This window comes from Actinomadura fulvescens (assembly GCF_039533225.1).
GTDB lineage: Bacteria > Actinomycetota > Actinomycetes > Streptosporangiales > Streptosporangiaceae > Spirillospora > Spirillospora fulvescens.
In genome coordinates this window covers 1-40715 of sequence record NZ_BAAATD010000026.1, presented here as the reverse complement: position 1 = coordinate 40715, position 40715 = coordinate 1, and the positions used below count along the sequence as shown (strand labels likewise).

Annotated in this window: 47 protein-coding genes and 1 pseudogene; 19 read left to right on the top strand and 29 right to left on the bottom strand. The window is 69.7% G+C overall.

What is annotated here, in order from left to right:
* Positions 1-110 precede the first annotated feature (110 nt).
* Positions 111-248, top strand: a pseudogene (locus ABD333_RS46135) (IS30 family transposase); the annotation flags it as partial.
* 73 nt (positions 249-321) lie between these two features.
* Here ABD333_RS46135 and ABD333_RS46130 read toward each other — a convergent pair.
* The 3 genes from ABD333_RS46130 to ABD333_RS46120 all read right to left on the bottom strand — a co-directional run bounded on the left by ABD333_RS46130 (position 322) and on the right by ABD333_RS46120 (position 2508).
* A complete protein-coding gene (locus ABD333_RS46130; protein ID WP_344549274.1) occupies positions 322-540 on the bottom strand; it encodes a hypothetical protein in 219 nt (72 codons plus the stop codon).
* 130 nt (positions 541-670) lie between these two features.
* Entirely contained in the window at positions 671-1294 is a 624-nt protein-coding gene (locus ABD333_RS46125) for a 2'-5' RNA ligase family protein (protein WP_344549273.1), read from the bottom strand.
* Positions 1291-2508 carry a helix-turn-helix transcriptional regulator gene (locus ABD333_RS46120; protein ID WP_344549272.1) on the bottom strand — a complete coding sequence of 406 codons (1218 nt, stop codon included), beginning with the start codon at positions 2506-2508 and terminating at the stop codon, positions 1291-1293. Before ABD333_RS46120 ends, ABD333_RS46125 begins: the two co-directional genes overlap by 4 nt.
* A gap of 184 nt (positions 2509-2692) precedes the next feature.
* On the opposite strand from ABD333_RS46120, the gene ABD333_RS46115 reads away from it, so the two are divergent.
* From ABD333_RS46115 to ABD333_RS46095, 5 genes are all read left to right on the top strand, one after another.
* Positions 2693-2893 carry a hypothetical protein gene (locus ABD333_RS46115; RefSeq protein ID WP_344549271.1) on the top strand — a complete coding sequence of 67 codons (201 nt, stop codon included), beginning with the start codon at positions 2693-2695 and terminating at the stop codon, positions 2891-2893.
* Positions 2886-3287 carry a hypothetical protein gene (locus ABD333_RS46110; protein WP_344549270.1) on the top strand — a complete coding sequence of 134 codons (402 nt, stop codon included), beginning with the start codon at positions 2886-2888 and terminating at the stop codon, positions 3285-3287. The genes ABD333_RS46115 and ABD333_RS46110 overlap by 8 nt, the downstream gene beginning before the upstream one ends.
* Positions 3288-3590: 303 nt before the next feature.
* Positions 3591-4091 (top strand): hypothetical protein, encoded by a 501-nt coding sequence (locus ABD333_RS46105; protein ID WP_344549269.1) that lies wholly within the window; start codon positions 3591-3593, stop codon positions 4089-4091.
* A gap of 64 nt (positions 4092-4155) precedes the next feature.
* Positions 4156-4593, top strand: a complete 438-nt coding sequence (locus ABD333_RS46100) for a hypothetical protein (protein WP_344549268.1) — start codon at positions 4156-4158, stop codon at positions 4591-4593.
* 9 nt (positions 4594-4602) lie between these two features.
* Positions 4603-4821 (top strand): hypothetical protein, encoded by a 219-nt coding sequence (locus tag ABD333_RS46095; RefSeq protein ID WP_344549267.1) that lies wholly within the window; start codon positions 4603-4605, stop codon positions 4819-4821.
* 202 nt (positions 4822-5023) lie between these two features.
* On the opposite strand, the gene ABD333_RS46090 is transcribed toward ABD333_RS46095, so the two are convergent.
* Positions 5024-6502, bottom strand: a complete 1479-nt coding sequence (locus ABD333_RS46090; protein ID WP_344549266.1) for an MFS transporter — start codon at positions 6500-6502, stop codon at positions 5024-5026.
* A 148-nt stretch (positions 6503-6650) separates the two neighbouring features.
* Between ABD333_RS46090 and ABD333_RS46085 the strand changes: the two genes are divergently transcribed.
* Positions 6651-7394, top strand: a complete 744-nt coding sequence (locus ABD333_RS46085; protein WP_344549265.1) for an ABC transporter ATP-binding protein — start codon at positions 6651-6653, stop codon at positions 7392-7394.
* A gap of 4 nt (positions 7395-7398) precedes the next feature.
* A complete protein-coding gene (locus ABD333_RS46080) occupies positions 7399-9921 on the top strand; it encodes an FtsX-like permease family protein (RefSeq protein WP_344549264.1) in 2523 nt (840 codons plus the stop codon).
* A gap of 44 nt (positions 9922-9965) precedes the next feature.
* Here the strand turns inward: ABD333_RS46080 and ABD333_RS46075 are convergent, their stop codons facing one another.
* The 11 genes from ABD333_RS46075 to ABD333_RS46025 form a co-directional block, all read right to left on the bottom strand.
* Positions 9966-10514 (bottom strand): NUDIX hydrolase, encoded by a 549-nt coding sequence (locus tag ABD333_RS46075; protein ID WP_344549263.1) that lies wholly within the window; start codon positions 10512-10514, stop codon positions 9966-9968.
* Entirely contained in the window at positions 10511-11674 is a 1164-nt protein-coding gene (locus tag ABD333_RS46070; protein ID WP_344549262.1) for a Rossmann-fold NAD(P)-binding domain-containing protein, read from the bottom strand. Before ABD333_RS46070 ends, ABD333_RS46075 begins: the two co-directional genes overlap by 4 nt.
* Complete coding sequence (locus ABD333_RS46065; protein WP_344549261.1) at positions 11671-11958, bottom strand: hypothetical protein; 288 nt, start codon at positions 11956-11958, stop codon at positions 11671-11673. The genes ABD333_RS46070 and ABD333_RS46065 overlap by 4 nt, the downstream gene beginning before the upstream one ends.
* Positions 11955-12260 (bottom strand): hypothetical protein, encoded by a 306-nt coding sequence (locus ABD333_RS46060; RefSeq protein WP_344549260.1) that lies wholly within the window; start codon positions 12258-12260, stop codon positions 11955-11957. Before ABD333_RS46060 ends, ABD333_RS46065 begins: the two co-directional genes overlap by 4 nt.
* A gap of 102 nt (positions 12261-12362) precedes the next feature.
* Complete coding sequence (locus ABD333_RS46055; RefSeq protein WP_344549259.1) at positions 12363-13208, bottom strand: helix-turn-helix domain-containing protein; 846 nt, start codon at positions 13206-13208, stop codon at positions 12363-12365.
* 18 nt (positions 13209-13226) lie between these two features.
* Positions 13227-13754, bottom strand: coding sequence for a DUF6879 family protein (locus tag ABD333_RS46050; RefSeq protein WP_344549258.1), 528 nt, complete (start codon positions 13752-13754; stop codon positions 13227-13229).
* Positions 13726-13962, bottom strand: coding sequence for a hypothetical protein (locus ABD333_RS46045; RefSeq protein ID WP_344549257.1), 237 nt, complete (start codon positions 13960-13962; stop codon positions 13726-13728). Before ABD333_RS46045 ends, ABD333_RS46050 begins: the two co-directional genes overlap by 29 nt.
* 356 nt (positions 13963-14318) lie before the next feature.
* On the bottom strand, positions 14319-15149 hold the full coding sequence (gene phnE / locus ABD333_RS46040) for a phosphonate ABC transporter, permease protein PhnE (RefSeq protein ID WP_344549256.1): 831 nt from the start codon (positions 15147-15149) through the stop codon (positions 14319-14321).
* Complete coding sequence (locus ABD333_RS46035) at positions 15146-15919, bottom strand: phosphonate ABC transporter ATP-binding protein (protein ID WP_344549255.1); 774 nt, start codon at positions 15917-15919, stop codon at positions 15146-15148. Before ABD333_RS46035 ends, phnE begins: the two co-directional genes overlap by 4 nt.
* Positions 15920-15928: 9 nt before the next feature.
* Entirely contained in the window at positions 15929-16843 is a 915-nt protein-coding gene (locus ABD333_RS46030) for a phosphate/phosphite/phosphonate ABC transporter substrate-binding protein (protein ID WP_344549254.1), read from the bottom strand.
* A gap of 20 nt (positions 16844-16863) precedes the next feature.
* A complete protein-coding gene (locus tag ABD333_RS46025) occupies positions 16864-18000 on the bottom strand; it encodes a TIGR03364 family FAD-dependent oxidoreductase (protein ID WP_344549253.1) in 1137 nt (378 codons plus the stop codon).
* 144 nt (positions 18001-18144) lie between these two features.
* On the opposite strand from ABD333_RS46025, the gene ABD333_RS46020 reads away from it, so the two are divergent.
* Positions 18145-18900, top strand: coding sequence for a GntR family transcriptional regulator (locus tag ABD333_RS46020; protein ID WP_344549252.1), 756 nt, complete (start codon positions 18145-18147; stop codon positions 18898-18900).
* A complete protein-coding gene (locus ABD333_RS46015) occupies positions 18897-19574 on the top strand; it encodes a phosphonatase-like hydrolase (protein WP_344549251.1) in 678 nt (225 codons plus the stop codon). The genes ABD333_RS46020 and ABD333_RS46015 overlap by 4 nt, the downstream gene beginning before the upstream one ends.
* A gap of 10 nt (positions 19575-19584) precedes the next feature.
* Here ABD333_RS46015 and ABD333_RS46010 read toward each other — a convergent pair whose 3' ends face one another.
* The 7 genes from ABD333_RS46010 to ABD333_RS45980 all read right to left on the bottom strand — a co-directional run bounded on the left by ABD333_RS46010 (position 19585) and on the right by ABD333_RS45980 (position 26137).
* Positions 19585-20370: an NAD(P)-binding domain-containing protein gene (locus ABD333_RS46010; RefSeq protein WP_344549250.1), complete on the bottom strand. Its 786-nt coding sequence runs from the start codon at positions 20368-20370 to the stop codon at positions 19585-19587.
* Positions 20371-20511: 141 nt separating this feature from the next.
* Positions 20512-21363 (bottom strand): poly(ethylene terephthalate) hydrolase family protein, encoded by an 852-nt coding sequence (locus tag ABD333_RS46005; protein ID WP_344549249.1) that lies wholly within the window; start codon positions 21361-21363, stop codon positions 20512-20514.
* A gap of 10 nt (positions 21364-21373) precedes the next feature.
* Positions 21374-22150, bottom strand: coding sequence for an esterase/lipase family protein (locus tag ABD333_RS46000; protein WP_344549248.1), 777 nt, complete (start codon positions 22148-22150; stop codon positions 21374-21376).
* A gap of 242 nt (positions 22151-22392) precedes the next feature.
* Complete coding sequence (locus tag ABD333_RS45995; protein WP_344549247.1) at positions 22393-23289, bottom strand: alpha/beta fold hydrolase; 897 nt, start codon at positions 23287-23289, stop codon at positions 22393-22395.
* 296 nt (positions 23290-23585) lie between these two features.
* On the bottom strand, positions 23586-24047 hold the full coding sequence (locus tag ABD333_RS45990; protein WP_344549246.1) for a hypothetical protein: 462 nt from the start codon (positions 24045-24047) through the stop codon (positions 23586-23588).
* A 30-nt stretch (positions 24048-24077) separates the two neighbouring features.
* Positions 24078-24815: a hypothetical protein gene (locus tag ABD333_RS45985; protein ID WP_344549245.1), complete on the bottom strand. Its 738-nt coding sequence runs from the start codon at positions 24813-24815 to the stop codon at positions 24078-24080.
* 92 nt (positions 24816-24907) lie between these two features.
* A complete protein-coding gene (locus ABD333_RS45980; RefSeq protein WP_344549244.1) occupies positions 24908-26137 on the bottom strand; it encodes an XRE family transcriptional regulator in 1230 nt (409 codons plus the stop codon).
* Between the two features lie 316 nt (positions 26138-26453).
* Between ABD333_RS45980 and ABD333_RS45975 the strand changes: the two genes are divergently transcribed.
* From ABD333_RS45975 to ABD333_RS45965, 3 genes are read left to right on the top strand one after another with little or no spacing between them, the layout of a single operon-like run.
* A complete protein-coding gene (locus tag ABD333_RS45975) occupies positions 26454-26762 on the top strand; it encodes a hypothetical protein (protein WP_344549243.1) in 309 nt (102 codons plus the stop codon).
* Positions 26759-27052, top strand: a complete 294-nt coding sequence (locus tag ABD333_RS45970; protein WP_344549242.1) for a hypothetical protein — start codon at positions 26759-26761, stop codon at positions 27050-27052. Before ABD333_RS45975 ends, ABD333_RS45970 begins: the two co-directional genes overlap by 4 nt.
* Positions 27049-27267, top strand: coding sequence for a hypothetical protein (locus ABD333_RS45965; RefSeq protein ID WP_344549241.1), 219 nt, complete (start codon positions 27049-27051; stop codon positions 27265-27267). Before ABD333_RS45970 ends, ABD333_RS45965 begins: the two co-directional genes overlap by 4 nt.
* A 49-nt stretch (positions 27268-27316) precedes the next feature.
* On the opposite strand, the gene ABD333_RS45960 is transcribed toward ABD333_RS45965, so the two are convergent.
* The 4 genes from ABD333_RS45960 to ABD333_RS45945 all read right to left on the bottom strand — a co-directional run bounded on the left by ABD333_RS45960 (position 27317) and on the right by ABD333_RS45945 (position 33647).
* Complete coding sequence (locus ABD333_RS45960; RefSeq protein ID WP_344549240.1) at positions 27317-28528, bottom strand: esterase/lipase family protein; 1212 nt, start codon at positions 28526-28528, stop codon at positions 27317-27319.
* 194 nt (positions 28529-28722) lie between these two features.
* Positions 28723-30156 carry an MFS transporter gene (locus tag ABD333_RS45955; protein WP_344549239.1) on the bottom strand — a complete coding sequence of 478 codons (1434 nt, stop codon included), beginning with the start codon at positions 30154-30156 and terminating at the stop codon, positions 28723-28725.
* Between the two features lie 84 nt (positions 30157-30240).
* Positions 30241-31962 (bottom strand): ABC transporter ATP-binding protein, encoded by a 1722-nt coding sequence (locus ABD333_RS45950; protein ID WP_344549238.1) that lies wholly within the window; start codon positions 31960-31962, stop codon positions 30241-30243.
* Positions 31962-33647: an ABC transporter ATP-binding protein gene (locus ABD333_RS45945; RefSeq protein ID WP_344549237.1), complete on the bottom strand. Its 1686-nt coding sequence runs from the start codon at positions 33645-33647 to the stop codon at positions 31962-31964. Before ABD333_RS45945 ends, ABD333_RS45950 begins: the two co-directional genes overlap by 1 nt.
* A gap of 442 nt (positions 33648-34089) precedes the next feature.
* Here ABD333_RS45945 and ABD333_RS45940 point away from each other — a divergent pair, with 442 nt between their 5' ends.
* From ABD333_RS45940 to ABD333_RS45925, 4 genes are all read left to right on the top strand, one after another.
* A complete protein-coding gene (locus ABD333_RS45940) occupies positions 34090-34767 on the top strand; it encodes a TetR/AcrR family transcriptional regulator (protein WP_344549236.1) in 678 nt (225 codons plus the stop codon).
* Between the two features lie 175 nt (positions 34768-34942).
* Positions 34943-35596: a sulfotransferase family protein gene (locus ABD333_RS45935; protein WP_344549235.1), complete on the top strand. Its 654-nt coding sequence runs from the start codon at positions 34943-34945 to the stop codon at positions 35594-35596.
* 47 nt (positions 35597-35643) lie between these two features.
* A complete protein-coding gene (locus tag ABD333_RS45930) occupies positions 35644-36783 on the top strand; it encodes a type III polyketide synthase (protein ID WP_344549234.1) in 1140 nt (379 codons plus the stop codon).
* The gene (locus tag ABD333_RS45925) at positions 36780-37295 is read left to right on the top strand and encodes a cupin domain-containing protein (protein ID WP_344549233.1); all 516 of its coding nucleotides are present in this window, start codon (positions 36780-36782) and stop codon (positions 37293-37295) included. Before ABD333_RS45930 ends, ABD333_RS45925 begins: the two co-directional genes overlap by 4 nt.
* A gap of 27 nt (positions 37296-37322) precedes the next feature.
* Here ABD333_RS45925 and ABD333_RS45920 read toward each other — a convergent pair whose 3' ends face one another.
* Positions 37323-37637: a hypothetical protein gene (locus tag ABD333_RS45920; RefSeq protein ID WP_344549232.1), complete on the bottom strand. Its 315-nt coding sequence runs from the start codon at positions 37635-37637 to the stop codon at positions 37323-37325.
* 17 nt (positions 37638-37654) lie between these two features.
* The gene (locus tag ABD333_RS45915; RefSeq protein WP_344549231.1) at positions 37655-38065 is read right to left on the bottom strand and encodes a hypothetical protein; all 411 of its coding nucleotides are present in this window, start codon (positions 38063-38065) and stop codon (positions 37655-37657) included.
* Between ABD333_RS45915 and ABD333_RS45910 the strand changes: the two genes are divergently transcribed.
* Complete coding sequence (locus tag ABD333_RS45910) at positions 38058-39380, top strand: sulfatase family protein (protein ID WP_344549230.1); 1323 nt, start codon at positions 38058-38060, stop codon at positions 39378-39380. The two genes, ABD333_RS45915 and ABD333_RS45910, sit on opposite strands and share 8 nt — an antisense overlap.
* A 67-nt stretch (positions 39381-39447) precedes the next feature.
* Here ABD333_RS45910 and ABD333_RS45905 read toward each other — a convergent pair whose 3' ends face one another.
* On the bottom strand, positions 39448-39852 hold the full coding sequence (locus ABD333_RS45905; protein ID WP_344549229.1) for a hypothetical protein: 405 nt from the start codon (positions 39850-39852) through the stop codon (positions 39448-39450).
* Between the two features lie 445 nt (positions 39853-40297).
* Here ABD333_RS45905 and ABD333_RS45900 point away from each other — a divergent pair.
* Positions 40298-40715, top strand: a 418-nt coding sequence (locus ABD333_RS45900; RefSeq protein ID WP_344549228.1) for a beta-ketoacyl synthase N-terminal-like domain-containing protein, incomplete at its 3' end; no start/stop codon positions are given.

Genomic DNA, 40715 nt, shown 5'->3' with positions numbered 1-40715 from the left:
ACCGCAGCCGACCCAACCCCGACGGTCGACTCTTCGGACAAGTCACTTCCCAGACCCGCCACGGCCGACACTACGACATGCACTACGGCGCCTTGACAAACACAGAGGCACCCAAAGGCACCGACCTGTCGGTGCACAGCCCCCAAGACCTCGAACACGTCGCCCAGCAACTCAACGGCCGACCACGCAAAACGCTCGGCTGGAGAACCCCAGCCGAGCGCCTGCGTGATCTACTGACAACCACGTAAGCCATCAGGTGTTGCGAGGACCCCGAGAATCCGCCGTCCGGGAGCGGGGTATTCGTCAATTTTCAACCGGTGATCAAGGGTTCTTCAGCTCGATGAACGTGCGCAATCCGTCCTCGTTCCGCTCCCCGTTCCAGGCGTACTGAACGAAGGTGCCAGTGCCGTTCGCGTCGAACGCGGCCACATCCTCGCCGGGAGTGGTGAGCTTCACGATCCGGTCGGCCATCGGGCCGTCAACAAGGTAGATCCGCTCTCTTCCTTCGTCGTCTAGGTTCAAATGATCTTTAGAGGACAACTCCGAGCTCCTTTGCTCGTTTCCCAAATGGACGGGGCAGAGCAGGCTCCCCGCAGTGGAGGCAAACCGCGCTGCTTGGCGGTCAAGGTATGGCACCTGCGCCGACGCTCCAAACGGGCGCGGGCGACGGCTACGCGCCCAGCGGGAGCGCGGCGCGCATGTCCCAGCGGTACAGCCGTCCGACTCGCATCTGCTCGACGAGGTGGACCTCGTGCACGCGGAGAGCGCGAGGCTCTGGCCGGACGGCCAGCGCGTCGAGAACGGGCTTCGCCGGGCCGTCGCCGTGGCTGTAGGCAACCGAGACGTGAGGCGTCCACTCGGGTTCGTCGGCGAGCTGGTGCACGCGGACGGATCCGGCGACCGCGTAACGAATCGCCTCGCGTACCGGGTCGAGCGCCTGCGGCGGCCTGATGCCGAGCATGACGGCCTCGCTGTGAAGCCACAGCTTGCCCAGCTCGACCTCGACAGGCTTCAGGGTGGCGAAGCGGTCCGCCGTCTCGCGGAGCATGCGCTCGACCTCGGCGGGGCTGATCTCGTCCGCGAACCCGACGATCTGTGTCGTCATGTGCAGCCAGTCCTCGGGGATCAGGTCCAACCCGGCCAATCCGGCCAACTTGTCCTGACACTGGCGGACGACGTCGCGGGCGTCGCCCTGGTCGTGCAGCAGCACGTGCCAGACAAGGAGGCGGCGGCCTGGCCGGACGCCGGGCCGCCACCACCAGTGGTCGGACATGCGGGCTGGGTACGGGCTCATGGAGTCTCCGGTCCGGTGATCGCTTTGTGCTCCAACGATCCGTCCCGGAAGGCGCGGATCTTGTCCCGCAGATCGGCGGCGCTCTGGTCTCCCTTGTAGCGGCTGTGGCCGAGCCGCTGAGCGACCTCCGACATTCGCCCGATGATGGTGACGACGCGGAACTCCTGACCGAGATCGAACACGGGGGCCAGTTCCTCGGCGGCGCCCTCGGGCTCGCCCATCATGACGTGGGCCAGCGCGGCGCCGATGCGCACCTGAGCCCACGTGCCGTACACGCGAGGGTCACCGTCCGCCCACGCGTCATCGGCCGCTCGGACCGAGCGCAGCACCGCGACCGGGTCGCGGGCACCTAGCCCGACCTGGAGCGCGTAGGTCTCCTGCCGCGCACGCGGACAGCTCCAGGCGTCTGCGACGTCGTCCACATGGTCAGCGTCGTCGCGGGCTCTTTGCGCACGGCTAAGGGCCTGGTAGGCGTCTTCGATCGCGCCGCTTGACTGCAAGGCCGTGGCCTCCGAAACCGCAAGCAATACCCGCCCGCGCGACCCAGCAGGCGCGAGCTCGAAGCCGCGGCGAGCCAGCTCGGCGGCTGCCTGGTAGCGCTCCTCCCACCTTGCGGTCTTGGACTGGGCACACAGCACCAGCGCTCTGGCGGAGTCGGAGTCGGCTTCACTCGCGCACGTCCACGCGGCATACCCGTACGCATCGGCGAGCGAATAGCGGCCGACGTCCCCGGCGAGAAGGTTGATCAGCGCGAAAAGCTCGGCCGAGATCGTGAGCAGCGTGCGTTGCTGTGCGATGCGCTGGCGCCCGCCTTGGAGGAGGTGCGCCGCGCGGGCCTGGAGCTGGCGAGCGTCAGCGAGGACCTCTAGCGGGGGGCGACGTGGGTAGTCGAACGTGAGGCGCCGTGTGGCGGTCTCCAGGTAGCCGATGGCGCCGTCCCCAACGTTGGACTGTTCGAGCCAGTTGGCCAGGGCCACGACGTCCTCGGCCAAGCCAGCAGCCGGGCGAGCGGGCATCGCTCTTCTCAGTGCCGCAAGTTCGCCGCCAGCTGAGAGCAGTTCGTCGAGTCGCTCGGCCACCTCGACGGACGGCGCACGGTGGTCGTTTGCGATCCGCGAAAGGTACCCGTCGTTGCACGGCACCGAACGCGCCAGGTAGCGCTGGCTCATCCCGCGTTCGGCCATGAGCTGCCGAAGCTTCTCGCCGAAGGTCATCGCCTCACCCGTTTCGCCCGGGTTGACCCTGCTGCCTGATGCTGCCTGCACCTGGAGGCAGCAGGCAGCATCTCCCACGGTAGCTGGACCGGCGGGAAGTGTGACGGGTGACGCAGACAAGTCGGCCCCCGGCCGGTGGGTGAACACCGGGTTCCGGAGGCCTGACCGGAGGTGAGTCCGGCTGATGACGAACGTAGCGGAGATCAAGGACCAGCTGCGCCGAGAGTTCCCTGACTGGTCGATCATCACCAGCAGCGCTGGTCGTTGGTGGGCGACCCGTGCCCCCGAGCGGGGCGAGCTCGTTCAGCATGGCGCCTCATGCTTGGAGGCCGACGACCCGGACGATCTGTACGCCCAGCTCGCCGGAGTGAGCGCCGGTGAGTAGCAGCGGCCCCCACTTCCCGGACGGTGTCCGCGAGGCCGAGGCCGCCCGGCGGCTCGCCACGGCGGCGGAGGCGCCGAGGGCGTCGCCGTTGAAGATGCTTCCGGTCGTGCTCGGCGCGTTCGAGGAAGCCGGGAAAGAGCGGCTCCATCCGCGCATCGTGGACCTGGTGCTGTCGTTCGTCCAGGACGAGGCCGAGACCAAGCTTGGCTGCGAGCCGAGGATGGATGCGACGGCCGCGCTGAAGCGGGCACTGTCGAGGGTGCGGCCGATCTTCGCCCGGCATCTGGGCCGTCAGGGGTATCTGCTCGGCACGGCCGACGAGGTCAGCAGGGACGCCGAGCGACGGATCCACCAGGTCGCGGCGTCGGGGCCGCACGGCCCGGACGCGACGTGATGCTGCCGGGTGAGGAGATCGCGCGGCGTCGGGCGTCGGGCGTCGGGCGGCGATCGAGGCGCTGGCGGCCGAGCTGGAGGGCCGTGGCTGGCACACCTACAACCGCGGGGTGCAGATGTGGGTGTGCGCGGTGCCGTTGGGGCCTGGGCGTGAAGTCAGTCGGCGCCTATTGGGATCACTTCGTGTGGCGGCGTGGGTCGTACGTCGAGGCGGACATCGGCCCAGTGGAGGACGTGATGACCGCCGCCGACCTGATCTGCAAACAGCTTTCCCAGACTCCCCGAACCGGGAGGAAGGACCCTTGTGGTTGATCGTCTGAACGTTCACCGGGACCGGGAGCAGGTCCGCGCGGAGTGCGAGGCGTTGATCATGGCGGGTGCGTCCGGGGCATACGAAGGCCCGCTCCGCTACTTCGAACGCGTGAAGGTCGCGCCGGGGTGGGCGATGGCCGGGCCGGTGATGGCCGAGGTGTTCGCGGACACGATCCAGCGGGACGCGGCAGCGGCCGGTGTGGTCATCGCAGGTGTGGCGGACGTGGCGCGGCTCGCACCTTCGGAGCGGCATGGGTACGCGCGCCTGATGGCCCTGGGGATCCCGGCCGGCACCCGGGTCAAGGGCCGCCGGATCCATCGCGCCATGCTGCGTCACGCCCGCACGTACATCAAAGCGCGGGCACGCGGCAGCCACGACGAAGCCGGCGCGGTCCTCAACCGGATGGACGCCGAGCAGCTCGGGCAGCTGGTGTTCATGCTGTGGGCGACCGCCATGCAGGCCCGACGCGCCGCGCTGACGGGCATGAGGTAAGCCTCCCGCCGCCCCGGGTGAAGTTCCCCGACCCCGGGGCCGCGGGCCACCGTGAGGAGGGACCATGTACACCTCGAACACCATCCGCGCCGCCGTCCTGGCGGTCCTCGCTGCGGTCTTCCTCGGCGCGGCCGAGGAGTGCGGAAGCACGTCCACCCCCGGCGCAGGCGACAGCAAGCCGTGCGTCATCACCGCCGTCAGCCCGCCGCACAGGGACTCAACAACGGGGTGGATCACCGCCTACATCAAGTCGCGGTGCTCGCGCCCCCTGGGGTCCATCCGGGTGGCGCTCCGGCTGGAAAAGCACGAATCCGGGGACCGGCGCAACGTCGGCCCCCAGCGCGCAAGCACACAGGTCCCGTATCCGAACGAGCGGACCTACACAGCCGACACCGCATGCTCTGCGGGGCGCTGGCGGCTGTTCGCCAGGATCACGGGCACCGATCGTGGCAAGGATTTCACGTTGGAGAAGGCGACCAGGGGATCACGGATCAGGTGTTAGGTGGAGGCCATGGGCAAGTACCTGGAAGCCGGGGACACCTACGGGCCTGAGGGCGGAGCGGGGCCACTGCGCAGGGTCCGCACCCTGCTGGTGACGACCTGGTGGAAGCTGGGGTGGCTCCGAGAACGCTGGATGGACAGACACGGGACCTACTTCCACGGGCACCGGGTACCAGAGACGCGACACTGGCTACGGGTCTGGTGGCAGGATGACGTACGCGGCCACTGACCCCGGACATGGCGAGATGCCCCACCTTCCTCGCCGAAGTGAAGGGGGCGGGCCGTTCGCGGTCAGGACCTGTCGGCGCTACGCCCATCGGCGCCCAGACGATGAACAAACGCTCCGCTCTCCGAAGCGGAGAGCGGAGCGTTCGACCAGGACGGTGAAGTCCTGGCGGTTGCCGGCCGGGCTTCCCCACCCGCCGACGGCCTCAGCCTACCGGTGCCGGAGGCCCGCCAGCCGAGGGTCTGACCACGTTCCGATCCGGAGCGGCCTGGGGAGTGGCCTGGGTTGCGGGGTGCGGTGCGGGCTTGGTTTCGGGTGCGCGCCGGGGACGCGGCAACGCGCTTCCGGCCACCGCGGCCACCACGGCGATGGCGGCCAGCACCACCCAGGCGGTACGGAACGCCGCGAACCGGTCGTTCGCGTTCTGCGGCGTCCCGAGGATGGCGACGAGCACGGCGACCCCGATCGTGATGCCGATCTGCCGGACCATGTTGATGATCCCCGACCCGGTCGCGAAGCGCTGCGGCGGAAGGGCGCCCACGGCGCTGCCGAAGAGCGTCGGCACGAGGAGGCCGAATCCGGCGCCCACGAGGATCATGCCGCCGAGCATGCCGGTGGCGTAGTTGGGCTGCACGGTGATCCCCGCCGCCCACCAGCCCAGGCCCGCCGCGAAGAGCAGCGCGCCGGTGACGACGACGCGGGCCGGGCCGAGGCGAGGGATCAGCCTGCCGGCCAGTATGGAGAAGACGGGGACCATGGCCGGGCCGGGCGCGATGCCGAAGCCCGCGCGCAGCGCCGACCAGTGCCAGCCGTCCTGCATCCAGAGCACCGCCGACAGCAGCATGCCCCCGAACGCCACGGACGCGACCAGCATGGCCGCCGTCGTGATGGCGAACCCCCGGCTGCGCAGCAGGTCAAGCTCCAGGATCGGACTCGGATGGCGCGCCGACCATCCGAAGAACACGGCGATCAGCACGGCCGCCGCCGCCAGGGTGCCGATGACGCCGCCCGATGACCAGCCCCAGGCCTCGCTCTTGACGAGGCCGAGCGCGAGGGCGGCGATTCCCGCCGTGAGCAGCGCCGCGCCCAGCAGGTCGGGCAGGGGGCCGCGTTCGGCCGCGGTGTCGGGCAGCAGCCACCAGCCGAGGATCAGCGCCACCACCCCGATCGGCAGGTTGATGATGAACACCCAGCGCCACGACACCTCGACGAGCGGTCCGGCGACAACGGGCGCGACGGCGACCGCGATGGTGCCGACGACCGCCCAGGCACGCGCCGCTCCCGGGCGCCGGGCCGGCGGGTAGGCCGCCAGCACCAGGCCGAGCGAGGTGGGTACGAGCAGCGCCGCGCCCACCGCCTGCCCGGCGCGGAACCCGATCAGCATCGGCACGTTCGTCGCCGCCGCGCAGGCGCCCGAGGCCACGAGGAAGATCGTCACCCCGGCCAGGAAGCCGGTCCTCTGGCCGGTGCGGTCCGCCAGCCGTCCGGCCGGCACGAGCAGGGCGGCGAACACGATCGCGTAGGCGCTCAGGACCCAGCTCAGCTCGCCGAGGTCGCGGGGACGCAGGTCGGCGGCCATGGCGGGCAGCGCGACGTTGGCGACGAACAGATCGAGGCTGGACAGCACCACTCCCAGCGACACGATCACGAACACCACCGCCGGGCGGGTGGTGACTCTTGGCATGAGGACCTCCGTGTGGATGCCGGATCGACCGTCTTGAAGACTCGCGGCGCGCTCGGAAGGAATCGGTCGTGGCGGTCCGACTAGTATCGGCTGATATAGTCTCACTTGAGATTATCTCAGGTGGACGGCAATCGACGGGGAGACCCTCATGCGGACGGTTCAGGTGCGCGACCAGGTCATGGTCGCGGCCGAGGTGGTCAAGACCTATGGCTCAGGTGACGGCGCGGTGACCGCGCTGCGCGGGGTGTCGGCGGCGTTCACCCGGGGCCAGTTCACCGCGATCATGGGGCCGTCCGGATCAGGCAAGTCGACCTTCCTGCACTGCCTGGCCGGTCTGGACACCGTGACCTCCGGCACCGTCGTCATCGGCGAGATCGACCTCACCGGCCTGTCGCGCACCCGGCTCACCGAGCTGCGCCGCGATCGGATGGGGTTCGTCTTCCAGTCGTTCAACCTGCTGCCGATGCTCACCGCGGAGGAGAACATCCGGCTCACCGGGCGGCTGGCGGGCCGTCGCGCGGACCGGCGATGGTTCGACACGATCGTCGACGCGCTCGGGCTGCGGGCGCGGCTGGATCACCGGCCCGCGGAGCTGTCGGGCGGGCAGCAGCAGCGGGTCGCCGTGGCGCGGGCGCTGCTGACCCGGCCGGAGGTGCTGTTCGCCGACGAGCCGACCGGCAACCTCGACTCCCGTTCCGGCGCGGAGGTGCTGGGCTTCCTGCGGTCCGCGGTCGACTCGTACCGGCAGACGGTGATCATGGTGACGCACGATCCGGTGGCCGCCGCGCACGCCGACCGGGTGCTGTTCCTGGCCGACGGGGCGATCGTCGACGAGCTGGCGGGCCCCACCATCGACGCCGTGCACGCCCGCATGCGCAAGCTGGAGGGCTGACGCCATGTGGCTGATCGCGCGCCGTTCGTTCACCGAAGGCTGGCTGCGGCTGACCGCCACGCTGCTGGCCGCCGTTGGCTCGATCGCGCTCATCGCGGGCTCGCTGCAGTTCGCGCTGCGCGCGCAGGAGGCGGTGTCGGGCAGCGACGCCAGCGAGTACTTCCGCGCGGACGTGCTCGTGCACGGCGGAACGATCGATCCGGACGACCCGTACGCGCCGCCGGACGGCCGGGTCCGCCTGGACCGGTTCGCCTCCCGGTCGGACGTGGCGGCGGCGGCCGGGGACGCCGCGGTGGCGGTGACGGCCGCCCGCCCCGACGGGAAGGCGATCAACGCGTCGGCCGAAGGCCGTACGCAGCTGCGTCCCTGGGTATCGGACCCGCGGCTCAACCCCTACCACCTGGAAGAGGGGCGTGCCCCCACCGCCGACGGCGAGGTGGCGGTCGTCGGGCACCTGTCGCGCGCCGGGAAGCTGCGCGTCGGCGACACGATGACGTTGACGCTCCCCCGCGAGACGCGCCGGGTACGGATCGCCGGGATCGTCAGCGTCCAGGGCCGCGGCGCGGTGGCCGCCGGCGACCTGGTGCTGGCCGCGCCCGAGACCGTACGGCGCGTCGCGATGTTGCCGCCGGGCACCTGGCGGAGCGTCTGGCTGAAGGCCGCCCCGGGCGTTCCGGCCGATCGGCTGCGTGGCGAGCTGGCCCGGGAACTGGACGGCGCAACGGTGCGCACCGCCGAGTCGGTACGGGCCGCGCAGACCTCGGCCGCAGCGAGCGAGGGCGCCTCGATCGCCGGGGTCGTCGGCATGCTCGCCTCCGTGGCGATCTTCGTGGGGCTGTTCGTGGTGGCCAACACGTTCGGAACGCTGGTGCGGCAGCGGACCCGGCGGCTGGCGCTGCTCGGCGCGATCGGTGCGACGCCGCGGCAGATCAGCCGGCTGATCCGCCTGGAGGCCCTGGTCATGGGCGCGATCGCCGCCGTAGGGGGCGTGGCGGCGGGCTATCCGGTGTCGGCGTTGATCACCCGGCTGTTCGCGCGGGACGGCTTCGACGTCTCGGCCGCCGACGCCCAGTTCGGCTGGGTCGCGCTGGCCGTTCCAGCCGCGGCTGGAATCCTGGTCACCCAGCTGGCCGCCTGGCGGGCGGCCCGCCGCGCCGCAGGCGTCTCACCGGTACAGGCCATTACCGAGACCCCGGAGCGCCGCTGGCCCCGGCTGCTGGCCGCGTTCGCGATCTTCGCCGGTGCGGGCTTCTGGTACGCGGTGGCGGTCGCGGTCCGCTTGAGCGATCCCCCTGGCCAGGACCGCACGTTCGGGGTCACCCTCATGGTCCTTTTTGCGTCGATGCTGGGCGTGACCGGGCTGGCCGTCCTCACCCCGTTCTTCGTCGGCCCGCTGGGCGGACTGATCGGCCGTCTCTGCCGGGGCGAGACCGGCAGGCTGGCGCACGCCACCATCACCCGCAGCCCGCGCCGCGTCTCCTCGGCCGCCTCGTCGCTGATGCTGGGCGTCGCGCTGGTCGCCTCGATGGCGCTGGTCACGCTGTCGGTGAACGAACGGTTCCAAGAGACAGGACGGCAGGTCATGGCGGCCGACCACGCCATCACCGCGACCGCCAAGACCGCCGAGGGCGCCCCCGCTCCCCTGGCCCGCGACGTGGCGACCCTGGTGGCGGGCACACCAGGAGTGACGAGAGCAACCGCCCTCACCCAGACCGAAGTCAAGCTGGTGTCCCCCGAACCGTTCCACCTCCTAGTCAACGCCGCCGAGCAGACCGGCCTCCGCGACGTCCTGCGCCTGGGCGGCCGCCCGCCCGCACTGCGCCCCGGACAGATCGCCCTGTCCTCGACCGTCCTCAAGGAGCAAAAGCTAAGGCGCGGCCAGCAGATCATCGTGCGAGGCGCCCAAGGCCGCGTCACACTCACGGTGGCGGGCACCTACCACGACCCGTCCCACCTGTTCGCCGAGCAGGCGCTCGTGTCGCCCGCCACGATGGACCGGCTCGACACCAACGCCACGACCCAGACGGTCCTGGTGCGCGGCGGCTCCCCGGAGTCCCTGGCCCGCGCCGTGCCAGGCGCCCGCGTCCTCGACCGTGACGCCTACGTAAAGGCGGCATCGGCCTCGCTCACCCGCGCGCTACGCGCGACCTACAGTTTCGTCGGCATGGCATTGCTCCTGGCGCTGTTCGGGATGGCGACCACGGTGTCGATGAGCGTCACCGAACGCACCCGCGAGTTCGGACTGCTGGCCGCCGTGGGCGCGACCATGAAACAGATCCGCTCGATCGTCCGCTGGGAGGCCGCCACCGTGGTCGCCCTAGGCACGATCCTCGGCCTCGCCATCGCCCTGGGAACGCTGACACTGCTGCACATCACGACGGGCAGCTCGTTCCTGCGCCCGTCCCCGCCCTGGTGGCTGCTCCCCCTGGTCACGGCCGGCGCGGCCCTGGCGACCCTCGCAACCTCAGCCCTCCCCGCCCGCCAAGCCGCAACCGTCCCCGTCCTAAAAGCCACCAAATCCGAATAACCCCCACGACACCGCTGATGAGCCACGGGTGCTTGGCGTTGCCGCTACAGGTCGGCGAGCTTGGCGGCCAGCTTCGGCGTGGGAGCCTCGTCGCGGGAGCGCCAGGCGTAGCCGTCCACCTCTTCGGCCTGGATCACCACCTTGGGTTCCTGGACCCAGAACGCCCACCGAACGTCGGCGTGCCAGTGCTCGGGCTCGCCCTTGGCCTGGCTGGCGGGAATGGTGTGCACGTCGATATCGACCGGGGTCACGTCCTGTCCAGGCGGGGCGACGGCACCGTGCCAGGAGATCCCGGTCTCCTCCTCCAACTCGCGCAGCGCCGCGTACGGCAACGCCTCGTCCTCGGGCTCCAAGTGCCCGCCGGGCAGCAGCCACCGACCCAGCGCCCGATGCCGGATCAGCAGCAGACGGCGGTTGTCGTCGATGACGACCGCCCCGCAGGTCACGTGCCCGCCGTCGAACTCGCTCCGCGATGTCAGGTCCCGCCCGGCTTCCAGCGCCTCGGTGAGCGGCCTCAGGTGTTCGGCCTCGCCAGGGTGCGCGGTGAGGTAGCGGGCGACGGTGGTACGGATCTCGTCGGTGCTGATGCTCATGGCGTCCCATCGAAGTAGCGCAGCCAGGTCGCGGCGATCAGGCTGCGTTCGGTCGCGTCCAACTCGTGCAGGCCAGGCTCAAGCGATCCGGGCCCGGCACCGACGGCCGCCAGCGTTCCCAGAGCAGCCAGGATCTCGGCCTGCACCAGGAAGATGAAAGCACCTACGCTCGCGCCGTGAAGGAAGTTGACCGCGTTGCCATCGGCCAGCAGGTAGAAGAAGTGTCCGGTCCGGGCGTAGCGGGTCACGTGCGGCCCGCTGGCCGTCCGCACGTACAGCCCGTCGAGTGCCTCCAGCTCCAGTTCGTCGTCGCTGCTGGTGACCGAGGCGATGTACGCGCCGTTGGCCACCCGCGCGAAGTCGTCCTCGCGTAGCGCGAGGTTGCCCGTGGCGCACACGATCAATCCCGCCCCGGCGATCGCCTGCGCCAGGGTGGACGCGGTGCGGAAACCCTGCGACATGGCTTGAGTTCGCTGGACGGGATCGGAGTCGAAGACGGTGGCGCCGACGTGCCGGGCATGCAGCATCGCCGCGATCGACCGGCCGAGCTTGCCGTACCCGATCACCGCCGCCGGACGGCCCTGCAAGATGTCACCGCGCGAGCGGATCAGCGCCTCGGCCGAGAACGTGACCGACTGCCCCACCAGGTAGTCCTCAGGGTCCTTCAGCGGCGAACGGGCGACGCTGAACACCGGACACGGCAGCTTGCCCAGCGACGCGCCGAGCGCCTCGTACCGCTGGTGGCCATTCTCGGTGTCCTCCACCACCCCCACGACCTGGCCGGAGAACCGCCCGCACAGGTCCGCCAGGCTCGGCGCGAAGTACCCGCCCACGTCCAGCAGCACCACTGGCTGGCCCGCCGCCCGCGACTCCAGGTAGGCCAGCGCGTGACCAGGGTCAGCGAACGCGGCCCGGTCCAACTCGTCCACCGGCATCTGCCCGGTGATCTCCTCCATCGCCGCCGGGTCGATCGACTTCGGCTTGGGCAGCACGGCCGCGACCTCAGCCATTCGCCCGACCGCCCGCAGGAACGCGGGCCGCTCACCCAGCAGATGCGTGATCACCAACGCCGACACCCCGCGCTCGGCTGCGTACCGGCCGGTGACCCGGCGAAAGAACGCCTCAGCCCGCGAGATCTCGAAGTCCTCCAACGCGGTCACGCCGCATCTCCCCTGCCCGGCTCGGAACGGACCAGCCGCAGCACCACACCGGCGACCTCGGTCACCTGCTCCGCCCGGCCCAAGATGCGGCACGGGCCACCGCCGTCGGAGCCGGGCACGCAGAAGTACAACGGTCCGTCCCAGGGCTGCGGATGACACGCCACCTTCATCCGCTGCGCGACGGTCAAGCCCAGCACACCGATGCCGAACGGCTCGACAGCGACCCCGCCATCACGCCGCAACGTCTCACTGAGCTCATCCAGGCGCCTGCGCTCGAAACTCATGCCCGCACCCGCCCGAACGCGCCCTTCACCGCCGTGATCGCATCGGTCGGCTTGTCCGCCTCGCAGATCCACACTGCCCCCGACCACGCGAACCACAACCGGCCCCCGTCGGTATCGCGGGACTGACACCACACCCGCACTGGCCGGACGCCCGCGCCATCAGCCGCCACCAGGTTGCCGTCGTGCACCTCAACCGCGTACCGCTGCCCGCGCAGCAGAGCAGCCAGCGCTTCCAGGGCCGCCTGAGGCGGACTGCTGCTCTGCTCGCGGTCGGCCTCACGGGGCCGATCCAGGGAAACCACGGGAACCCTCCTCACCTACCGGGATAGCGCGTTGTGCGCCACCCAGCACGCTAGGTAGGAGGCAGGATCCGCCCATAGCAGCTTGCGGAAACTTGCACACGTTCAGGATGAGGAGATCACGTTGCGGATGAGATCCCGTGCGGCACGGCCCACCAGCGCCATCCGACTCATAGCCTCGAACGTCCTGACGTACTCGGCGATCTCCCGGGACTGCGTCACCGTCAGGTAGCTGGCCACGAGTTCGACGTTGACCTGGGCGTCGTCAAAGATCCAGAAGTTTTCAGTCGGCCAGCGCTCTCGACCTGATCCCAACGGGATCACGCCGAGGCTCACAGACGGAAGCGATGAGCACATGATCAAGTGGTTGAGCTGGCCGACCATGACATCCGCGCTGCACACCGTGTTCCTGAGTGCCGTTTCCTCGATGACGAAGGCGAAGCGGTGATCGCCCTTGTGCAGAACCTCTTGACGGCGCATACGTGCGGCAATCGCCTCGTCAACGTCGTCCGGCAGCCCGTCGCGTTCCATGATCGACCGCAGCACGGTAGCGGTGAACGCCCGCGTCTGGAGCAGCCCGGGGATCAGCCAGGATGAGTAGACGCGGAAGCGCCGAGTCCTCTCATAGAGCGGCAGACGAGTCTCTTGCTGCCGTTTGAGCCCGCTCTTGAGGAGCCGCCGCCACTCGACATACATCGTAGTGAGAACGCGCAGGGAAGCTATCAGATCCTCGGTCTGATCCTCAGCACCACACGCTGCGCACCAGGCGCGAATGTCGGCGGGCGACGGCGCGGTGCGGGCGTGCTCAAGGCGCGAGCTCTTCGACTCGTGCCAACCGCAAACCCGCGCCACTTCCCGGGCGGTCAGCCCTGAATCCTGCCGAATCTCCCGCAGGCGATCGGCAAGTGCCTGGCGAGCTTGCTGGACGCTCGATGAGGGCGAGGTGGTCACGGGCACTGCTGACTACGGTCAGGACGGCTGGTAGGCGTCGTGGTCGACACCGCGTTCCCACACAGCCTCGAAGGCCGAGGAGCACAGCTTCACGACGTCGGGATCCTCGCTCACCTCGACGCCAGTCGGGCGGCCCTCCCCGTCGAAGTGGTTGAACAGCACGAGGCGGTGATCCACCAGCCAGAAGTCGTTACCCGGCAACGCCAGGTCCGAGGCCCGTCGCCGAGGCAGCCACCGGAGTTCCTCACCCGCCTCCACGTTGGTGAAGGCGTAGGAATGTGAGTACCTCAGGTACTCACTCAGCGGTTCGGAGACGATACGACCTCGTCGTAGCACAACGCCCCGGGCCGCTGTCTCGACGACCAGGTCCAGCCAGGGCCGCCACCATGAGGTGCGGTCGGCGCGGTCCCAGCGGTGACCTGCTCGCCACGCGGTGATCCGCTCTTGTTCCCCCTCGACCGTGTAGATGTCACGCATCTCCAGGTGAACGGCGCGCTCGGTAGCTGACCGCAGCAGGTCAGGGTACGTGGGTGCCTTGTCCGTCACCGTTCACCTCCTCGAAGAACCGCATCATGCGCCTGGGGAATCGCATCGTCAGCTCACCAGGTGGGTCGTCTCCGACCACCGCGCGAGTCTCGGCGTCGGCAATCTGCCACCCGCGAATGACATAGACATCGGCCTCGCGGTCGACCCACACGGTTGGCGACTGGCCGTCGTCAGAATCGGGGTCTTTGCCCAGGAACTCTAGGGACATGGGTACCTCCTGCGTTGCGGTGTGCACGTGCTTGCACCCCTACTGTGCGGGCACACAACGCTCGCCGCCAAGGGACGCGACCAGGGCAACCCCACCAGCCAAGCGCACCGAGTGTAAGGGCCGGGCGGTAAGCGATGTATCCGTTACACCAGCCTGTGCAGCCGGGCCCGTCCTACAAGCCGCCAAAGCCGGATAATTCCGGCCAATGGACGCCCGACTCGTAAGTGGCAGCAGGTCGCGGTCATCAATCCTCGGTAGACGCCCCTTGCCGCCACGGGTCTCGAGGGTCAGGTGGCGGCGGGCAGCGCACGCAACTCCCGCGCAGCGGAAAGCGCCGTCGAAGCCGGTTGCGGAGGTTACGGGGTTAGTCTTCGGCGGATGACGGAGCTGAGCACGTCTACGGCGACCACGAGCGCGAGGACCATCAGGATGTAGGTGAGCATCTCGTCGAACCGGAACTCCTGGATCGACTGGTTGATCAGGAAGCCGATGCCGCCGGCGCCGACCAGTCCGAGTACCAGGGACGCCCGCACGTTCACGTCCAGGCGGTACAGCGCCAGGCCGATGAGCTGCGGCACGGCGGCGGGCAGCACCGCGTGCGCGATCAGCTGGACGCGGCCGGCGCCGGCGAGGCGCAGTGCCTGCGCCGGGCCGTCGTCGATCTCCTCCATGGCCTCCGACCAGAGTTTGCCCATGACGCCGGTGTTGTTGCAGACCAGGGCCAGGACACCGGCGAACGGCCCGAGCCCGACGGCGGTGACGAAGATGAGGGCGAACACCACGTCCGGTACGGCGCGCAGGAACGACATGATCCCGCGGGCGATCTGGTAGACGGCGGCGTTGCTGCTGGTGGCGCGGCTGCCCAGCGCACAGAGCACGATGGTGAACGGGATCGACAGCGTGGTGCCGAGCAGGCCGATCCAGAGCGTGACCAGGCACGCCTCAAGGCCGCTCCGCACGACCGGGTCCCAGGCGAAGTCGGGCGGGAACGCCTCGGCGACGAAGCGGGCCATGCCGTGCCGGCCCTCGGCCAGCATGCCGAGATCCATGTCGGTGTCGATCCAGGCGGCCGCGTGCAGGGCCACGAGGGCGGCGGTGATGAGGCCGGCGGTGATGATGGTGCGGGGACTGCGCCTTCTGCGCGGTACGGGCAGGCGTTGGACGGTGCGTTCGATGACGGCGCTCATGCGGAGACCTTTTCGTTCGCGATGTAGAGGGCCGATATCTCGTTCTGGGAGATCTCGCCGGCGTGGCCCGCGAAGCAGATCCGGCCGTCGCGCAGCCCGACGATCCGGTCGGCGTGGCGGCGGGCCAGCTCCGGCTGGTGCAGGACCGCCGCGACCGCGATCGACTCGGATCGCGCCAGGTCGGTCATGACGTGCATGACGTTCTCGGCGGCCGACGGGTCCAGCGCGGACACCGGCTCGTCGGCCAGCAGCACCCCCGCCCGCTGGCAGAGGGCGCGGGCCAGCGCGACCCGCTGCTGCTGGCCGCCGGACAGCGCGGCGATCCGTTCGTGCGCCCGGTCGGCGAGCCCGACGCGGTCCAGGCAGGCCATCGCCTCCTCGCGCAGCTCGCGCGGGAAGGCGACGGGCGCCCACGAGCGGCGCAGCGGCAGGCGGCCGAGCGCGCCGGCGCAGACGTTGTCGAGCGCCGAACGCCGCCGCACCAGGTGGATCTGCTGGAAGACCATGGCGATGCGCGTGCGGGCCTGGACGGAGGAGCGCGACCCGTCGAACAGGTCTGCGCCGAAGACGTGCGCGCGGCCTTCGTCGGGGAGAACGAGGCCGACCACGCACTTCAAGGCGGTCGACTTGCCCGAGCCGTTGGCTCCCAGGAGGGCCACGACCTCTCCGGGCGCCACGTCCAGGTCGAACCCGGACAGGACCGCGCGCCCGCCGAAGGATTTGCACAAGCCACGAATTGCCAGGGCCGGAGGCGTCATGGTGTCCGTCATGGCGTGGTCCTAGACGTTCTTCTCGGTCAGGCCGAGAGAGTCGGCCAGGTCGAACAGGGGCTGGTAGTTGCGCCGGCCGACGGTCACCAGCGGGCCGGGCTTGACGTCCAAGTAGGAGCCCACCTTGGCGACGTCCTGCGGGGTCAGCGAGGTCAGCGCGGTGACCAGCTTCTGCCGGAACGCGGGGTCGAGGTTCTTGTTCACCGTGATCGGGTCGTTCGGGATCGGGTCGGACGCCCAGATCTGCCTGAACTTGGCCGTGTCGAACTTGCCTTCGGCGGCTGAGGTGGCCTGTTGCTGAGTGTTGATCTCGGCAGCGTCGACCTTGCCGTACGTCAGGGCCAGGAGGGCCTGCGGGTGGCCGCCCGCGTACTGGAGCTTGACCTCGGACTCCGCCACGCCCGCCTTCTTGAGCGCGTACCGGGGCAGCGCGTCGCCCGACGTCGAGCCCGAGTCCGACAGGGCCAGCGCGCGGCCCTTGAGGTCGGCGACGGTGGCGATCGGGCTGTCCTTCTTCACCCAGATGCCCGCCTTGTACGTCGACGGAGATCCGTCCGGATTCCCGAACGAGACGACGGGCTCTACACCCGCCCGCTTGGCGGCGAACACGTAACCGAGCGGGCCGAACTGCGCCATTTCGAGCTTGTTGTTCTGGATCGCCAGTACCTCGGCGGAGTAACCCTGGACGATCTGCACCTCGACCGGGCAGCCCAGTTTGGTTTCCAGCGCCTTGCCGAGCGTCTTGTACGCGGGGGTGAGCTTGGCGGCGTCCTCGAACGGCTCGACGCCGAACCGCACCTTGCCGTTCGGGCAGGAGCCCTTGGCGGAGGTCTGCTTGCCGTCATCACCACCACAGCCGGCCAGAACAACGGCGGCCAGGGAGACGACGGCGGTCATCGCGAGAGAGGGACGAAATCGGCGCATGGCAGGGCCTTTCACTGTTCTCACTGCTGAGGAAGGGAATCCAGGACGGCTCGCGCCAATCCGTGGGCGGTGGTCATCCCGATGCCGGCGGTCACCGAGACGGCGCGAACACCTTCGGCGACCTCCACATTGAGGAAGGAGGTCTGGGTCGAGGCCGCGTACTCGCCTCGCCAGCGGCGCAGGACACGCAGGGACGGGACGCCGAGGAGCCGCGCTCCCTCGCGCAGCAGCAGCCCGGCCGTCCTCTCGTCGTCGAACGGCGCGTGGGTGGCGCCGTAGTGGTGGGTGTCGCCGAGCACGATGGTGCCGTCGGGCCGCTGGGTGAACATCAGGTTCACCCCTGCGTCCAGCAACTCCGGCGCCTCTGACGCGAATCGTTTCCGCAGCGTGTCGATCGACGGTTGCGCGAGGAATCCGCCGTACCGCAGAAGCGACGAACCCGTCAGGACGCCCGGGGCGACTCGGAGACCGCCCGGTGGGGCGACTTCGAGCATCCGCAGCAGGCAACGGGTGACACCCGCGCCGTCCGCCGTGTCGGGCAGGAGCCGGTCGATGTCGTGGCCGACCGCGAGCACGGTGCGAGTGGCCCGCACCTCGCCGCGCGTCGTCCGGACCAGGCCCGGCTCCACGGACACGACGTTGGTCCGCCAGACGATCGGAACGCCCTGCGCCTCCAGCCACGCCGTCATGGCCGCAATCGCCGTGGGCGCGTCCAGCCGCAGGTCGAGCGGCAGATGGGCGCCTCCCAGCGGGGCCGGTCCGGCCACCGGCAGCCGCCGTGCGACGCCGGCCGCGTCCAGCAACCGGACCTGCCCGGCGCCACGGGCCTCGGCGAACTCTTCGAGAACGGCCAGTTCCTCGGGCTGCCGGGCCACCACGAGCGTGCCGGCCTCGCTGACCTCGAACCCGGCACGTTCGGCGAGCCAGAGCCAGCGCTCCCGGCCGGCGAGCGCGTAGTCGAGGGCCGCACCGTCCTGCGCGGTCACGCAGACATGGCCGAAGTTGCGGACCGAGGCGCCGGCGGCGAAGGCGTCGCGATCGACGACCGTGACCGACCAGCCGCGCAGGTGCGCCTCGATGGCGTGCGCGAGCCCGACGACGCCGGCGCCGACCACGAGGAGGTCGACGGGCGAACGGGGGGCGGAGGCGGTGTTCATGCCCCAGAGCGTTCTCGGCGACCTGATCCGCCGTCAACGCTCACCGGTAACTTGTATGTACAAGTTAACTACTCGTTCACCTGCTAATTCGTTCCTTCTACAAGCTGTTGACACCGCGTCGCCCAGCACTTGTATGTTCAACCCATGCCGTCCGGAACCTTGCACGCGAAGGTCGCCGACACGCTGCGGGAGCGGATTCTCACCGGAGCGCTCCCCGTCGGTGCCGCGCTGCCGTCAGAGGCCAGGCTCACCGAGGAGTTCGGCGCCTCCCGGGGGACCGTGCGGCAGGCGCTGGCGGCGTTGCGGAACGAGGGCCTGATCGAGGGCGGCCGCGGTCGTCAGCCCGTGGTCCGGCGCCGTCCGATGGGCCAGCCCTTCGAGACGTTCATGTCGTTCAGCGCCTGGGTCGAGCAGTCCGGGCACCGGCCGGGCCAGCGCACCATCGAGCTGGCCCGCCGCGGCGCGGACGAGATCGCGGCGGCCGCGCTCGGCCTGATGCCCGGCGAGCAGGTCGTCGACGTCCTGCGGCTGCGGCTCCTCGACGGCGAACCCGTCATGCTCGAACGCAGCACGTTCGTGCTCGACGTCGGACGGCTGCTGTTCGAGTTCGACACCGACGCGGGATCCATCTACGCGGGACTCGTCGCCCGCGGAGTCGACCTGTCCGCGGCCACCCACACCATCGACGCCATCGCCGCCACGGTCGAGGACTCGCGACATCTCGGCGTGGCCAAGGCAAGCCCCCTGTTGCGCGAACGGCGTACCGCCAGCACCGCCGACGGCCGTCCCGTCGAGTACGCCGACGACCGCTACCGCCCCGACCGCGCCACCTTCACCATCGCCAATGCCCGCGCGCACCATCTCGCCTTCGCCCGCGGCCTGCCAGGAGACGCCCAGTGACAAGCCCGTTCGACCTCGCCGCGCTGGACATGGCCGGCACCACCGTGCAGGAGGGCGGCGCCGTCTACGCCGCACTGGAACGGGCCGTCACCGCCCGCCTCGCGCGTCCCGTCCCGGCCGGCGTCCTGCACAAGTGGACCGGCACCGACAAACGCGAAGCCGCCGCCGGCCTGCTGCGCGAGCTGACCGGCGAATCCGCCCCGGCCGACGTGGACGAGGTCTATGCCGACTTCACCGCCCGCCTGGCCAAGGCGTACGCCGCCACACCCCCGACCCCCCTCCCTGGCGTCACCGAAGCCATCGGGGCCCTCCGCGCCGCAGGCGTGAAGGTCGTCCTGCAGACCGGCTACTCACGCGAGGTCGCCGAGTCGATCCTGGAAGCCATGGACTGGAGTGTCGGCGGCACCATCGACGGCCTGGTCGCCAGCGATGAGGTGACCGTGAGCCGCCCGGCGCCCTACCTGATCTTCCGCGCGATGGAACTGGCCGGAGTGACCAGCGTCGACCGGGTGCTGGTCGCCGGGGACACCCCCAACGACCTGGCCGCCGGGCACAACGCCGGCGCTCGCTTCGTCGTGGCGGTGCTGACCGGAGCCACCTCGGCCACCGATCTCGGCCGTCACCGGCACACCCACCTGCTGGAGTCGGCCGCGAGCCTGCCCGAGCTGCTGTGAGCTCCTGCCATCACCGTTGACCGTCAAGCCCGGTGAGGAGGTCATCGAGGGCCTTTTTGAGGGCTTCGGCGTTGGCCGGGGTGAACCATGTGGTGCGGATGCGTTCGTTGTTTCCCTTCGGGGTCTCATGGTCGGCGGCGAGCTGGTGCAGGGTGCGGGTCTCGTCGTTCAGGGCGCGGCCGACCTGCTGAAAGAGTCCGCGGACGTAGCGGTCCGCGTCGTCAGGGGCGATTCCGTGGCCGACGGCCCACGAGGTAAGCGTGGCGAGGTAGGAGTAGTGGGTGGTCAGCGTCCCCGTCACTGCGGAGAAGACGTTGAAGGCCGACTCGTCCGCGACCGGGAGCGCCCCGCCCAGGTGTTCGAAGAACGAGTTCACCGCCGGATGGGACGGGTAGGTCACCGTGACAGAACGGCGTTCGCGAATGGCGGGAAGAGGGATGGCCCGTACGAGCGGAGCATCGGTGGCCAGCGTCCTGCGCAGGTCGTCGTTGCCGACGCCGGACATCACATTGATCACGATCTTGTCGTCGGCCACCGTGAGGCCGGCGAGTGCCTCGTGCCGGTCCTGACCGCGGACGGCGATGATCACGATCTCGGAGCGGTCCACCACCGCCTGGTTGTCGGGACACACCCGTACGCCCTGGTAGCGCTCGGACAGCTCCCTGGCTGTACGGGCTCCGCGAGGGGAGAGGAACACCTCGGGGCCATCGTCACCCCGGCAGTACAGGCCGTCCACGATGGCCCGGCCGATCTCGCCTACCCCGATGATGCCGATGCGCTTCACTCTGTCCTCCATGGTGCGTGGTGGTCGCACCAGCCGAATCCGAAGAAGCCTAGCCAGACGCAGCGACGCCCGGTGCCCCCGACACCATGATCTCTGGCTGCGCACCTCCGTCGGCTGGCCGGGGCCTGTCGTGCCCCGGCCAGCCTGTTCGGGTCAGACGCCGGGGATGGCCTGGGCGCGGGCGTTGCGCTCGAAGACGGACCAGAACGTGGAGGAGCAGTAGGTGCAGTTCGGGCCGAAGTACGGGCCGCGGGCCGCCTCCTCGCCCATCAGGTGGAAGCGGAACCACGCGGTGAGGGGGCCGTGCAAGCCGGGGATGCCGTAGTGGTCGGCGCCGCGTTGCTCGGCGTAGATGGCGGGGACCTGGGTGGCCTGGCTGTAGACGCGGCGCACGGTCGACGGCCGGACGGTGGGGTCGTTCTGGCCGGCGAAGAACACCGCCGGGCCGCGTACCCGGCTGCCGCTGTTGAACGCGGTGGGATAGATCGGGGCGATGGTGTCCACGCGGGGGTCGGCGCCGGCGGCGACGGCTGCTCCGCCGCCGAAGGAGTGGCCCGTGGCGCCCACGTTCGCCAGGTCGACCTTGCCCTGCAAGGCACTGCCGGCGCGGGCGTTCTCGGTTGTCAGGTAGTCCAGGCCGCGCAGGATGGGGCCGGCGGTGCCGGAGTTGCCTTCGGCCGCGGCGATGATGAAGCCGTGCGAGGCCAGGTGGTTCAGCAGGGGGGCGTATCTGTCGAGCTTGGAGATGGCTCCGTTGTTCCACAGGATGACCGGGTGAGTGGTGCAGCCCAGGGTGCCCGGGTTGGCGGGCCGGAAGATGGTGGTGCCGGCTCCGTTGGACGCGGAGGTCACGGTGAAGGGGCCCTGGGAGGCCCATTGGCCGTTCGCCGGCGGGCAGGTCGAGGCGGCCGTGTCGGCGGAGCTCGTACCGGTGAGGGCGCCGGCTGCGAGCAGGGTCGCGAGCAACACGCCCAGGCGGCGGGGGGTGGGGAGCGGGAGCTTCATGGATCTCCTGTCATCGAGGGGCGTTGGTGGTCACGGCGTGGCCGTACTGGCTAGGCGTCCGCGCCGGCCGTCTCGTTGCCGTGCCGGGGTTCTCCTGGATGATCTTGTTGATCAGGTTGAAGACGCCGGTGTCGTGGGGGAACCGCGAGTGGTCGATGCAGGTCGGGGTCAGCCGGTTGTCGGCACCGGCCAGCTCGGCCGACTGGCTCGGGTTGACGTTCCAGTCGCAGGTGGAACGCAGGGTGGTGTACCGCACCGCCGGGGAGCCTGGCACCTCGGTGCCGGAGTTGAGGTCCCGCAGCCAGGGCGAGCCGATGGCGAACTGCCGGCACGAGGTGTAGAGGTTCCGGCACATCGAAGCGGTGGTGGTGCCGTGGTGCGGGCCGGCCATGGAGAAGTAGTGCGAGACCTTGTCCTGCGCGCCGGGCACGTGCTTGAGATAGGAACGCGCGGCCAGGGTGGAGGCCGACCAGGTGACCAGGATGACCTTCTGGGCTCCGGTCTGGCGCAGCACCCGGTCGACCTCCTGCCCCATCGCCTGCCCGGCCTGGGTCAGGTCCCCGGTCATGCTGGTCCGGTCGGTCCAGGTGATGGCCCGGTCGTCGGGCCAGCCGGCGCGGACGAAGTTCTGCCGCATCGTGCTCATGTACGACGTGGTGCCGGTCATTCCGGGAACGATGATCACCGGATCGTGCGCGGCCGCGGCCGACGCGGTGCGCGCCGGCATCACCAGTGCCACCGCCGTCAGAACGGCGGCCAGGGCCGCGGCGGCTCGATGTCTGGGCACGAGGCCCACCTCCTGGTGGTTGAGGGCGAAAGCACATCCTCTGTGGGGATGTGACCGTTTGGGTTCCCTCGATGAAACCGCGCGTACGACTGTTTGACACGGTCCCGACACAACACTCATTGGCCGACGCTGCTGTGAACCGCTCACACCGAAGCCCCTCTACCGCAGCCTCGAGAATGATCACGGTCATGTACTGGGGCCGCGGCCGAACGAGAAGTCGTGCCACCCGCCCAGACCGTGAGTCACGTGCTCTCCCGGATGCGGGTGAGGAACGGCAGGATCGCCTCGATGAAGTGCTCGTTGCGGTCGCCGGCGACCATGTGGCCCGCGCCTGCCACCTCGACCCGATGGACGCAGGGGACGCTCACGCAGAATTCTGCGGCGATCGCTTCGGGCACCACGTCACTGATCGCGCCACGCACCAGCAGGATCGGGACGCCCGCGGCGCGGGCGGCGGCGAGATGGCGCGCCGCAGCCTGGTCGCGCGCCGCAGCGCCGGCCGGGTGGATGCTGTCGGCCAGGCGCTTGAGTAGGCGCGGGTCCCAGTGCCAGACCCAGCGAGCGCCTTCCCTGCGCAGGTTGCGCCGCAGTCCATCCAGGGCCTCCGGACGCCGTCGATGCGGCAGGTAGGCCGCCACGGCGTCGGCGACCTCGTCGAGACTTGAGAACCCGTCCGGCCGGGCCGCCATGAAGTCCAGGATCCGGCGAGCACCGGCGGGGTCGGGGCGGTGGGCGACATCGACCAGCACCAAGGCCCGGACCGCGGCCCGCGGCGCCTCGCCCGCGGCCAGTAGCGAACTGAGACCGCCGAGCGAAGCACCCACCAGCACCGGCCGCCCGCCGAGCGCAGCGACCAGCGCGCGCACGTCGTCGGCGAACAGGTCGATGTCATAGCTGCCGTCAGGCGACCAGCCGCTCTGGCCGTGCCCGCGCAGGTCCGCAGCGACCACCCGCCATCCCCGCGCAGCAAGCCGCCGCCCCGCCGTGCCCCAGGCACCGCGCGTCTGGCCGCCGCCGTGCAACAGGACAAGCGGCGGCGCATCCGGTGCGCCCCACACCTCCGCCGCGAGCACCACCCCGCCGCTGCCCGTGAACCGGCGCCGCGGTGACGCCGGGTTCGCGGCACGCCCGGCTGTCACGTTGCATGCCCCCTCGCGCACGCCGGTGCGGGTCGTGCCGTGAGGTTCTCCAACCCCTCCTGACCCGCCCGCGGCACCGTGATGTCGACCACCGTCGCCGCCTTTCTACCTTGGACTGTCAAGGTAGATTAGGAGCAGCGACCTTGGCCCGTCAAGGTAAGAGGTCGATCGCGAATGTCCCCGGCGACGCGGTCCTGCCACCGTTCCGGCCACGCCGGTGGAGGCCCACACGGTCGGCGCGTCCGTCTCGCTGTCGGGGGCGCCCGTCAACTGGTCGGGCGTCGGCGTTCCGAGGGTCAGCCGGCGGCGGTCAACGCCCGCAACTCCCGCGCGGTCGGAAGCGCGTGGGCTTGCTCGGGGAGGGCATCCAGGACTCGGCGTGCAGTGAGAGTCACGCGCTTGATGCGGCGATCCTCTGGAAGGGCTTCCAGGACTTTAAGAGCCTGCTTGCTGGCTTCGTTGGGGTCCTGGCGTGCTTCGAGGACGATGCCGTACAGGTCAAGCTGTACGGCGTTGTACAGGTGCGTCTCTGGCCGGTAGAACTTCCGCGCGGCCTGGTGCGCTTCGAGCGCACGGTCGCGGAGTCCGGCCAGCGAGTAGACGCAGCTTTGGTCGAACCGGAGTAGTTCCTCGCGGTCGGGCTCGGTGGAAGGGACGCGGTCGAAGATCTCTTCGGCGTGGCGAACAGCGTGCACGGCCGCGTCCGGGCGACCCATGAAGGCGAGAACCTCGGCCTCCACCGTGGTCGCGTAGATCATCGTTCCGCTGGGGTTGCGGCCCGAGAGCCGTCAGGCGTCGCGGGCGAGAGCCAGCAGCTCACCGAGATCTTCGCGGGGATCGGTGACACGGTTGGTGACTTCCCAGCTCCGCGTGTAGGCCGACAGCAGGTTGTCTCCAGACCTGTCGGCGAGGCCGCGGGCCGTGGCCCACCAGCGCGTGGCAAGGCGGGCATCTCCGATTTGGAGCGCTGTTCCCGCGACGAGGTAGGCGTGTTTCGCCGCTGCGTGCGCAAGGTCGCGCTCTACGTCCTTGGGTTGAGTCTGAGCGAGATGAGGCGCCATCTCTGCCCAGTCGCGGGTGAGGCCTGCAAGGACCCTCTCGGGCGCGTCGTTGACGTAGCTGCGAACGTGCGTGGCGTAGGCGTTGGCCCAATCGTCGAGCATGGCGCGTGAGACCGAAGCACCGGGAAGACGAGGGTGGCTTGCCTGCCATGCGTCGGTGAGTGTCGCGAGCATTGGTGCGACAGCGGCACCGGCCGCCAGGGCACCAGCATCTTGAATGAGCCGTCGCCGTTTCACGTCGTCTTCGTCCCGGTTATCGGGAATGGTGCTGAGATCCAAGGTACCCGCGCTGGTCGAACGGGATGCGGGGAAAAGTTCGGTACGTGGGAGGTCGTAGGCGGTGGCGTAGGCGTCGGCCCAGTCGCAGGGGAAGTGCTTGCCCTTCTCCCAGTCGAGGATCTGGCGGGAGAGGTTGCGAACGTCGCCGTGCTCGACCCTTGCGGCGCGCATGAGCTGGCGGGCCATCTCACGCTTGGCCCAGCCGCGCGCTTCACGCTCGGTCTGGAGCCGGATCGCCCACGCCGGGCGCGGCTCGTCGGGCGTCGGCGTTCCGAGGGTCAGGTGGCGGCGGTCAATGCCCGCAACTCCCGCGCGGCCGGAAGCGTCCGGTGGTCGTCCGGGACGATATCTAGTAGTTGGAATACCAGCTGACGAGTGGCCAGGACGGGACGGGGCCGGTCCATAAGCGCCTTGGTAGCCAGATCGAGCCCTTCGCTTGCCTGCCCCTCTTTGACCAGTGTGACAGCGCGCATCAGCCGAAGATTGACGATCGGAGGCGTGGCGGTGGAAGGGTAGAGAGACCATGCGTGGTCTATCGCTGCCCCGGCTCTGTTGTCACCGGAAATCGTGCGAATGTAGGCATCATTCCAGTGCAGCTGACTCTCTTGAAAGGCGAGAACGGTTGGTTCGCTGGAACTGTGAGGCAGTTTTTCAAATGTGCGCTTGAGGAGATCCATGCTCATGCGTGAGGTGTGGGCGTCGCCATGAAGCGCGGCGGTGCAGGCACCTGCGGCGTATGCGCGTGCAAGTCCGGACGAGGGGGTGCCGTCGGCGATCTGGGTTGCCTCGTTCATCATGGTCATGACCGAACGGTGCGAACCTCCTGCCCAGGAGGCATGTTGGGCGGCTCTGCCGCGTACCCAAACCTGTAGCGCACGGTCTGCGGATTCGTCAGCGGCCCGACGCGCGGTGTTCCACGCCCGGCGGGCCGCGCGGCCATCTCCCAGGTTGCAAAGCGTCTCAGCCAGTAGACCGGAAAGCCCGGCGCTTACCCGCAGAAGGCCGACCTGCTCACGGGGCGAGCGTCCTTTCATGAGCAGTTCGCCTACAGCGACGATGTCGGCGGTCAGAGCCGGGATAAGCGAGTCGAACGATTGCCGATAGAGTTGGCGCCCATAGTCATCGACAACCCGTTCCCACTCCTCCAGATCGGTGTGGCGGTCCAGAACGCCATCGATTCCAGAAAGGAGGTCTTCGAGAATTCCGGGGGGAATAGTGGCTCCGGCGCCAAGCGCGGCGACGAGCCGGAGTGCGGCGCGGCGTCTCACATCGTCGTCCCCGTTGTCGGGAATGGTGCTGAGGTCCACGGTACCCGTGGGTGCGGCGGCCAGGCTGTGCGGAGGCTCGGGGAACAGTTCCTCTACGGTCTTGCCGGTGACGCGGGAGTAGATCTCTTGGTAGCGGTCGCCGGGGATGTGGTCACCGCGCTCCCAGCCTTTGATCATGCTGGCGAGACTTTGGACGTCGGGGAGCGGGGTTTCGCCGGGGCGTACGGCGCGCTGCATCATGATCGCCCATTTCTCGCGTGAGCGACGCGGTTGGTGGTCCTCACGGAGTCGGCGGAGTCGTGCTCCGATCGCCTTTGCGTCGGGTTTCACGCTGTCGCGCCTCCCCGGGTGTCAAGGGATGGGGTGGGGGTGTTCCCTCGTGGCCCCATTGTTCCCATGGAACTGTCCCGGATGACGCGGATTCACTGAGAGGCAGCGGACGCGTACCGACTGCGTCAGGTTCTGGTGCGCGTTCCGTCCGTGGATGCCAAGCGGCCCCGGCCGGTGCTGCGAACACCGGGGGTTCCGGGGCCTGACCCGATCGGAGGTCGGGCTGATGATGACGGTAGCGGAGACCATCGCCGGCGCGGCGGTGGTCCGGCTGTCCTCCGGCGGTCCGGAGTTGTTCGCGTGGGACGTTGAGTACCGGGGGCGGCGAGACTACGGCCAGGGCGGCGTGACCGACGACAAGACCCGCGCCTTCACCTGCGTGACCCTCGCGCTCCTGGGGTCCCCGCTTGGGTCCCATGGGCGGGTACGGCGAGTGACGCTGTCCCCGTCCGGCGAGGTCGCCCACCTCGAACTGGGTGTGCTGGGGCAGGCGTTCCGGAGCCGCGACGGCGTCAGGTGGACGGACCAGCCGTGAATGACGACACGCCCGTCATTGGGCGGTATCTGCTGCCCCGGGAGGAGTTCGAGCGGCGCCGGGACGCCGTCGAGGCGCTGGCGGCGGAGTTGCGGGCGCGTGGTTGGTGGGTGTCGCAGGCAGGTGCACACCTGCGTGCGGCGCGGGTGCCGTTCGGCCACGGCCGTGAGATCAGCGTTGAACGCGGCGGATTCGTGTGGCGCAAGGGCGGCTCGGTCTACCGGCCCGCGTTCGCGCCGATCGATGACATCGTGGGCGCGGCCGACGTCGTCGCGAGGGTGGCCGGATGACCAGGGTGGTGTCGGCGGTCGTGCCGTTCGCGTCCGACACCGCGCGGGCGTTGGAGGCCGAGGTGGCCCGTAGCGGGTTCAACCGCGCGCAGGTGATTGATTTCGCGGTGCGGGCGTGGGTGCTGGTGCAGAACCACCAGGCGAACGGCGGACAGATCTACTTGAAGCAACCCGACGGCACCGTCCACGAGGTGGTCTTCGAGCCCAGGAAGTGAGCCGGGACCCGCTCGTGCTGCGGAGCACGAGCGGGAGCCAGGCGTGAGGCTACTTGGGCAGGCGTGCCAGCAGCCAGTCGGCGAGTTCGGGGGTGACCAGGGAGTGCTCCTGGTTGTCGGAGGCGCACTTGAACTCGTCGAGGTCGCTTTCGTCGGGGGGCAGCGTCGCGACGTTGGCGTAGAGGTCCTGCTGCTGGTCGATGTCGCGGATGGCGACGGCGCTGACGGTGGGTACGAAGCTCACCCATTCGTGCGGACACTCGACGGCGCCGAGTGCGGCCAGGTTGTCGCGGGCGATGCCGAAGCTGCGCAGTGTGCCGCCGGGGGCGGCGTCGGCTTCGGGTAGCCCGCTGGTGTGCCGTTCGACGGCGGGTGGGGGGTTGGTGATCCGCTGGCGCTTGAGGTGCGCGACGAGCTTGTCGTCACCGCGGGCCTGGGCGTAGAGGGTGGTGGTCCGGTAGGGGTGGAGCAGCCCGGTCGCCTTCAGCATCTCGGCGCCCGCGTTGATCTGCAGGCCGTTGCCCTGGCCGGACCCGTTGGCGAGTCCCAGCTTCAGCGGACGCTGGGGCCAGGAGCCGTACCGCTCCAGTTCCTCCAGGAAGACGGCGCGCAGCGGGTCGGGGTCGGTGTCGGCGGTGACGGTGTCGATGTGCCAGCGCAGCAGCTCGCGGGCCGCGGGACTGTTGATGTAGTCCGACATCTCGGTGACGCCGTCCTGGTCCTTGAGGTAGTGCGCCATTGCTTGCAGGCTGATGGGGATCCAGGCACCCCGGTGCGGGCTGTCCCAGGAGAAGTAGACCGCGGTCTGGTGGTCTTGGCGCCGCTGCTCCATCTTGGCCAGGGCGTAGCGGGTGACCAGCCCGCCCATGCTGAACCCGCCGGCCACCAGCGGCTCGTTCCCGCGCCTGTCCGCGATCGCCCGGCTGATGCAGGCGATGGCGACGTTGGCGTTGTCCTGGATCGCGGCGGACCGCTCGGTGTAGCCCAGCATGATCAGGTCGCTGCCGCGCTCGCGCAGCGCCGTGGCCATCGCGTACTCCCGCCGCTCCAGGTGCTCCCACATCGCGTCGGGGTTGCTCGGCCCGGAGTTGAAGCCGTCGGCGAAGATCACCGGCTTGGCCAGGCCGAACCGGCTGTTGGCGAGATACACGAGCGCGAACCCGCCGTCGAAGTCCCACCGCTGGTCAGGGGCGGGCGCGGCCTGCGAGGGCGCGAGGTCCTCTCCCAGGATGTTCCACGCGCGGACGGTCTGATCGGTCATGGTCATCGCCTCACTCGGCTCGGGGTCTGTCCTGAGCCTGGGTCGATGACAAGAGCATTACAAGGAGTCAAATTGTCCAGTAACGGCCACCGACCGTGATCACAGGATCACGGCGAGCCTGCCCCCGGGCCGTGTGCCGGCCCGGGCGACAGCGTGTGCCCCGGGGCAGCTGCTTGAACGCCTCCGCCGGGGCTTCAGTCGTGGGCGGGGAGTAGGTCACGGTCTTCGGCTGGTGACGGTGTGTTGGTTCGGCGCGGGATGGTGAGGGCTATGAGGGCGGCGGCTATCAGGAGCGCGGCGCTGAGGGTTAGGCCGAGCGCGTAGCCGTTGTTGAGGGTTTCGGGTGTGGCGGTCTGGCCGGTCCGGTGGTGGGCGGCGGTGCCTAGGGCCGCTAGGCCGAGGGACGCGCCGATCTGGCGTGAGCTGTTGAGCAGGCCCGAGGCGGTGCCGGTTTCGTGGGGCGCGACGCCGGTGGTGGCGGCGGAGACGAGCGGTCCGAGGCAGAGTCCGATGCCGACGCTGGCGACGATCGAGGGGCCGAGGACGTCGGTGGCGAACGCGCCGTCGGAGCTGATCAGGCTGAACCAGGCGAACCCGGCGGCGGTCACGAGCCCGCCGAGGATCAGGAGCGTCCGGGGGGCGAGCCGGTAGCCGAGCTTGACCGCGAACACGGAGCCGGCGACCACGCCGAGGGCGAACGGCAGGAACATGAGCCCAGTGAGCGCCGGTCCGGTTTCGAGGACTCGCTGCAGGTAGAGGGACATGAAGTAGAACGCCGAGGCCATGGCCGCGCCTGTCAGGAGGCTGAAGGCGTTCGCGCCGGTGACCGAGCGGTTGGCGAACAGGCCGAGCCGGACCAGCGGCTCGCGGTCGGTGGTCCGCTCGACCTGGACGAACGCGGCCAGCAGCGCGGCGGCGACCGCCAGGGTCGTCAGGGTGACCGGCGAGGTCCACGAGTACTGCTCGGTACGGACGACGCCGAACACCAGCAGCGTCATGCCCGCCGTGGCCAGGACGCCGCCGAGCACGTCCGGGCGGCCGCTGCGGGTCGGCGGCGGGCCGGCAGGGACAGCGCGCCAGGCCACGGCCAGCGCGAAGGCGGCCATCGGCACGTTCACGAACATCACCCAGCGCCAGCCGGCGTACTCGGTGAGCAGGCCGCCGATCAGGACGCCGAGCGCGCCACCGGCGGCGTTCGTCGCGCTCCAGACACCGAACGCCCGGACGCGGGCCTTGCCCGCCGGGAACGTTTCGGCCAGCAATGCCAGCGCTGCCGGAGCCAGCGCGGCGGCCCCGATGCCCTGTGCGGCCCGGGCCGCGACGAGCTGGCCGGGTTCCTGGGCGAAGCCGCCGAGGAACGAGGCCAGGCCGAACAGGACGAGCCCCAGCAGCAGCACCCGCTTGCGGCCGTACCGGTCGGATGCCTTCCCGCCCAGGAGGAGCAGCCCGCCGAACGTAAGGGCGTAGGCGTGGATCACCCAGGTCAGGCCCACCGCGCCGAAGCCGAGGCCGGCGGCGATCTCCGGCAGCCCGACGTTCACGACCGAGAGGTCCAGCGACACCATGAACTGCACGACGGCGACCGCGGCGAGCGTGAGCCCCGGCCGGGCGGCTGAACGTGTCGTCATCGTTGACTCCCTTACTTTCCGAACATGTTCCGAAATTGGGTAGAGAAAGGCCGCCGCCAGGGTTCCGGCGGCGGCCTTTGTCGATCAGACGCTGGTCAGGCGCCAGCCGTGGGCGCGGCTGCGTTCCCGCCAGTAGTGGGCGTACCGGCCGTCGCGGGCCAGCAGCTCGTCGTGGACGCCCTCCTCCACGGCACGCCCGCCGTCGAGGACGACGATGTGGTCGGCCTCGCGCAACGTGTGGAGGCGGTGCGCGATCACCAGGACGGTACGGTCCCGAGACAGGGCCGCCATCGCCTGTTGCAGGGCGTGCTCGTTCTCGGCGTCCAGCGCGGCGGTCGCCTCGTCGAACAGCACGATCGGGGTGTCCTTCAGCAGGGCGCGCGCGATCGAGATGCGCTGCCGTTCACCACCGGACAGGCGGCTGCCGCCTTCCCCGACCGGCGCGTCCCAGCCACCCGGCAGCCGGTCGGCGATGTCGTCCACCCGTGCCGTACGGGCCGCGGCGTAGACCTCCTCGTCGGTGGCGTCGGGACGGCCGACGCGCACGTTGTCGAGGATGGTCCCGTCGAACAGGTAGACGTCCTGGAAGACCGCCGAGATGAGCGACGTCGGATCCGGCAGCCGCCGGACGTCCACGCCGCCGACCCGCACCGAGCCGGCGTCGGGGTCGAAGAACCGCGCGATCAACTTGATCACGGTGGTCTTGCCCGCGCCGGACGGGCCGACCAGCGCGGTCATCCGGCGCTCGGGCACCCGCATCGAGAGCCCGTCCAGCACCGCTGTGCCGTCGTAGCCGAAGCGCACCTCGTCGAGCTCGATGTCGGCGCCGTCCGGCTGCCGCGTCACCTCGGACTCGGGCAGCGTTTCGGTGTCGAGCAGCGCGTTGATCTCGTCCACCGCGTTCTGCGCGACGCGGACCGCGCCGCCGAGCTCGGCGATGAACATGATCGGTTCGACGAACCTGGCCGCCAGCACCAGCAGCGCGATCAGCTCGGCCGTGCCCAGCGAGCCGTCGAGCGCCAGGTAGGTGCCGAGGGCCAGCAGCACGATGAACGACGCCTGAGCGATGAAGCCGAGCCCGACGATGCCGGGCATCCCGGCGCGCAGCATCCGGCGACCGGCCGTGTGCTGTGCGGTGAGCGCGTCGTCGAGGGCGGTGTGCCCTTCGACCGTGCGGCCGAACGCGCGCAGCACCGGCTGGGCGCGGGCGAACTCCACGATCCGCCCGGCGGCGTCGGCGTGGACGGCGTCCGCGTGGCGATCGGCGGCCTGCATGCCGCGGCCCGCCATCCGGAACGTCACGGCCGCGGCCACCGCCGCCACGGCCATCGAGACGGCCAGCCGCCAGTCGAAGACGAACATGGCCAGCACCACGACCAGCGGCGTGACACAGGTGTCGACCAACGGCCGCAGCAGGTGCGCGGGCACCGACATGATGTCGACGACCCGTTGCGCGGCCAGGTGCCCGATCCCGCCGACACGATCGGCGCTGAACCAGGCCAGCGGCAGTTGCGCGACCTTGTCACCGATCCGGTGGTGCAGGTCGCGGCTCAGGTTCGTACCGGTCTTGTAGCCGGCCAGCGCCGCCGGATAGTTGACGGCCGCGTACCCGATCCAGAGCACGGCGAGCGCGATCACCCACGGCCAGGCGCGTTCGGGCTCGTTCCCGAGCACCTCTCCCAGCACCGGGACGAGGAGGACGAACGCCGCCCCCTGCAGCAGCGCCGCGGCGGCGAACAAGCCCAGCAGCCGGCGCAGCGCGCTGTCGTGCTCCGGGCCGAGAGCGGCGAACAGTCGGCGAATCATCAGAGTTCCTCCCCCGCCGCACCGGCGTAGGCGTTGGCGTCGGCGTTCCCGAGCCCGGCCTGTTCCTGCAGCCGCCACATCCGCGCGTAGCGGCCACCGGCGGCGAGCAGCTCCTCATGGGTGCCCTGCTCGGCCATCCGGCCCTGGTCGAGCACCACGATCCGGTCGGCGCCGGTCACCGAGGCCAGCCGGTGCGCGACGACGAGGACGGTCCGGCCGGCCGCCAGCTCCGACAGCGCGTCCTGGATCAGCGCCTCCGATTCCGGATCGGCATGGGCGGTGGCCTCGTCGAGCACCACGATCGGGGTGTCGGCGAGGATCGCCCTGGCGATGGACAACCGCTGCGCCTCCCCACCGGAGAAGCGAACGTCCCTGCCGACCATCGAGTCGTATCCGCCCGGCAGCGCACGGATGCGCTCGTCGATCGCCGCGGCCCGGGCCGCGCGGCGCACCGTGTCGTCGTCGGCGTCGGGACGGGCGAGCCGGATGTTGTCGCGCACGCTGGCATCGAGCAGCTCGACGTCCTGCAGCACGAACGACACCAGCCGGTACAACCGGTCGGGCGCGATGTCGCGCACGTCGACACCGCCGATGGCGACGGCGCCCGCGGTGGGGTCGAAGAACCGCGGCAGCAGCTTGGCCAGCGTCGTCTTGCCCGAACCCGACGGTCCGACCAGCGCGGTCACGGTGCCCGGTTCGAGTGCCAGGTCGATACCGCTCAGCACCGGCCGATCCGGGTCGTAGGCGAACTCCACCCCCGACAACTCCACCCGGAATCCCCCGTCGTCCGCCGGGACCCGTGGCCGCGCGGGCACCGCCAGCTCCGGCGCCGAGAGCAGGACGCCCACCCGCCTGGCCGCCGCGCTCGCCGTCTCCATGTCCTCGCCATGGAAGTCGAGCGCCTGCAGGGGCGCGGCCAGCCCCAGCCCGAGGATCACGAACGGAATCAGGTCGAGCGGGTCCAGGTGCCCGGCGGAGACCAGCGCCGTCCCACCCGCCAGCGCCGTGAGCAGGATGGTGATCGGGCTCAGCACCAGCGCCGACGCCGCGGCCGACCGGGCGCTCTGCGAGAGCCAGGCCATGAGGAAGTCGGCGAAGTCGTCGGCGGCCTGCGCGTACTGGCGGTGCGCCCGCTTGGCCTGCCCGAACATCTTCACCACCACGATGCCCTCGACGAACTCGATCACGCTGCCGACGATGCGCTGCAGAGCCTTGTCGTAGGCCGCCATCCCCGCGGTCATGCTCATGATCCGCCGGGCGAACAGCACGACTCCGATCACGATCGGCACCAGCAGGATCAGCGTCATCCGCCAGTCCACCCAGAACAGGTAGACCAGCGTCACCAGCGACGTCACCACGATGGAGGTGAAGTTCAGCAGTGAATGCGCCACCAGGTGGTGCATCGCGTCCACGTCGTGCTGGACCGCCTTGCCGATCCCGCCCGCGCCCCGGTCGGTGAACCACCCGAGCGGAACGCGGCCCAGCCGGTCGACCAGGCGCCGCCGTACCGACAGCTGGAAGTCCAGATCCGCCTGATGGGCGAGCGCTCCCGCCACGGTGGTGAGCAGCAGCCACACCACCAGCGCGCCCGCCGCGACCGCGGCGATCGTCCAGGCGCGGCCCCGGTCGACCGGCCCGGCGACCAGCAGCGTCCCGGCCAGCTCGGCCACCGCGGCGAACGGCACGACGGCGACCGCCGCCGCGACGGCCTGCAGCCCGACCGCCGTTCCCAGCCGCCGCCGGACGGGCCGCAGCAGATCCCCGAGCCCTATCTCATCCGCAGCCTCCGCGCGCTTCGCGGGTTCCGCGGGCTTCGCGGCTTCCGCGGGTCCCGCAGCCTCCGCAGGCTTCGCGGGTTCCGTAGCTTCCGCGGGCTCCGCAGCCTCCTCGGCTTCCGCAGCCTCCGCGGGTCCCGCAGCCTCCACAGGCTTCGCGGGTTCCGTAGCTTCCGCGGGTCCCGCAGCCTCCGCGGATTCTTCCGCGGGTTTCGTGGAAGAAGCCCGCTCCGTTTTCGTCGTGGACTTTTGGAACATGTTCCGAAAGTAGCATCACGATCGCCGCAGGGGGAAGTCCCGGCCCGTACCGGCCTGCTTCGCGGCACCGGCCGGTGGGCGGCATGATGGGACGATGTCCCGAACGCGCACATCGCACGGCCGCACCGGCCGGCCGCCCGTGACCTCCCGTGCGCAGATCCTGACGGCGGCCCGCGAGATCATCGACCGGGACGGCTGGGAGAAGCTGACCATCCGCAGGCTGGCCGCCGAGATCGGGATCGGCCCGACGACGCTGTATCACCACGTACGGGACAAAAAGGAACTGCTGCTCCTGCTGCTCAACGACTACCTGGGCCAGGTCGAACACCCGCCGCTGCCCGACGACCCGCGAGACCGCATCATCGTGGCCACCACCGCGATGCACGACGCCGGCGCGGCCTGGCCATGGGTGGTAGAGACCGCCACGACCGACGGTTTCGTAGCCTTGCTGGACGAATCGGCGCTGTGGATGGTCGAGGTCATCCTCGCCGCGGCCGAAGACTACGGATGCACGCCCGCACAGGCCGTCTACATCTTCCGCTGCATCTGGTACTACACCGCCGGTGAGATCATCGTCCGCGCCAACACCGCGAGCCGGCGGGCCGGTGACCTGGGCCCCTTCTCCCTGAGCGACCTCGACGCCTCCCAGGTGCCGCACCTGGCCGCCATCGGCGACTCGTGGGGCGATGTCGCCCAGGCGGACACCTACGTTGACGGGCTCTGCGCGCTCGTCGACGGGCTCCTCGCACAAGCCACGTCAGCGAAGCCCTAGCCCGACATCCCTCACCCCTCGTCCCTCCGGGCCTTGGAGGGCGCCTTCTGGCGCGCCCCGGCGCGGGCCGGTCAGTGCAATCGACAGATACTAGTTGTATTCAGCCATATGCGGGCAGTAATCAACTAGAGGACGGTGACAGAGCCACCTCCCTGACAGAACAGGAGGTTGAACAGTGCTTCAAGTGATCGGGGCCGGACTGGCCCGGACGGGGACGGTGTCGTTAACCGCGGCCGTCGAGGAACTCGGCTTCACTCCCTGTTTCCACATGCGGAAGGTGATGGCCGATCCGGGCACCGCGCAGGCGTGGCTGCGCGCGAGCCGGGGCGAGCCGGCGGACTGGGAACGGATCTTCGATGGGTACCAGGCGAGCGTGGGCCTGCCGGGTGCCCGGTTCTGGCGCGAGCTGGTCGAGCGGTATCCCGAGGCCAAGGTCGTGCTCACCGTCCGCGAACCCGAGCAGTGGTACGACAGCGTGCGGCACACGATCTCCGACAACGACCTGAAGCCGCCCGCGGGCCAGGCCGAGCCGCACCTCGCCGCGATGCTGGAAGTGATCCAGGAGCTCGTTCACAAGGGGCTGTTCAAGGGACGGCTGTCGGACGCCGAGTACGCCATGGACGTGTTCAACCAGCACAACGCGCAGGTCAGGAGTGCCGTACCCCCCGACCGGCTGCTGGAGTACCGCGTCACCGACGGCTGGGGGCCGCTGTGCGACTTCCTCGGCGTGCCCGTGCCGGACGCGCCGTTCCCGCGGCGCAACGACCGCAAGCAGTTCGCCGAGTTCATGCGGGCGGGACGCCGCCGCGATCCGGCGCTGCCTGAATGAAGTTTTGACTAAGACCAATCCACCCTTGGTTACATTCCGTGCATGGAATGACCATTTCTGGCGACAATCCGTTATGTTCGCGCGTCCTTGGAGGCGTCGAGATGACAGTGCTCTGCAAACCGGCGGTTCAGGTACCCGAAAACGTCCTCACCATGGAGGAGGCACTGTCAATCGCGGGCCGGCTGCACCGTCACCATCGCGAGTTGCCCCTGGTGTTGCGCCTGATCGGCAACACCGGCGTGCGTAAGCGGCATTTCCTCCAGCCGATCGAGAAAACGCTGGAGCATCCCGGTTTCCAGGCGCGCAACGAGCTGTTCCTGTCCGCGGCCAAACAGCAGGTGCCGCAGGTCGTGGAACAGGCGCTCGCGCACGCCGAGCTGGAGGCCGATCAGATCGACCTGATCGTCTTCGTGTCCTGCACCGGCTTCAGCATGCCGTCGCTGACCGCCTGGATGATCAACAAGATGGGTTTCCGGCCCGAGACCCGGCAGCTCCCGATCGCGCAGCTCGGCTGCGCCGCCGGAGGGGCCGCCATCAACCGGGCGCATGACTTCTGCACCGCGCACCCCGGCAGCAACGCCCTGATCGTGGCCTGCGAGTTCTGCTCGCTGTGCTACCAGCCCACCGATGTGGGCGTCGGCCAGCTGCTGTCCAACGGCCTGTTCGGGGACGCCGTGGCGGCGGCCGTGCTGCGCGGCGACGACGAGGGCGTCGGAGTCCGGCTGGAACGCAACGCCTCGTACCTGATCCCGCACACCGAGGACTGGATCTCGTACGCGGTGCGCGCGACCGGCTTCCACTTCCAGCTCGACAAACGGGTCCCCAAGACGATGAAACCGCTGGCCCCCGTTCTCCAGCGGCTGGCCAGACAGCACCAGCGCGATCCGGCACGCCTGGACTTCTACATCATCCACGCCGGCGGTCCGCGAATCCTGGACGACCTCAGCCAGTTCCTTGAGGTGCCCTCGCACGCCTTCCGGCACAGCCGGGCCACGCTGACCGAGTTCGGCAACATCGCCAGCGCCGTCGTCCTGGACGCGCTGCGCAGGCTGTTCGACGACGGCGGCGCCCGGCCCGGCGGCAGCGGCATCATCGCCGGCTTCGGCCCCGGCATCACCGCCGAGATGAGCATGGGCAGCTGGACCGGAACGCCGTCCACCACCACTCAGGGAGAGAATCTGCCATGACCGGCTTGTTCGTACCGCCCGGCCAGGGAGACGACACCAGTGCCGCGGCACTCCAGATCACCTTCAAGGTCACCGGAGACCGGTCCCGGCATACGACGGTCTACGAGACCGTGGTGGCGCCCGGTTTCGACGTCGGCGCCCACCTGCACCACAACCTGGAGGAGTGCTTCTACATCCTTGACGGGGAGATCGAGGTCTTCGCCTTCGACCCCGTGGAGGCCGATGGCCAGCATTGGAGCGGCTGGGAGTCCGCCGACGGGCGGCGGCCCGTTCGTGCCGGTGCGGGAAGTTGCGTATTCGTTCCGCCCGGTTGCCCGCACGCCTTCCGCAACAACGCCGACACGCCCGCCCGGCTTTTCCAGACCGCCTCTCCCGCTCCCTTCCATGAGCTCTACCTCAAAGCCATGTCCGAAGCCCTGGCCACCAATCCGAACATCTCACCGGAGGAACTCGCACGGCTGCGCGAAGCCCACGACATCCACCAGCTCACGCCCCTGAAATATCCCGGCTAGCCCACACCCGAGAACCCGGGAAGCGCCTCAGCCGGACTTGGGGCAGATTTCATAGCGAAGGCTGCCGACGGTGGCGTGGCCGTGTTTGCGCATCGGCGCGACGGCGTCGCGGTAGGCGGCGGCCAGGTCGTCGTGGTCGCCGTCCAACTCCATGCTGTCGGCAGTGGCCGCAAGGTAGTTGGAGAGCCAGAGGCGGGCTATCACCGGATTCCGGAACGGCGGACCCAGATTGTGCGGGCCGTCCTCATCGGCACCTGGAGCACCGCTGCCGGGGACGGTGGTCTCAAGACATGTGGTTCCCAGGCACACGGCGAGATAGATCTGATCCTCTGACGAACCCATGGTCGATTGTCCTACGTTCACAGTGCTGACGTGTGGAAATCACCGGCTGAGGCGCCCAGGCGGAGGGCTTCGAACGCGCGCAACTGCGGCGTCGGGCTGCGCTGGGGTGTCGCGGCCAGTTCCTCGTCCGGATCGTAATCACTCGTCCGGATCTCCCAGCGTCTTCCCAGTTTTCTCGATAAGAACTCCATAAAGCTGGTGTCTATACTTCCGCACGTTAATCCCCTTATGGCACCAGGAAGGCGCGTCATGCCCCGTCCGAGACTCACGATGACAGCGGCGGCCGCCGTCGCGGTCGTCGCCGCCGTGTCCTGCGGCGCCGGTTCGGCCACACAGTCGGTGACGAAGGCCGGTGCGGCCACACAGACAGTGGCGAACGCCGGCGCGGCGAAACCCAAGCCTCGGCCGAACATCGTGTTCGTGCTCACCGACGACCTGGCCCCGAATCTGCTCCGCTACATGCCCAACGTCCAGCGGATGCAGAAGAGCGGCACCACGTTCTCGAACTATTTCGTGACCGATTCGCTGTGCTGCCCCTCGCGGGCGACGATGCTCACCGGCCGTTACCCGCACAACACCGGGGTCTTCACCAACCAGGGCTCCGACGGCGGCTACGCCACGTTCAACCGGAAGGGCAACCAGCATCGGACCTTCGCCACCTCGCTGAAGGCCGCCGGATACAACACGGCCATGCTGGGCAAGTACATGAACGGCTACCAGCCCACGAACCCGGTCCCGCCCGGCTGGAGCGAGTGGTACGTCGCGGGGAACGGCTACCCCAACTACAACTACAAGCTGAACGAGAACGGCCGCCTCGTCTCGTACGGCAACAAGCCCTCCGACTACCTCACCGACGTGCTGTCGCGGAAGAGCATCGACTTCGCCCAGCGGTCGGTCGCCGCCAAGAAGCCGTTCATGCTGGAGCTGTCGGTCTTCACGCCGCACGGCCCGGCCACTCCGGCGCCGCGCGACAAGGGCAAGTTCCCCAAGGCCAAGGTGCCGCGCACGCCCGCGTTCAACGAGGCTGACATGTCGGACAAGCCCGCGTGGATCAAGGGCCGCCCGAAGCTCACGCAGGCGCAGATCAAGAAGCTGGACGCCACGTTCCGCAAGCGGGCCCGGTCGGTGCTGGCGATCGACAAGGCGATCGGTGACATGCAGGCCGCGCTCAAGGCCAGCGGCGCAGACCGCAACACCTACTTCGTGTTCACCTCCGACAACGGCTACCACATGGGCGAGCACCGGCTCATGCAGGGCAAGCAGACCGCGTACGACACCGACATCAAGGTGCCGCTGATCGTCACCGGGCCGGGCGTGCGCGCCGGACGCACCGTCAGCACGCTCACGCAGAACACCGATCTGTGCCCGACGTTCACCGACCTCGGCCGTGCGCGGCCCCCGGCGCAGGTGGACGGGATCTCGCTGGTGCCCTACCTCACCGGCAAGCGCCCGCCGAAGCCGCGGGACGGCGTGCTCATCGAGCACCGCGGCCCCAACACCGTCGCCTCCGACCCCGACTTCCAGGCCGCGCCCGCCGGCAATCCCCCGACCTACAACGCGCTGCGCACCACGCGTGAGCTCTACGTGGAATATGCCAACGGGCAGCGCGAGTACTACGACATCCGCCGCGACCCGCACCAGCTCAACAACACGTTCGGCCGCCTCTCCCCCGGCCAGCTGAAAAAGCTGAGGTCGATGCTGCGCGAGCTCACCACCTGCAAGGGACGTGAGTGCCAGAAGTAGCCTCCGCCTGACGGCCTCTCACCGGCGTTGCGCCGGTGAGAGGCCGCACCTATGGGTGCCTGGTCGTTCAGGTGGCGGCGTCCGGGTGCGCCGGGGTGGTGGCCTTGGCGCGGCTCCAGAAGAGCTCCAGCGCCCACCGTCCCCATGGGGCGGTCAGCATGAGCGACCCGGCGCCTTCGGGGTGCAGGCGCGCCGCGCGGCGTTCGGTGCGGCCCGGGCGCATCGGCAGCGTGGCGGCGGTGACATGGTGCAGCACCTGGTCGTGCGCCAGGGAGAACGGCCCGGCATAGGCGACCGTCTTACGCACCGGCCCCACCCCCACCGTGAGCACGGCGGCGACGTGACAGTCGGGGGTATAGAGCAGCAGACCCTTCCAGCCGACGCCGGGAAGCTTGCGGGCACGGCCACCACGACGCAGGACGACACGATCCAACGTCCAGCATCCCAGCAGGTCGTCGACGGTGACAGCCATGCCCCAACCTCCATTCACCTACTCAGAGTCTTTCACTGTCACTTTCCGTAATTGCAGAGAAAGGGACTGAAACTCACTCCCCGGCCACCGATCAGGGACTCCCACACTGGGCACTGCGGCTGGTTAGGCGAGTTTCCACCGCTGGCCTGGTGCCTAGTGAACGCGGGGTCAGCGCTGTGGTACTGCGCTGCACCGCCCTGCTCTGGAAGGAGAACCGGATGGGATGGCGGCGCGGCGAGCGGGCCGGCTGCTGACCGGTGAGCCGCCCTGGCGATGACCGGTCACATGGCCCACGCCGCGGCACGTTCGCAAGGGGCGACGGTGGTGCGCGTGCTGCACGACCTGGCAGAGATCTCCCGAGGAGAGATTCACTCTCTGTCATGGATTCACCACTTCAGGCGAAATTGAAGGTGGCGGAACGGGCGAGAGCGGAGGGGCGATCGGGATGGGCAGTGGCGACAAGCGGGAGTCGGAGTCGGGGCAGGGGCAGGGGTGGGGCGCGAACGCGGTCGCGGTGGTGGGGGTGGGGTGCCGCCTGCCGGGTGGTGTGGTGGATCTGGACGGGTTGTGGCGCGTCCTGGAGGGGGGCGTCGATGCGGTCGGGGTGGTGCCGGGTGACCGGTTCGACGCCGATCGGTTCGTGGACGAGAGCCGGCCGCGGCCTGATCGCAGCTATACCCGGGCTGGGGGATTCCTGGGGGATATCGCTGGGTTCGATGCGGCCTATTTCGGGATTTCGCCGAAGGAGGCGGCGGCGATGGATCCGCAGCAGCGGCTGCTGCTGGAGATGGCGGTGGAGGCGATGGATGACGCGGGTATCGATCCGGCCGGGCTGGCCGGGTCGGAGGCGGGGGTGTTCGTCG

Excerpts from the sequence above, each read along its gene's own strand:
- ABD333_RS46030 (WP_344549254.1), bottom strand. The coding sequence starts at position 16,843 with ATGCGCCGATTTCGTCCCTCTCTCGCGATGACCGCCGTCGTCTCCCTG.
- ABD333_RS45920 (WP_344549232.1), bottom strand. The coding sequence starts at position 37,637 with ATGGGTTCGTCAGAGGATCAGATCTATCTCGCCGTGTGCCTGGGAACC.
- ABD333_RS45985 (WP_344549245.1), bottom strand. The coding sequence starts at position 24,815 with ATGGCCCGCCAGCTCATGCGCGCCGCAAGGGTCGAGCACGGCGACGTT.
- ABD333_RS45980 (WP_344549244.1), bottom strand. The coding sequence starts at position 26,137 with ATGATGCAGCGCGCCGTACGCCCCGGCGAAACCCCGCTCCCCGACGTC.
- ABD333_RS45990 (WP_344549246.1), bottom strand. The coding sequence starts at position 24,047 with ATGATCTACGCGACCACGGTGGAGGCCGAGGTTCTCGCCTTCATGGGT.
- ABD333_RS45965 (WP_344549241.1), top strand. The coding sequence starts at position 27,049 with ATGACCAGGGTGGTGTCGGCGGTCGTGCCGTTCGCGTCCGACACCGCG.
- ABD333_RS45905 (WP_344549229.1), bottom strand. The coding sequence starts at position 39,852 with ATGGCTGTCACCGTCGACGACCTGCTGGGATGCTGGACGTTGGATCGT.
- ABD333_RS45975 (WP_344549243.1), top strand. The coding sequence starts at position 26,454 with ATGATGACGGTAGCGGAGACCATCGCCGGCGCGGCGGTGGTCCGGCTG.
- ABD333_RS46095 (WP_344549267.1), top strand. The coding sequence starts at position 4,603 with ATGGGCAAGTACCTGGAAGCCGGGGACACCTACGGGCCTGAGGGCGGA.
- ABD333_RS45960 (WP_344549240.1), bottom strand. The coding sequence starts at position 28,528 with ATGACCGATCAGACCGTCCGCGCGTGGAACATCCTGGGAGAGGACCTC.
- ABD333_RS46080 (WP_344549264.1), top strand. The coding sequence starts at position 7,399 with ATGTGGCTGATCGCGCGCCGTTCGTTCACCGAAGGCTGGCTGCGGCTG.
- ABD333_RS46005 (WP_344549249.1), bottom strand. The coding sequence starts at position 21,363 with ATGAAGCTCCCGCTCCCCACCCCCCGCCGCCTGGGCGTGTTGCTCGCG.
- ABD333_RS45930 (WP_344549234.1), top strand. The coding sequence starts at position 35,644 with ATGACCATTTCTGGCGACAATCCGTTATGTTCGCGCGTCCTTGGAGGC.
- ABD333_RS46010 (WP_344549250.1), bottom strand. The coding sequence starts at position 20,370 with ATGGAGGACAGAGTGAAGCGCATCGGCATCATCGGGGTAGGCGAGATC.
- ABD333_RS46090 (WP_344549266.1), bottom strand. The coding sequence starts at position 6,502 with ATGCCAAGAGTCACCACCCGCCCGGCGGTGGTGTTCGTGATCGTGTCG.
- ABD333_RS46120 (WP_344549272.1), bottom strand. The coding sequence starts at position 2,508 with ATGACCTTCGGCGAGAAGCTTCGGCAGCTCATGGCCGAACGCGGGATG.
- ABD333_RS46125 (WP_344549273.1), bottom strand. The coding sequence starts at position 1,294 with ATGAGCCCGTACCCAGCCCGCATGTCCGACCACTGGTGGTGGCGGCCC.
- ABD333_RS45925 (WP_344549233.1), top strand. The coding sequence starts at position 36,780 with ATGACCGGCTTGTTCGTACCGCCCGGCCAGGGAGACGACACCAGTGCC.
- ABD333_RS46115 (WP_344549271.1), top strand. The coding sequence starts at position 2,693 with ATGACGAACGTAGCGGAGATCAAGGACCAGCTGCGCCGAGAGTTCCCT.
- ABD333_RS45955 (WP_344549239.1), bottom strand. The coding sequence starts at position 30,156 with ATGACGACACGTTCAGCCGCCCGGCCGGGGCTCACGCTCGCCGCGGTC.
- ABD333_RS46065 (WP_344549261.1), bottom strand. The coding sequence starts at position 11,958 with ATGAGTTTCGAGCGCAGGCGCCTGGATGAGCTCAGTGAGACGTTGCGG.
- ABD333_RS46045 (WP_344549257.1), bottom strand. The coding sequence starts at position 13,962 with ATGTCCCTAGAGTTCCTGGGCAAAGACCCCGATTCTGACGACGGCCAG.
- ABD333_RS45940 (WP_344549236.1), top strand. The coding sequence starts at position 34,090 with ATGTCCCGAACGCGCACATCGCACGGCCGCACCGGCCGGCCGCCCGTG.
- ABD333_RS46035 (WP_344549255.1), bottom strand. The coding sequence starts at position 15,919 with ATGACGGACACCATGACGCCTCCGGCCCTGGCAATTCGTGGCTTGTGC.
- ABD333_RS45950 (WP_344549238.1), bottom strand. The coding sequence starts at position 31,962 with ATGATTCGCCGACTGTTCGCCGCTCTCGGCCCGGAGCACGACAGCGCG.
- phnE (WP_344549256.1), bottom strand. The coding sequence starts at position 15,149 with ATGAGCGCCGTCATCGAACGCACCGTCCAACGCCTGCCCGTACCGCGC.
- ABD333_RS46085 (WP_344549265.1), top strand. The coding sequence starts at position 6,651 with ATGCGGACGGTTCAGGTGCGCGACCAGGTCATGGTCGCGGCCGAGGTG.
- ABD333_RS46025 (WP_344549253.1), bottom strand. The coding sequence starts at position 18,000 with ATGAACACCGCCTCCGCCCCCCGTTCGCCCGTCGACCTCCTCGTGGTC.
- ABD333_RS46100 (WP_344549268.1), top strand. The coding sequence starts at position 4,156 with ATGTACACCTCGAACACCATCCGCGCCGCCGTCCTGGCGGTCCTCGCT.
- ABD333_RS46075 (WP_344549263.1), bottom strand. The coding sequence starts at position 10,514 with ATGAGCATCAGCACCGACGAGATCCGTACCACCGTCGCCCGCTACCTC.
- ABD333_RS46020 (WP_344549252.1), top strand. The coding sequence starts at position 18,145 with ATGCCGTCCGGAACCTTGCACGCGAAGGTCGCCGACACGCTGCGGGAG.